Below are 57,671 nucleotides of genomic sequence, written 5' to 3'. Positions count from 1 at the left end.
CTAAGACTCTCGCCTTCAGACTCTCCTTAAGAAAGGAATCGACATGACTGCTTCACAGACACAGGCTCAGTCCTCATCAAACCGCCGCACGCTCGACCCAGTGACCTTCGAGGTTCTCAAGAACGCCTTCGCCACCTCGGTCAACCTCATGTCCGAGCAGATTCTGCGTACGTGCTACTCCTTCGTTATCTATTCACGTGACTTCTCCTCCGCGCTGTGTGACGCCGAGGGCAACACCGTCATGCAGGGTGACCAGGACATCGCCGTGCACGTCGGCACGCTGCACTTCCAGTGCCAGGCCGTGCTCAAGGAATTCGGGGATGACATCCACGAAGGCGACGTGTTCGCTATCAATGACCCCTACCAGGGCGGCACGCACATGAATGACGTGTCCTTCCTGCGCCCCATCTTCTACGAGGGCACGCTTTTGGCCTTCGCGCAGAACAAGGGCCACTGGGCCGATGCCGGCGGCTCCGTCCCAGGCTCCTTCGACGTGTCCGCCACCAACTACTACACCGAAGGCCTGCGCATCACCCCGGTGCGTGTGTGGTCCAAGGGCGTGTTCCTCAGGGACGTCGCCAAGCTCCTGGCGGGCAATACCCGTAGCCCCGAGATCGTCATGGGTGACCTCAAGGCCCAGGCCGAGGCCACCGCGGTCTGCGAGCGCGAAATCCACCGCCTCGTGGACAAATACTCTGTCGACATCGTGCGCACCGCGCTGCGTGAGGTCCAGGACTACGTGGAGGACATCGTCACCGCCCGTGTCGCCGAGCTTGACGACGGCGAGTGGTCCACCACCGACTACATCGACCTCGACCCGGCTAAGGATGAGGGCTTGGTTCCCATCAAGGTCACGATGCGCATCAAGGGAGGGCGCCTGTCCTACTCGCTGGATGGATCCGCACCGGCGGTCGCCAGCTTCCTCAACGCGGGCTATGGTTCTGCGTTCTCCGGAATCGTCGCCGGTACCAAGACCTTCTTCCCCGACGTGCCGCTGAACTCCGGCCTCTACCGCGCCATGGACATCGACCTCGGCCCGGAAGGCACCGTGGTCAACGCCGGAATGCCGCACGCTGTCACCGGCTTCTGTTCGGGCCCCTTCGAGAAGATCATGAACGCCGTCTTCGAGCTGTGGTCCCAGCTCATGCAGGAGCGCGCCATGGCCTGTGCCTTCAACCTGGAATATCTCCTCATCGGTGGTTGGGATACGCGTGATGCGAAGAAACCGCAGGACAAGGGCGAGTTCTTCATGTGGTACGACTGGATGGCCGGCGGCTGGGGCGGCCGCGTCGACCGCGATGGTTCCTCCGCCACCGCGCCGGTCTTCGGCCCAGGCCTGGCGGTCCAGCCGGTGGAAGGCCAGGAGCGTCTCTCTCCGGTCCTCACCAGCCACCATGCTCTGGTCACCGACTCGGCCGGCCCCGGCAAGTACCGCGGCGGCGTCGGCGTATCCAAGGGCGGCGTGCTCACGGACGCGAATCAGACCGTGATGAGCTACTGCTGTGACCGCGCCCGCTCCGTTACCTGGGGCATCGACGGTGGCCTGCCGTCCATCCCGCAGGGCGTGTGGCTCAACCGTGGAACCCCGGATGAGAAATTTCTCGGTGCACTCTTCTCCAATGTTCCGGTGGGTCCGGGCGATACCTTCGAGCGCCCCTCTGCCGGTGGCGGTGGATTCGGCGATGCCCTGGAGCGTGACCCGAAGGCCGTGCTGGAGGACGTCATCGATGGCTACGTCTCCGTGGGCCGTGCCGCCAAGGACTACGGCGTTGTCATCCACGCCATCGATCCGGAAATCGACGAGTACGAGCTCGATGAGGATGCAACGAAGACGCTGCGTGAGGAGCTGCGTTCCAGCCGCCTGGACAAGCTGACGGAGTCCCCGGAGTCCGTGGCGGAGCGCTACAACGCGGGCGAGCTAGACCAGCTCGACCTGGTCCGCCACTACGGCGTCATCCTGGACTGGGCCACCGGTGAGCTCCTTCCCACCACCACCCAGCAGTACCGCGAGCAGATGACCAAGCGCTCCTCTTCCCACTGGAAGTAGTAAGCGCCCTGACTGGCCCCTAAACTAGGGGCATGTCTCTCCTCGGCACCGTATTCTCCCACCTCGCCAGCGGCACCCGTGTCCCCGACGAGCTGCGAGAGCAACTGGATGCCGAGGAGCTCAGTTCGCTTCGGGCCGTTGAGGAGACCATGCGTGCCAACCACACGTGGCGGGTGATGTCGACCAAGCTGCTCGATGTTTCTCAGATGCTCAACTCGGGCCGCGAATCCACTGATATATTCCACGCCATCGTGCGCCACGCGCGCACCACTATTGGTACGGACGTGGGTTATCTCAGCCTCAACGATGAGGACACCGGCTTTACCAAGGTGCTGGCCACCAGCGGTGTCGTCACTGAGGAGTTCCGCACCATCAACATGCCGATGGGCTCTGGAATCCTCGGCATTGTGGCCGCTACCAACCGCCCGGCGTGGACCTATGACCATTCCGCCGACCCCAACGTCACGCACGTGGATTACGTGGACCGCGCGGTGGAGGCCGAAGGCATCCGCGGGATCCTCGGCGCCCCGATTCGAATTGCCGGGCGCACCATCGGTGCGCTGCTCGTGGGTGACCGCCACCCCCGCCACTACACGCACGAGGAAATTGCCGCGCTCGAGGTGCTTGGCTCTATCACCTCTGTGGCATTGGAGAATGCGCAAGTCATCGAGAGCCAGGGCGAATCCGTTGCCGAGCTAACCCGATCGCAGATAGCTCTGAGCCGCCATGTAGAAGAGCTGCAGTGGCTCAATGAGGTCAACGCGAAACTGCTCCACGTGCTCATGAACAATGCCAGCTTCGAAGAGCTGGAACGCGTGCTGACTGAAAGTCTCGACGCTCCGGTGATGCTGTGGACCACGGAGGATGCCCCGGACGCTCCCCCAGCAAGCACGTTCCCCGTGGAGTTTAATGGCCGCGCACTGGGCACGATTGGTGTGGACAAGCAGCTCAGCGACGCCGAACTGCGCGTCATCAGCCATGCTTCCGCGGCCTTTACCGCGATTGCCCTTTTTGCCGAGGCGCTTGTCGACGCCACCGCGCGCAAAGTCGATGACCTGGTCTATGCCGTGGCGCTGGGTAATGCCGGGCGTGAGGAGATCGCCCGCCTGCGACACCTGACGGGTATCAGCCTGAACTCCTCAGCACAGCTGTATTTCGTCGGCCTGCACTCAGCAAAGGGCCTGCCCACTCGTCCGCAGCTGGAACACCTCTTGCCGGGTAATGCCGCTATTACGCACCACGATCAGCACGTGTGCGTGCTGTACCAGCCGGATCGAGGTATCGATGCGGCGCTGGCCCCGCTGCTATCTGAGTTCCCCGATTTAACGGTCTCCGCCATCGGCTTTGATGGCCTGAGTGAAGCACGCAGCGCACATGATTCCGCCATGTCTTACCTGGAATCAGCGCTCGCCCTGGGAGTGCGCGGCCGTCTGATCACCGAGGACTCCCTGGGCACGGTGGGCCTCATTTTAGGCGCGGACCCACACGCATTGAACGCTCTTTCCACACGCACCATCGGCCCGCTGCTGCGTTATGACGAGGAGCATTCCACGGAGCTGACCGATACCGCGCACCACTACTTGCTCTCCGGCCACAGCATCCCGCAAACAGCTCGCGCCATGTTTATCCACCCCAATACGGTGCGCCAGCGGCTCGACCGGATCTCGGAGTTGATGGGTGATGAGTGGGCCGTCGGCCAGCGCGGGCTCGATGTCTTCGTGGCGCTGCGCGCCCACATGCTCGGCAAGTAGAGAATTCCCTATCTAAATAGCTGTCTGATGTAGATTCCCCCATACCGTTCCTGCCCTCATCGACATCCTGTGGCGTACATTACGTTGCATTAACCCCACCCGATGTCTGGAGGTAGATATGTCTGACACGATTACCATTCGCGGCGCCGTCCTGGAGCGCTCCGGCGATGAGCGTCCCTACGCCGACTCCAAGCCCATTACCGTGAGCGAGCTCGAGCTCACTGCCCCCGGCGAGGGCGAGATCTTGGTTAAGATCACCGCCGCTGGCCTCTGCCACTCCGACCTCTCCGTGGTCAACAACAACCGCCCCCGCCCGCTGCCGATGCTTTTGGGCCACGAGTCCGCGGGCATCGTCGAGGAGATTGGCCCGGGTGTTACCAACGTCAAGGTCGGCGACCACGTGGTCATGACCTTCCTGCCGCGCTGCGGCGAGTGCGCTGGCTGCAAGACCGACGGCAAGATGCCCTGTGAGGTTGGCTCCAAGACCAACAACGAGGGCACCCTCATCCGCGGCACCCGCCACCTCACCCGCAATGGTGAGATGGTCCAGCACCACCTCGGCGTTTCCGGCTTCGCAACACACGCAGTGGTTTCCGAGCTCTCCGTCGTACCGGTTGGCTCCGATGTCCCGGCGGATATCGCCGCCATCCTCGGCTGCGCCATCCTTACTGGCGGCGGCGCCATCCTTAACGAAATTGATCCGAAGCCGGAGGACAGCATCGCCGTCGTCGGCCTCGGTGGCGTGGGCATGGCCGCCATCATCACCGCCGCTGCGCTCGGCGTGAAGGAGATCGTGGGCATTGACATGCAGAAGGACAAGTGCGAGAAGGCCCTCGAAATCGGCGCCACTTCCGCCATGACCCCGCAGGAAGCTGAAGAGTCCGGCAAGAAGTTCACCGCCGTCGTGGAGGCCGCCGGCCACCCGAAGGCCCTGGAAACCGCCTACAAGGTCACTGCACCGGGTGGCCTGACCGTCACCGTTGGCCTGCCGGCACCGGGCTCCACCATCACCATCGACCCGCTCGTGATGACCGGTGAGGCACGCCGCCTGCACGGCTGCTACCTGGGTTCCTCCGTTCCGTCGAAGGACATCCCGAAGTACGAGCAACTGTGGCGCGAGGGCAAGCTCAACGCCGAGGCCCTGATCTCCGACCACATCAAGCTCGAGGACATCAACACCGCCATGGACCGCCTGTCCGACGGTGTGGCGCTGCGCCAGATCATCGAGTTCGACTAATCAAGACTCGGCTAAACCTCAACCACTTCACCTTTCCTCACCAAGCCCTGCGCGGTTCGCGCCCGTAGGGCTTGGTCCCTTTTTCTTTGAAAGGAGGCCGTCATGGCCGCAACCACCGAAGCCGCCGAACCCGAAGAACAGGGAATCGGTCAAGCTTCGCCCCACTGGAAGATGGGGCCCTTTGATGTCCGCTTGCCGTTCGTGCACTACCGCATTGAGTGGCCAGACTTCGCACAAGGCTTGTTCATGTGCGTGGTCGATCTGGGTGCTATCCCCCTCATGACTGAGGCCCTCGGCATGCCCTATGAGGCGGCACTGGCCGTCGTCATGCTCAACGGCCTTCTCTACCTGACCCACCACCTCTTGGGTGACCCGGTTGTCCCGGGTTGGATTACCCCAGCTATTCCGCTGCTGACGGTCTACATCCAGACCTTCCCGGAAGGAGAGCAGCGAATCTGGGCGCTCATCAGTTTCCAGCTCTTGTTGGGCATATTCTCCTTAACACTGGGTATAACTGGGTGGGCGTCAAAGGTCGTTCGCCTCATTCCTTCAGGCCTGCGCGCCGGTATCGTGCTTGGTGCCGGTATTGCAGCGATTATCTCGGTATTTCAAGAAGACGGACGTTTCCACTCCTTCCCTATCACCATCACCATCGCGGTGGCCGTGGCCTTCTTCCTCATGTATTCGCGCGGCTTCCAGGCACTGCGGCAGAAGGCCGCCGGCTGGCGTTTCCTGGCTTCGCTAGGCATCCTGCCCGCCATCTTCGTCGCGGTCTTCGTCGCACCGCTGGCCGGCGAGGCACCGTGGCCGGACGTGGAGTGGGGCTTCTCCAAGCCTGACTTCATCACGCTGTGGTCTGAGTACACGGTCTTCGGCGTTGGCTTGCCGCCGGCGCACATGTTCCTTACCGCCATCCCCACAGTGTTGGCTGCCTACATCGTCGTCTTCGGTGACGTCCTGCAAGCCAACGCCGTTCTCAAGGAAGCCGACCATGTCCGTACGGATGAGGCCGTGGTCTACAGCCCGTCGCGCGCACACCTCCTCTTCGGCGGCCGCAACATGCTGATGTCCATCATCGGCCCAGACATCGCCATGTGTGGTCCACTGTGGGCGGCGATGCACGTGGTCATCGTTGAGCGCTACAAGCAGGGCAAGCGCGCCATGCGCACCATATTCGGTGGCGCGGGCTCCTTCCGCTGGGGCACCAACACGGGCCTCCTCCTGCTACCGATTACCTCTTTCGTTGAGCCTATCCTGCCGGTGGGCTTGGCACTGACGCTCATCATCCAGGGCTTCGTATCCGTGCGTGTGGGCATCATGGAGGCCAAGAACCAGAAAGACCTCGGCATCGCAGGCATAACCGCTGGCGTGCTGGCCACCCAGGGCGCCGCGTGGGGATTCGCCGCCGGCATCATTATGGTGCTGGTCATCTACGGCAAGGACATGTTCAAGGACGAGCGCGACGGCACCATCCGCAACTTCGATGAGATCGATCCGGAGGAAGGCTTCGCCGACGCGCAGGCGGATTTCACGGAGCTGGCAGAACTCAATGATCTAGACGCTGACGGGCACCCGATCGATCCGAACGCCCACCGCACAGGATCCAAAGAATCTCCAAAATCTAGCGAGACCTAAGCTCAACCAGCTTATTCCCCAAGGTGCTTCCCTCCCCAATAGCAGTTCACCCCTAGCTGCAGGGGAGGGTTTCGCATTTCATCCTTCTATGTCAGCTATTCGAGAGGCTGCTGGATGGAATCCGTTTTATCCGTGGGGCTGTATTCTCTAAATAGACGTCACAAATTTAAGCCTCATTTGATGATAGGAACTGTTCCAACAGGGCTTCCAAACCAGTTTCAAACGACTTGTCCGCACGAAGTTTAGATTGTTCGCTCTCCTCCGAAGACTGCTCTCGGAATTGCGCCAAGTAGATGTCATTCATCTTGTTCAATGGACTATCTCCAGGCCCAGGCGATTCAAAAATATTCAAAGGCGCATGAACGTCGTAAGCAGAACCAAAAACAAAAGACTCTACTGCGACAAGCCTCGTAATAACTTCCGCTTCGGGAACTCCAGCGAGTGCAATTACTTGGACGAGCAATTCGTACATCGAAATCGTTTGGGGCGAACCATAAAGTGGAAGCTCAGTAATTACGCGAATCAGCGGAATATTATCAGCCAGAATATCCCGATACGACCATGCCCATTGCCGAAGCGCATCAGCTGCTGGTAGTTCCCCTGCAAGGGCGTGCTTCAGCGACGAAGTATCGACCTTTGCAATGATGTCATCTTGTACCAGAGCCAGCAGTTCTTCTTTATTCGAAATGTGATTATAGAGCGCTGCGGTACTGACCTTCATTGACCGAGCTACCGCTGACATCGATAGGGCTTCAAGCCCCTTGCGCTCAACAATTTGCAGTGCGGCTGATGCTATTTTTTGCCGGTTCACCAGCGCTTTCACTGGCCGCCCTTTGGGGCGCGAAACATTTACCACTGTGATCCCTACAATTCTTGCCGCGCGTTTGTTACTGTAGTCACAACGTTAAATTAAACCCTTTAATTTAACGTTGAAACACCATCGTCCATACGAAGGTCTCACTCACCGCATACCTACTGCACGCGAAGGAGAAACGCTCCAATGGTCACGCAACGTAATGGTAATCCCAACGCCGAAGAGCGCACAGTCGATGTTGTAATCATCGGCGCCGGTGCTTCAGGGCTAATGGCTGCCCGCACTCTCAAGAAAGCAGGAAAATCAGTCTGTGTTCTCGAAGCCCGCAATCGCGTGGGCGGCCGTACCTGGAACGGAAAGGTACTCGACGACCAAGGTACTGAACACTTCATTGAGATCGGCGGCCAGTGGATTTCCCCCGATCAAACGCGCCTCACCGAACTCGTCCAAGAGCTCGGACTCGAGACTTTTGATCGGTACCGCGAAGGAAAATCAGTCTACGTGTCCCCAGACGGCACGCGCCACGAATTTGAGGGAGATACCTTCCCAACGTCAGAGGAAACCGCCTCCGAGATGAATCGATTGATCGCTGAGCTCAATCAGCTGGCCGAGGAAGTCGACGCTAACGCCCCTTGGGAGCACCCACGAGCCAAAGAACTCGATAGCCAATCCTTCCGTGACTGGTTAGAAAGCCTATCTGACGATTCTGAGGCAATTGACAACATCTCGCTTTACATTTCCTCTGGAATGCTTACTAAGCCTTCCCGCACCTTTTCCGTACTTCAAGCAGCTCTGATGGCTTCATCTGCTGGTTCTTTCGACAACCTTGTTGATGAAAACTTCTTGCTTGATAAGCGAGTTGCCGGCGGCATGCAGTCAGTTTCCATAACGATGGCAGAGGAACTCGGCGATGACGTCATTCTCAGTTCACCTGTTCGCACTCTCGAATGGGCTACGCCAGATCCTTCTACGGCAGACGCCCCCAACAATGTTGAAGCGGACGTCCGCAATGGTGTGGACAACAATGGTGGACCGGGAACCGTAACTGCCTATTCTGATCGCGCTGTTGTCCATGCTAAAAACGCTATCCTTGCGGTTCCGCCAAACCTCTATAATCGCATTTCCTACGTGCCTCCCCTACCGCGAGAACAGCATGTTGCCCATCAGCACATTTCCATGGGTCTCGTCATCAAAGTTCATGCAGTCTATGAAACACCCTTCTGGCGTGAAGAGGGACTGTCCGGTACTGCATTCGGTGGCGATCGACTCGTTGCCGAAATCTATGACAACACCAATTACGGCAAAAACTTCGCAGGCGGTGAGGAAGGAAAAGAAGACGCATTCGGCACATTGGTTGGCTTTGTTTCCGACGTTTACGCCGAAGAGATGTGGGCTCTCCCCGCTGAAGAACGCAAAGAGCGCATCCTCGATGCAATGTCCATTTACCTTGGTGACAAGGTGAAGAAGCCAATCGCATTCTTCCTCTCCGATATGGCGGCCGAAGAATGGACTCGCGGAGCCTACGCAACGTCATACGATTTGGGCGGACTATCGCGTTGGGGCCATCTTCAGAACAAACCAACCGGCCCGATCTATTACTCCTCCTCTGACATCGCTGGTGCAGGTTACCAGCACGTCGACGGCGCGGTGCGTATCGGTGAAGCCGTTGCGAAACAGATTCTCGGGCAGGGATAAGCGGTGACTGTTCATGAATCCACCCACCGATTTTCCGCGCCGCAGGGCTAACGGCTCTCTGCTAGTCGCATACATCGACACCTCTGACGGTCATGATGCTCTCCATTTAGGAATTGCTCTCGCGCGTGAGCGCCAGGTCAACCTGAAGATAGTCTCGGTTATTCCTCCTGTTAGTCCTCAAGGTTTTGGTGTTCAGACTCAAGATCCTGGTTACAACGCGATTGTGCGAGAACAAACCGAACAGCGTCTCGCCAGTGCGTTAAATAGTCTTCCCGCTGACATTTCTGCGACATGGCACGTCGTCGAGGGGACAGAACCCGCACTTGCCTTGAATGATGCCGCGCAAAAACTTGAGTGCGATTTAATCGTCGTCGGAGCACGCTCAGGCGGACTTTTGAACCGATTCCGCATCGGTACAGTACCCAGTTCATTGCTATACACAGCACAAACACCAGTAGCGCTAGCTCCTCAAGGCTATTCATATCCAGGACCGATAACGAGCATTTCTGCCCTTGTTGGCCCGCGCCGAGGACGATCAGATGTCGCGGCAATCGGACTCGACCGCGCAAACCGCCGAGAGATTCCATTACGCATCATTACTTTGAAGATCTCCGGAGAAGATGCCGGGCACGGATTTGAGCTCCCACTCTCAGAGGCAATCGAAGGAGCGGTTTCCAAGGGACAAGCGTCACGCATCACTACTTCGGGATCAAGTGTCCAGTCAGCGCTGCGAAACCTTAGCTGGGAAGAGGGCGAAGTGGCAGTTCTTGGTTCTGCGCGTATTGCCGGCGATGGTCGGCTCTTCCTTGGCACAACTGCTCATCGAATCCTCAAGCACTTACCAGTTCCAACCATTGTTGTCCCTTCGGGCTACATGTCGCTGAAAGGAGGTGCTCCCTCATGAGTGAACAACCAGCAGTTTCAGAGAAAGGATTGGCAGTCGGCAAAGTCGGTTTGCTCGGAGCTGTCGTCATTGGCATTAGTTGTTTGGCGCCAACTTACACACTCACTTCGGGAATCGGTCCTGCCATCTCGGCCGTGGGCGTCTTCGTTCCAGCCGTTCTCATTCTGGGGTTTATCCCCATGCTGCTTGTGGCCTTTGCTTACCGCGAGCTCAACAACCGTGCTCCTGATTCAGGAACCACTTTTACATGGGCGACCAAAGCCTTCGGCCCGTGGGTCGGTTGGATGGGTGGCTGGGGTCTGATCGCCGCCACGATATTGGTCCTATCGAACCTTGCCGCAGTGGCCGTTGACTTCTTCTATCTGCTCATCGCACAGCTTGCCGGTAGACCAGAGCTCGCTGAACTCACACGCAACCTCTGGGTAAATATTCCAACCACACTTGTGTTCTTAGTTGCTGCAGCTTGGGTCGCGTATCGAGGTATGGACACAACGCAGAAGATGCAATACATCCTCGTTGCAATACAAATCATCGCAATTGTCTCCTTCGATGTTGCAGCATTATGGAGGGCTTACAACGGAGATGGATTCGATTTCACCCCGATCCAATTCAGCTGGTTCAACCCATTTGAAATCAAGGACTTCTCGGTGGTTGCTGCCGGAATCTCACTATCCAGCTTCATGTTCTGGGGCTGGGATGTCACCCTAACTATGAATGAAGAAACGAAAAACCCAGAAAAAACTCCTGGCCGGGCGGCTACCGTCGTCATCGTCATCACGATCATTTTGTATGTACTTACAGCGGTAGCCGTTATGGCATGGGCGGGCATCGGCGAAAGCGGACTAGGCGCCGGTAACCCAGACAATCAGGAATCAATTTTTGCAGTGCTTTCTTACCCGGTTATGGGCCCATTTGCCATCCTTATCTATATCTCGGTTCTAACTAGCTCTTTTGCATCCTTGCAATCCACGCTGGTTAGCCCCGCCCGCACGATTCTGGCGATGAGCTATTACAAAGCTCTTCCCCCACAATTGGCTCGAATCAGCCCACGATTCCAAACTCCAACCGTCGCAACGATTGTCGCAACCGTCGTTTCTGGAGCCTTTTACGCCATAACAAGAGTGCTCTCAGAGAATGCACTTTGGGACACAATTGCTGCTCTTGGTCTCATGATTTGTTTCTATTACGGCATCACAGCAGTTGCCTGTCTGTGGTATTTCCGAAAAGAACTCTTTACTTCAGTAAGGAACTTCCTGTTTAAGTTTCTATGCCCGTTGCTGGGCGGTGGCTTCCTTCTATTAATGTTTTTCATCACCGCTTATGACTCCATGGACCCGAGCTTTGGTTCCGGTTCTTCTCTTGGAGGGGTCGGAATCGTCTTCATCCTGGGCGCCAGCATCCTCGTGCTCGGATTAATCCTCATGTTCATTACCCGACTCCGCAACCCAGATTTCTTCACGGGCTCAGTAATCAGCCGTAGTGAATCCAGTTCAGATACAACAACCCCAAACTTTTCCTAGGAGGAAAAATGTCTCAGTACCGTGTACAGAATCCAGTCAACAACAAGATCATTGAAACTTTCGATGCTCTCGATGATGCTGCTATTGAGCCAATCCTCGAAGCTTCTTCCGTAGCTTTCACCGAATGGTCTGGAACTCCAGTCTCACAACGAGCAGAAATTGTGGCCAAGGCAGCTTCACTCTTTGAAGAACGCAAAGAAGAACTCGCTGCCATCATTGCTGAAGAGATGGGGAAGCCACTTCCGGAAGGCGTTGAAGAAGCCGAGTTCTCATCTGCCATCATCCAGTACTATGCGGACAACGCGGAGAAGTTTCTCGCGGATCAAGAGATCCCTACGGAGGCGGACGGTAAGGCATTCATTCGCCGCCGCCCATTCGGGCCTCTGCTCGGCATCATGCCGTGGAACTTCCCGTACTACCAGGTAGCGCGATTTGCAGGACCCAACCTTGTCGCAGGAAACACCATCATCCTTAAACACGCGGAGATTTGCCCGCGTTCTGCTCTGGCGATCGAAAAGATCTTTCTCGATGCCGGCCTTCCGGCAGGGGTGTACACCAATGTTTTTGCTACCCATGAGCAAATCTCTACCTTGATCGCAGATCCCCGCGTTCAAGGAGTTTCTCTTACCGGATCCGAGCGGGCCGGAGCTATCGTTGGTGCACAGGCTGGCCAGCACCTCAAGAAAGCCGTACTCGAGCTTGGAGGTTCAGATCCATATGTCGTCCTCGACACGGATGATGTTAAGGCTTCAGCCGAACTCGCTTGGGGTACGCGTATGTACAACACCGGCCAAGCCTGCAATTCAAACAAGCGGCTTATTGTCGCAGAAGACATTTATGACGAGTTTGTTCAAGAACTAGTTAATCTTGCACAACAAATGGAGCCAGGACTACCGGATACTGCCGGGGAAACTGTGTATGCCCCGCTATCTTCCCGTAGCGCTGCAGAGAACCTCAAAGAACAGCTCGAGCGCGCTGTTTCTGCTGGAGGCCAGCTACTGGCGGGTGGTGAACTCTCAGAGGAGGGCGCCTACATCTCCCCTGCAGTAATCACAGATATCCCTCGAGGTAGCGATTCCTATTATGAGGAATTCTTTGGACCGGTCGCCACGGTCTACAAGTTTAAGACTGATGAGGAAGCGCTCGAGATAGCTAACGACAATGTCTTCGGCCTTGGCGCAGCAGTGTTCTCTCAAGACTCCAAGCGAGCCCAAGCAATTGCTGAGCGCATCGAATCTGGCATGAGCAACGTCAATACACCAACTGGTGAAGGTCCTGAACTCCCCTTTGGTGGTGTCAAGCGTTCAGGTTTCGGTCGCGAGCTTGGTTCACTTGGTATCGAGGAGTTCATCAATAAACAGATGTACTTCATCGCCAACTAAACACAGCTAGGCCCGAAGCCTCTTCATCAAGGGACTTCGGGCCACTTTTAGCTAAACGCCTGCTCCCCCGTCAGCACGCGCCCCAGAATCAGCGTGTGGATCTCATCGGCGCCCTCGTAGGTGCGCACTGATTCCAGGTTGGCGGCGTGCCGCAGCGGCGAATAGTCCGCCGTGACGCCGTTGCCGCCCAGGATGGTGCGAGCTTGGCGGCAGATCTCGATGGCGGTGCGGCAGTTGGCCAGCTTGCCCACCGAGATTTGGTAGGGCTCCAACGTTCCCGCGTCCTTGGCGCGCCCCAGGTTGAGCGCCAACAGCTGCCCCTTGTTCAGCTCCACCGCCATATCGACCAGCTTTTGCTGCGTGAGCTGGAAGGATGCCAGCGAGCGGTCGAATTGCTTGCGCTCCTTGGCATACTTCAGCGCCACCTCCAAGGAATCGCGCGCAGCGCCCAAAGCACCGAAGCTGATACCGAAGCGCGCCTCATTAAGGCACATGAACGGCCCCTTGAGGCCAGGGTGCTTGGGCAGCAGGGCGTCACCAGGCACGGTCACACCATCCAGCAAAATATCGCACTGGATAGAAGCGCGCATCGACAGCTTGCGGGTGATTGGGGTAGCTCTAAAACCCGGCGTAGATGTCGGCACAATGAACCCGCGCACGCCCGCCTCCACCCCGGCGGCGGAGGCATCCTCCTCGTCCACCTTGGCCCAGATAATGGCCACCCCGGCCACGCTTGCCAGGCCAATCCAGCGCTTCGCGCCATCGATAATCCACTCGCCTGAGCGGTAGCGCGCCACCGTCGCCATGCCCGCCGGGTCCGATCCGGCGGTCGGCTCCGTTAGCCCGAAGCAGCCAATGACGTCACCCGCGGCCATCTTAGGCAACCACTGTTGCTTCTGTTCCTCGGAGCCGTGTTTATAAATCGCCGACATCGCCAGCGATCCCTGCACCGAGACCACCGTGCGAATTCCCGAATCGCCGGCCTCTAGCTCCTGCATGGCCAGCCCGTATTCCACAGCAGTGCGCCCGGCGCAGCCATAGCCTTCCAGGTGCATCCCGAACAGACCAGCCTCCGCCAGCACCGGGAAGATCGATTCCGGCAGCACCGCGTCCTCGTACCACTGCGCCACGTGCGGGCGGATGTGCTCATCCACCAGTGCGGCCACGCGGTCACGCGTGGCTTTTTCTTCTTCGCTCAGGAGGGCGTCGATTCCCAGCAGATCTGTCATGGCATTCTCCTCACGGTTCGAGTGACGAACCACAATTCGTATGTATAGTAATACGCATCACTCTACCCGCTCCCTCAAGGAGGAACAATGCGCGCGCCCGCCAACGCCATCCCGGTGCCCCTCGCTTTACGGTGGTCCGACCAGGACGCGAACGCCCACGTCAACAACGCCACGATAGTCACCCTCCTCGAGGAGGCCCGCGTCCGCGCAGCCGCCGCACTGACCGGCCCCGTCGCCACCGATACCTACGCTCACGTGGTGCGATCCCTCGAAGTGCAGTACGAGGCCGAGCTCACCTACACCGATTCCATCGAGGCGCGGGTGTGGATTTCCCGCATCGGCACCACCTCCTACCAGGTCGCCCACGAACTCATCCAGGACGGCACCTCGTGCGTGTTCGCCACGGCGACGCTGGTGCTTATCGACGTCTCCGCACGCCGCCCCATCCCCCTGCCCGAAGGCCTCACTGAGCGCCTCCGCGCTCATTTCACCGAATAGCCATTCACCACCTCCAGCCCAGAACTTCCATCCACTTCTCCCCAATTGCTAGTCACTCACAAAGGAGCACCACCCTCATGATTTCCACCCGCGTTACCGAGATGCTCGGCATCGAACACCCCATCATCCAAGGCGGCATGCAGTGGGTCGGCCGCGCCGAGCTCGCCGCTGCTGTATCCAATGCCGGCGGCCTCGGCGTCGTCACCGCGCTCACCCAGCCCACCCCGGAAGACCTGCGCCACGAGATCCGCCGCACCCGCGAGCTCACAGACAAGCCCTTCGGCGTCAACCTCACCATGCTGCCGGCGATTACCCCGCCGCCCTATGCGGAGTACCGCGACGTCATCATCGAAGAAGGCGTAAAGATCGCCGAAACCGCCGGCAACAATCCCAAGGAGCACATGCCGGCCTTCAAGGACGCGGGTATCACCGTCATCCACAAGTGCACCTCCGTGCGCCACGCGCTCAGCGCGCAAAAGGTAGGCGTGGACATCGTCAGCATCGATGGCTTCGAATGCGCTGGCCACCCTGGCGAGGATGACATCCCGGGCCTAGTCCTCATCCCCGCCGCCGCGGATCAACTCGATATCCCCATCATCGCCTCGGGCGGTTTCGCGGATGGCCGCGGCCTGGCCGCCGCGCTCGCTTTGGGCGCCGAGGGCATCAACATGGGCACCCGCTTCGTAGCCTCCGCAGAGGCGCCGGTGCACGAGAACGTCAAGCAGGCCATCGTGGAGCGCTCCGAGCTGGATACCCAACTCATCCTCCGCGAGCTGCGCAATTCCACCCGCGTGGCCAAGAATGCCGTGAGCGATGAGGTAGCCGAACGCCTCGCCCAAGGCGCGGAGTTCGGCGATATCCGCCACCTCGTTGCCGGCAAGCGCGGCCGCGCGGTCTACGAGACTGGTGACTTGGATGCGGGCGTGTGGACCTGTGGTACCTCGCAGGGGCTTATCCACGACGTCGCCCCGTGCTCCGAGATCGTCTCCCGCATTTCCGCCGATGCCCAGCGCATCATCTCCTCCCTCGCCGAACTCGTTAAGGACTAACCATGACCAACGCCGTCCTCACCCGCCGCGAAGGCTCCGCCCTTATCGCCCAGATCAACAACTCCGCGCGGCGCAACGCCATTGCCAAGGAACACTGCGAAGCACTTTCGGCCGCGCTTGCCGACGCCTCCCAAGACCCCTCCATCCGCGCCCTCATCATCACCGGCGATGAGACGGCCTTTTGCGCCGGCGCGGACATCGTGGCGGCGGCACAGGCTGCGGCTGCAGCGCAGCAGTCGGGCGAGACCCCCAACCCGGCTGAGTCGACGATGCTGCCTCAGCTCAACGCGCTCGTCACCGAAATCCGGGCCGCCGAGATTCCCGTCATCGCCGCGGTCGAAGGCGCGGCCGCCGGCGCTGGGGCATCGCTGGCCTTCGCCTGCGATCTCATCGTGGCTGCTGAAGAATCCTATTTCACGCTGCCCTTCGGCAAGATCGGCCTCATCCCGGACGGCGGCGTAAGCCTCACCGCACTCGCTTCCGTGGGGCGCCACCGCGCTCTTGCCTTGGCACTGCTGCAGGACAAGCTCGGCGTCGCCGAAGCGGAGGCGGCTGGGATCGTCGCCAAGCGCGCGCCCCAGGGCCAAGCCCTCGAGACCGCGCTGCAGCTAGCCCAACGCCTGCATATCGCGCCACGTGATGCCCTGGCCAAGGCCAAGGAGGCCGTCAACCGCACCGCACTGGTGCAGCTCGATGAGCAGCTCGCTTGGGAGGAGCCCACGCAGTATGCGCAGATGGATTCGGCCGGCCACAGGGAAGGCGTCATGGCTTTCCTGGAGAAGCGGCCCGCGCGCTTTGATTAGCGGCGGTTTTGACTAGTAGAAAACTGCCAGGGAGACCACATGGTGAATCCAGCGTCGACCGCCATACTCTGTCTTGTGCGTTTGAGAGAGCGCATGCGAGAGAGAGAACCCCTCACCCTCCAGAGGGCGGCCAGTGGCCGATAATCGGAGGGACTTGATAGAGACGCCGTTGGGCCCCTTTCTTCGAGAAATCGAAAAAGGGGCCCAACGGTGTTTTCACCTAGTGTGGACCTCATGAGCACCGCTGCCCTAGACCTTCATGCCTGCGCCACCGCACGCGCTGCGGAGCTTCCCGGCGCCATGCTGACGCACCCCTTCGGGCCGGACTGGGACGTCTTTAAGGTGCGCGGCAAGGTCTTCCTTCTTCTCACCACCGTGACTGGTTCCCAGCAAGCCATCCTCAAGGTCGAGCCCCTCGATGGCGAAGCGCTGCGCAGCGAGTACTCCTTCATCACACCCGGCTACCACATGAATAAGCGCCATTGGGTTTCCGTGTATCCCGACGCCAAGCTCACCCCGCAGCTGCTGGCCGAACTCGTGACGGACTCCTACCGCCTCGTGGTGGAGAAACTCCCTCGCTCGCAACGGCCCATCGATCCCTCCACCTTTGGTTAGGGTTGTCAACGTAAACATTTGCGGACGCGAGTCCCCAACTCTTACGCTGGATCGCGTGAGCAAAAATGAGCTAATCGATGAGACCATTGCGGAATATCGCCGCTTCGAGCGCGCCCGCGCGCGGTTCGACACGGAAGCGCGCCGCGAATACGGGATCACCGGCTCCCATCTTTCGCTTCTCCGACTCATCGATAAGAAGAGCCCCATCCCCATCCTGCAGCTGCGCAAGGAGTTGGGATGGCAGCCCGCCACCATCGGGCAAGCGGTCAAGCGCTTGGTGCGCGATGAGCTTATCTCCATCGATGATGATCCGGAAGATCTTCGCCGCCGCCTGTGCAGCATCACCGAAGAAGGCCAGCACTTCTTGCTCCACGTCCCCCTCACCGGCCCGGTGCGCCTGCGCACCTACGAGCACAGCGAGGAAGAACTAGAAGCAATGAAGCGCGGATTCGAAATCGCGATGAAGGCCTTCGGGTATGAACCGTGGAGCGATAACGACTAGCGCTCGCCGCACCCGGATTCCACGAGGTGCTGCGCCACGTGCGTCAACACGTCCACGCCGGCCACGCAGTCTTCCTCCGTGGTGAACTCCTTTTCGTTGTGGGAGATGCCGTCGACGGATGGGATGAAGAGCATGACCGTCGGCACCACTTCTTTCAGGTTGGTCGAGTCATGCCCGGCCACCGTGTAAATCTCTTGGTGCGGGTACCCCAGCTCCTGCACGACCTCACGGGCTAATTCCACGCCGGCGGCCGGGTAAGGGTTAAGCGCCCACTCATGCGTCGGGGTGAGCTCAACCGAGGTGCGTGATTTCTCTTCCGCCGCAGCAATGATCTCCTGCAGGCGCGCTTGGGCCTTGTCCAGTACCTCCGTGGAGGGCGAGCGCACATCGACGTTGAAGCGCACCTCGCGGGCGATGGTTACCGGCGAATTCGGCTCCAGCGTTAACTGCGAAACCGAGGCCTGCAGCTGCCCTTCATCGAACTCGTGGGTCAGGCGCTCCACCGAAGCAATGATGAGGGAGGCACCGAAGAGCGCATCCTTCCTATCGGCCATGAGAGTGGAACCGGTATGGCCCTGCTCACCGGAGACCACCGCCTGGAATTTCTTCGCGCCCCACGTGGCGGTGACCAGACCAATCGTGTTGCCGGCGGCCTCAAGTTCCTTACCTTGCTCGACGTGAATCTCCGCATAGGCCGCGAGCTTCGGAGCCTCGCCACGCGGGGACCAGCCAGCTTCCTCCTGGGCCTGCGCCACGGTGACGCCGGCAAGGTCGGTGGCGGAGTAGGCGCGCTCAAGCGCCAGCGTTCCCACAAACACGGAGCTGCCCATCATGGACGGCGCAAAGCGCGAGCCCTCCTCGTTGAACCAGTTGATGACCGCCAGGTTATAGCGCGCCTTGGCTCCCGATTGCGCCACCCGCCCGGCCGCATGGGCGGCGGCCAGCACGCCATAAGCACCGTCGAAGCGTCCGGCCAAGGGTTGTGAATCCAGGTGCGAGCCCAGGCCCACGTACTCGGCGCCGGGGGCAAGCTCGAAGAGCCCGTACTGGTTGCCAATCTCGTCGTAGATAACGCGCGCCCCGAGGGACTCCAGGACCTCGTGGAACCAGGCGCGGTTGAGGTTATCGCCTTCACTGGCCGCCTGCCGCTCCACGCCGCCGCCCGCAGTGGCGCCGTTGTCGGACATGGCCTGGAAATCGGCCAGGAATTGTTCGTTGGTGGTTGCTCGCATGTCTACTCCTTAAAAGCTTCCGTAGCGCAGCTCGCCGCCCACGATGGTGGCGGCCACGTCGATGGTGGAAAGGTCATCGGTGTTCAGAGGGTCCTGGGAGAGCAGCACGAAATCCGCCAGCTGCCCCGGCACCACCTGCCCCTTGCGCCCGGCCCAACCAGTCGCCGCGGCCGAGCCGGCGGTATAGGCGTAGAGAGCCTCGGCGGGGGTCAGACGATCCTCAGGCCCATAATCCCGGCCTGAGGCGGTGCGCCGCTCCACGAAGGCCTGCATGACCTCCAGCGGCACGCCCGGCGCCACTGGTTGATCGGAGCTGCCGGGGAGGATGAGGGAGGCGTCGAGAAGCCGCTTGCCCGGGTAGCTCCACGCGGTGCGCTCCGGGCCGAGGGACTCCGCCATCGCATCACCGAAAGCCGGGATGAACAGCGGCTGCGGCACCACCACGATGGGCTTACCGCGCAGGCGCTCGATCTGGTCAGGGCGCACCACGCCGCCGTGCTCGATGCGGTGCGGCATCGCTGGCGCGCCATGCTCGTCGACGGCCTCCTCCAGCGTCTCTATCGCAAAATCCACCGCCGCATCGCCGATGGCGTGAATGGCCAAAGACCAGCCGGAATTCGCCGCCTGCAGCGCACGTGCGCGCATCTGCTCAGGATCGCCCTGGAAGTAGCCGTGATGGGAGCAGCAGGCGTAGTTCTCGCTCAGCGCGGCGGTGGTACCCAGCAGCGAGCCATCGCTGAAGATCTTGACGGGGCCGACCTGCAGCCACTCGTCGCCGAAACCGGTGCGCAGGCCGCCGTCGAGGCCCCAACCGGGACCGTCGGAGGCGTGGCCAGGAATCTCGTGGAGCACGTCCATGGTCACCATCACCTGCATGCGTGTGTGCAGGGGGGCGTTCTGGTAGGCGGCGATCTCGCGCGGGCTGTGCCCGATCCAGCCGCCGGCGACCCCGGCATCCGTGACGGAGGTCAGCCCGCGCTCGAGGTAGCGGCGCGTGGCCAGCTCCAAGGCACGGCCGATTTCTTCCCCGGATTCCGGTAGGGTCACGTTCTGGATGGCGCGCATGGCGTTTTCATCGAGCAGCCCCGTGCAGTGCCCATCGGCGTCGCGGACGAACTCGCCGCCGTCCACCTCGGGCGGGTCGGCGGGATCGACGCTCGCCGCGCGCAGGGCCGCGGTGTTGACCGTGTAGGCGTGGCCCGAGTTGTGCTTGATCAGCAGCGGAGCGCCACCAGTAGCGTGGTCAAGCTGCGCAATCTCCACCGGCGCATCCAGCCCGGAGGGGCGAAACCCTGCGGCCACCACCCAACCATCGGGGTTCGGCTCGGCGTCGCGCACGGCGGCGTAGACCTCCTCAGGAGTTGCGACCTGGGAAAGATCCACCTCGAGCAGCGTCTGGCCGAACCACACGGTGTGGGAATGCACATCGTTAAAGCCAGGGGTGAGCGTGCGCCCGCCGGCATCCCACGTCTCGTCGGCGGGCAGGGCGCGGGCGGCCTCCCCCACCGCAAGGATGCGCCCGTTGGCAAAAGCCACCGAGTCCGCCACCGGCCGCGCCGGATCCTGAGTCAGGATGTGGGCGTTGTCGATGCGCGTGATCATGCGTCCTCCTGAGTTCTCCTGTTTCTCCGGCACACTGCACGCGGCGCGTGCTGTGCTAGTCCAGTGCTGTGCTAGTCCCCACATGCTAAACGCAGCAGTGATACACCTCTCCACATAGAGGGCAATTCACCAGCGCCCAACGTGTAGCGTTGTGCACATGCACGAGAAGCGCTGGCACGATATCGTCGCGGAGGTCCACGGCACCATCCCCCGCTTGGTTGAGGATTTCCTCGCCGCCTTTTCCCGCTCGGGGCGCTACGGCGATTCCTTGGTGAGCGAGGACGAGCTACGCCTGACCGCCTTCGAGGTTTTCGCGCGCATCACGGACGTGCTGGTCGGGGCGATGGATGAGGAGGAACTGCGCACCCATGCCCAGAGTTTGGGCCGGCGGCGCGCACACCAGGGCGTGGAGCTAGCCACGCTGATCGACGCCATCCAGCTCGACTTCACCGTCCTCTGGGAGCACCTGCGCCGGGCCGCCGGCGCGGATCAGGAAGCACTCATCGACCACGTGGCGCAGGTGCACTCCGTTGTGACGATGTACAACCTTGTTGTGCGCGATGCCTACCGCCTGGAGGAGGCTCGCGGGCAGCACGACGTACACCGCGCCCACGCCCGGCACTTGGAGAGGCTCTTCGCCGCCGAATCCCTGGGCGCGCTCGGTATCACGGAAATCACCCGCGCGCTCAACCTGGACGCTGACTGCCACTTCGACGTCGCGGTGGCCCACCCCACCGCGGCGGTGGAGCTGCGCGCGCTTCTCGACGCCCCCATCTCCTCCGGCGAAGCCTTCGGCCATGGCGCGCGCGGGATGTTCGTTGCCTTCTGGCCTAGAGACCAAAGGCCCAGCGAACAGTCCGCAAAGGACAGCGGCGCAGAGCTCACGGAGATCTCGGGCATACTTTTCCGCGACGTCATCGGCTTAGCCGGTGTCCGCGCGGCGGCGCAGCAAGCGCCGCGCATCTTTGACGCCACCGGCCCGCTGGACAACTTAACCGAAGCGCCCGACGCCCTCTGGGCCGTCGCCGGCGATGCCATTGCAGACTTCCCAGCCAGCGGCATCACGGAGCTCACGCAGGAAATCACCGAGCTGCGCCAAAGCAACGCGCCGCTCTACCAAACCATCACCACCTACCTGGATTGCGGCTCCATCAAAGACTCCGCCGAGGCGCTGCACTGCCACCGCAACACGGTGCTCAACCGCCTGCGCCAAGTCACGGAACTCACGGGACTCGACATCACGCGGCCGAAAGACGCCGCGCGAGCATTGCTGGCGTTGCACCGGACAAAGCGATAGCTCTTGTGCAGAGTAACAAGGTTCCCTCTCTGTAGATGGGTCGATGCATAGAAAACTCTTCAAACCATTCACCGGAAGGTGACGTGCACCTAATGTGTCCTAGAAAGGTAATGCGTTTCACATAAGGAGCATTTCGATATGACTACCCACGCACCCCCTTCCAACCCGGCCCAATCCGGCAGCGAGGAAATCCAAGTCGAGTCAAAGGACGTCTTCCGCATCGCCAGTTCCGCGTTCGTCGGCACAGCCCTCGAGTGGTACGACTTCTTCCTCTTCGGTACCGCAGCCGCGCTTGTCTTCAACGATCTCTTCTTCTCAGGAATGTCAGGCACCGGCGCAACCCTGGCATCCTTCGCCACCTTCGGAGTAGGTTTCCTGGCACGCCCTCTCGGCGCGGTCATTTTCGGCCAAATCGGCGACAGGATGGGCCGCCGACCGGCCCTCATCATCTCCATCGTCGTCATTGGCGTGGCCACCGGCGTCATCGGCCTGCTCCCCACCTTTGACAGCATTGGCATCTGGGCGCCCATCACGCTGGTCATCCTGCGCCTGCTTCAGGGCATTGCCGTCGGCGGCGAATGGGGCGGCGCTACAACCATGGCCATCGAGCACGCCCCAGCCGAGAAGCGCGGTCGCTATGCCGCTTTCGTGCAGATCGGTTCCCCCGCCGGCACGCTGCTTTCTTCCGGAGCCTTCGCGCTTGTGCTCATGCTGGACGATGCCACAGTGAGTTCCTGGGGTTGGCGTGTGCCTTTCCTCATCGCCTTTCCTTTCCTAGCGGTAGCACTGTGGATTCGCACGAAGGCTGAAGAATCTCCTGTTTACAAAGCCCTTGAAGAGGAGGCAGAAGCAGACGAGGCAGCTCACCAGGGCTCACTGAAAGAGCTCTTCACTGAGCATTTCTCACAGCTGTGCCTGGCTTCCGCGGCCGCTTTCCTGGGCATCGGCGGATTCTTCGTCATGAGCACCTATGTCCTCTCCTACGCCACGACCACGCTGGACTTCCCGCGGCAAACTGTCGTTAATGCCACCCTCCTCGGCGCCGTGTGCCAGATCTTCATCAACATCATCTTCGGCCGCATCGGCGAAAAGATTGGCCCCGGTCGAGTTATCGGATACGGCGCGCTTGCCACCGCCATCATGGCGTGGCCGCTGTGGGCAATGATCGACACGGGGAACCCCGTACTCCTCACGCTCGCCGTCTGTCTCGGCCTGTCGCTAGTTACGATCACCTATTCCGTATCTGGAGTCCTCCTCTCGGAGGTCTTCCCTGCGAATGTCCGCTATTCCGGGGTGGCTATCTCCGCCAACATCGCGTCGGCAGTATCGGGGCTGCTACCCTTCCTCGCCACCGCATTGAACGCATCCAATGAGACCCCCAGTTCTATACCGGGAATCATCATTTTGGCCGTCACCGCCTTGATCACAGCCTTCGGCGGTTTCGCCGGCGAGAAGCACCGCCGCGAAGACGATGTCACCATCGTCGACTAGCCCGAAACAGTTCATAAGAAAAACAAGTTGGGACACGGTGCTCAAGCCCATTAAGCTCAGGTACCGTGTCTCACGATCTCTCCTCCTCCACCCTGAACGCACGCGCCCGGCGGGTTGTCGCCTGGGTCGCTGCCTTGAATCTCTTTGGCTTCTTCGTCGAATTCGTCGTCGCCTGCGTCATCGGCTCGGCCTCACTCTTCGCTGACGCCGCCGACTTCCTCGAGGACTTTCTCATCAACGCGCTCGTGCTCTTAGCGCTGCGCTGGTCGGTGGAGGGGCGTCGCAAAGCAAGCTATGGCCTAGCCGGGCTCATCCTGATCCCCGCCGTGGCGTCCTATGGCATGGCGATATGGAAGATCATCAACGGCGCCGTTCCTGAGCCACTCACGCTTTCCGGCACGGCCATTTTCGCCATGCTCATCAACCTGCTCTGCGCGGTGCTGCTGGTGCAATTGCGACACGGAGGTGCGCTCACGCGTGGGGCGTGGTTGGCCGCACGCAATGACGTCGCCGCCAACATTCTTATCCTCGGCGCAGGCCTTCTCATGCTGGCGTGGGCGAGCCCCTGGCCGGACATCGTGGTCGGCCTCATCATCGGGACTATCAACCTGCGCGCGGCGGCTGAGGTCTTCGAACAGGCACGCGCGGAAGACCCAGAGATCGAAGAAGACTAACGCGCCGTTTTTAAGAATTACTTAAGCAAACGGCGGTCGGTTGGGTTCTACCCCTTAGACCACAGAGGCTGAAATTGAGCGTGACACGACCCCACAAACACCCTTTCACTCCCCCTAATGGGGTCATTCTTTAGTTTGTGAACGAACGGTCAAAGAGACGTTTTCCCAGAATACGGTCTAGTTAGACAAAACCAAGGTCGGCGCAAATTTCTTAGTCAATTGTTCACCCGGGGGCCACCCGATCGAAATGTATTTCTGCATTTAAAAATATAAACAATTCAAGGGGTGCGCGATCCTGAAAAGGGCCTTATTGTTGCAACACGTCACGCACTGGGCACTACAGCGCAAACACAGTGTCACCACAGTGCGTCACCGCATTGCCCCAAACTTTCATCCAGGAGAACAACAATGACCCAGCGTCGTCGTACCGCCGGCCTCATCGCCGGCCTTGCGATCGCAGGCACCGCCCTCATCGCGCCGGCTGCTTCCGCAGCCACCCAGACCGAGTCCTACCCGGAGACCCCGGCCGTGAACGCAAAGCTGCCTATCGTTCACACCACCCACGGCTCCGACCACATGAAGGCCAACGTGCTCAACCCGCGCCCGGTGTGCAACCCGTGGGAGGATCACCGCACCGTGGTCTACAAGGTGACCGATAACTTCATGCCGGCAGGCACCATCTCCACCACCAACCAGACCAAGAAGGACATCCCGCTGCAGCAGGACCTGTCCAAGTCTCAGTCCATCACCCTGTCCGTCAACGGTGACCGCACTGAGACCACCTCCATGAACGCTGGTGGCAAGGGCTCCGGCAAGAACTCCGAGGGTTCCTTCGGCATCTCCCACGAGATCGCCACCAAGCTCGGCGCTTCCGCTTCCTACTCCCTGTCCTGGGAGGCTGGCCAGTCCATCGGACCGTACGATGTTCCGCCGAACCACACTGGTGAGGCCACCTACGGCTTCCGCGTCCTGAACATGACCGGTACCCAGCAGTACTGCAAGCCGAACGGCACCTGGTCCACCCCGACCTTCTGGTCTGCAATGCAGCCGATGAAGAACGAGGTTCGCGTCAAGCTGTACGACGACATCGCTGATTCCTACGCTCCGAACAAGGACGCTCAGAACACCACCGACGTCAACGACCCGAAGGTTGTTGAGGAGGAGAAGTCCCCGGAGGCTGACGCTGAGGTCATCAAGGACAACGAGGTCACTCCGGAGGAGAAGGCCGTGTCCGAGTCCGAGGGCAAGAAGGAAGAAGAAGCCGACAAGAAGGTCCAGGAGGACGTCGAGAACGGCAAGACCGACGAGGCCAAGCAGAAGCTGGACCTGAAGCCGGTTCTGACCACCTCCGGCGCTAAGCACGCTGGTTACGCTGGCACCGTTGCTCTCCGCCTGGAGAACGTCGGTTCCGAGCGCTACTACGGCGACTTCCCGGCTGTCCAGTACCGCGTTGATGTGAAGACCGCTGAGGGCCCGAAGGGCGTTGACCGCCTCATCACCCCGCGTTCCTCCAACGGTGCTCACATCCGTGACCTGGGCTTCGACGAGAAGTCCTCGACCCGCTCCTTCGAGGTCACCCTGGCCAACCCGATTAACGCTGGCGAGTCCGCTCGTGTTGCCAACCTGGACTTCGGCGACGGCAACACCAAGGAAGGCCGCCTGAAGAACTACATCGAGGTCACCCAGATTTCCCGCCTGAAGGGCGACAACTCCACCGACAACGACCAGAACGTTGACTCCCGCGAGATCACCGTGAAGGACACCGGCAAGAAGGCTGAGGGCCTGTTCTAAGGAACACCCCTCGCCCACTGCAGAGAGTGTGCACAGCCCGCCGGCGCTTAGTCCGGCAGTGAGAGAGTGAGAGGACCCCGACCGCTGTGAAAGCGGTCGGGGTTTCTTTATGCCCTTAATCCGCTTCCACCAACTACCCCGCAGTTCTCCCGCTGCCCCGCCTTCGTTAACGCCGGGGAAGTTCTGCGCCGCAGGGTTAGTTGGCTATTGTGAACTAATGAAATTCTTTCGCTCCGCACTTGCGGGCATTCTCTCGGCGGGGTTGATCATCTCCCCCGCCCTCGCACAGCCGGCACACGCACAAGCACTGGATACGATGAGCAGCGATGCCGCCAACATCGATCAGCACTCCAGCGCCCTCGATCCCATCGCCTTAGGCCCGTTGGCACCTCTACTCTTCGCCGACAACATTTTCGCCGCCTGGGCACAGGTGCTTCAGCTATTGAAAATCCCGGCGTTGGCACCAGACGCTACGCGCCCACCGGCGACGGCAGCCCCGGCACAACTGCGCGAACTGCGTCACGTCCAGGACAACGTATGGGAGCTCAGGGCCTATTCACCGGCCATGGACCGTGTCATCACCAACGACATCATTCTTCCCCCAGGAGGATTGGAGAACACGCAGCCCCGCCCGAGCTACTACCTACTGGGTGGTGCCGGCGGTGGCGAGGACGCACTGTGGTGGGACGGCGGAGGGGACTCCGAGTTCTTCCGTGACAAGCAGGTCAATGTCATTTCCGCGCGTGGCGCATATGGCTCGATGATGTCCGACTGGGCGCAGCCCCATGACACCCACGGAAAATACAAGTGGGCCACCTATCTGACCAAGGAACTCCCGCAGCTTATCGACGCCGAGTTCCACGGCAACGGCCGCGACGGAATCGCGGGTCTAAGCAACTCCGGCGGCCCCGCATTGGAGCTAGCCACGTTCGATCCGCGCTTCAAAGTGTCTGGTTCCTTCTCCGGTTGTCCCTCGACCACAGGTGTTCTCGCGCAGTCCTTTGCGTGGGCAAGTGCTGCGTTCTACGGCACTGACCCGGCTCGCTCCTTCGGCGCGCCGTGGGATCCGGCGTGGGCGCAGCATTCGCCGGTTCTCAACCTCGATCAGCAGCGCGGGCGTAAAACCTTCGTCATCGTCTCTCGCGGCGGCCCGGCCGATTTTGACGTCGACATCGAGGACTCACCACTTCCCGCACTGGGCCTCAACGAGCGTTTGGATTATTGGTGCAGCTCTTATTACGCCAAGCAGGCCACCGCAGCTGGCGTAGACCTTGACTATTACGAGCTTCCCGCGGGGCGCCACACATGGGGGCTGTTCCGGCGCGAGCTGGCCATCAGCTGGGCCACGGTGGGCCCAGCGCTCGGGGTGTGACCCTAGATCACCGCAGGCTGCAGAAGTAAAATCAACATTCATGAATGTCATGGATACTTGGGAGCCCACGCTGGGCACCGGACCACTGTTAGGGATTGCGGTTGCGGCCATCGCCGTCATCCTCGTCCTCGTCATCTACTTCAAGGTGCACGCCTTCGTCACACTCGTCACGGTCTCCGCGCTCACCGCCTTGGCCGCTGGCATCCCGCTGGATGGTGTGGTTCCCACCATGACGAGCGGCTTCGGCTCAACCTTGGGATCCATGGCCTTGCTGGTGGGGTTGGGCGCCATGATCGGGCGTCTGGTAGAAACGTCTGGCGGCGCTAAAACGCTTGCCGACGCCCTCGTGAAACTCTTCGGCGAAGACAAAGCGCCCCTAGCACTCGGCGTGGCCTCCCTCATCATGGGCTTCCCCATCTTCTTCGACGCGGGGCTCATGGTGATGCTGCCGGTCATCTTTGCCGTCGCCAGGCGCCTGGACGGCCCAGTTCTGGCCTACGGCATCCCCGCCGCCGGCGCCTTCTCCGTCATGCACGTCTTCGTGCCACCGCACCCGGGCCCTGTTGCCGCCGGTGAGTTCTTCAGCGCGGATATCGGTCTCATTCTCATTTTTGGCCTCCTCGTTGCGCTGCCCACGTGGTATCTCTCCAGCTACCGTTTCGGGCTCCACCTGGGAAAGAAGTATCCCTACCGCCTCGAGGAAGCCATCACCGGCGCCTTGGTCAGCGATGCCGAACTCCCGGATCGCCCGGCCTCCCCGGCCTCAGTAATTGGCATCCTGCTCATCCCCATGATCCTCATCTTCGGCAATACCGGGTTGACCACGCTGGGCACCGCTGGTGTTGTTGATCCTTCCGCCACGTGGGTGCGCTTCTTCGTCTTCCTGGGCCAGACGCCCATCGCGCTGTTGATTACCACTCTTGCAGCGATGGCTGTGCTGGGCCTGCGCCGCGGGGAAGGCAAGAGCGCGATTGAGAAAACCGTGGAGTCTTCGCTCGGACCGATCTGTTCCGTCGTCCTCATCACCGGCGCGGGCGGCCTGTTCGGCGGGGTGCTGCGCACCAGCGGTATCGGTGATGCGCTGGCGGACTCCATGTCTAACCTCGGCGTCCCCGTTATCCTGGCCTGCTACCTCATCGCGGTAGCCCTGCGCCTGGCGCAAGGCTCGGCCACCGTTGCGCTGACGACGGCCGCCGCGCTCATGGTGCCCGCCGTGGAGGCCGGCGGCTTCAGCGAAATCCAGCTGGTCCTCATCACGCTCGCCACCGCAGCCGGCTCCGTCTTTGGCAGCCACGTCAATGACTCGGGCTTCTGGCTCGTTGGCCGTCTCATGGGCATGGACGTGTCCACCACCCTGAGGACGTGGACCGTCAACCAAGCGCTGATCTCCTCGATTGGCTTCGGCATCGTCCTTATCTTCTACGGCGCCTCTGCGCTGTTCTAGGCCTGCAGGTACTCGGCCGCCGCAGCGGCCAGTTCCTCCGGGGTGGCACTGACGTCGAGCACCAGCCCTGCCTCCTCCGGCCGAAGTTCCTCTAGAGTCTCGAACTGCGAATCAAGCAGGGACACCGGCATGAAGTGTCCGGTCCGCCGGCTCATGCGTTCCTTGAGCAATTCATAGGAGCCATGCAGGTGGATGAAGACCGTATCGGGTGCTGCGGCGCGGATGATGTCACGGTAGGAATGCTTGAGCGCGGAACAGCCCACGATGGCTCCGGACTCTTGCTCGGCGAGAAAGCGGCCGATAGATTCGAGCCAGGGTTGCCGGTCATCGTCGTCAAGCGCCTGCCCCGAGGCCATCTTTTCGATGTTCGCCGCCGGGTGCATATCGTCCCCATCCCGGAAGGGCAGGCCGGTGCGCTGCGCCAGCAACTCCCCGACCGTCGATTTTCCGCAGCTCGAGACTCCCATGATCACCACGTGCTTGCGCATCAATCCTCCTTAAGACAGCACCCGATCCTACGCGCTACGGGGCGTCGCGCGGCTGACCACAGCGCGGCTTAGCCCAGTGGACCGTAGCCGAAGTCGCCGCGCTGCACCTCGCCGCGGGCATTCGGATCAAAGGTGGCACACAAAGCCGCCGCCACGTAGCGCACGCCGCCCTCCGGCGCGGAGGAGCCGACGCGCTCTGCACAATTCTCAAGAGCAGGCATGCCGATGCTCTGCCCCGGCATCGTCATGGAGAAGAAGGATGCGGCCATCATGGTGTTGCCATCGGCGCGCACGTACTCTGAGGAGCCTTTGATGGCCTGCCATGCAACTGCCCCGACGGGATCGGTGCGGAACTGATCCCGCTCAGTCTGGGTCAGCTCGGCGTTGGCGGCGGGCACGGACAGCGTTGTGATGAGAAGTGCAGCGGATGCGGCGAGTAAAGGAAACTTTTTCATAGGAACACTCTATCCTCTGACCCGAGGATTGTCGCGGCGTTTTCTATTTGCCGTCGAAGCGGATCGATCGATGCAGCTGCCGAATCCCAGCGGGCCCCACGCGGCAGCAGCCGCCCAGAAGGCCGACCCCAGCCGCGCGCATCTCGGCTGCCGCCTCAGTCAAGCCCATCGCACCGGCAGGAGCAGGACGCCAGTCGCGGACGCCGTCATCCCAGATCTCCCCGCTGTTGGGACATGCTAAAAGCGGCTTATCCGTTCCAGCACGCAATGCCTTCACCACCGCCCATACCTGCGGTGGGCGCACACAATTCACACCCACGGCCCCCAGCCGCGGTATCTGGTTGGCCAGCGTGATCACCTGCGAGAGCTTCGTCGGGTCGGCCGCGATGGCGCCGGTGATGCTCAACGCAAAGGGCTTGGGCTGGGCCGAGAGCAGCTCCAGAAGCACCGCGGCCTCATCGACATTCGGGATGGTTTCTGCAAGGAGGAAGTCGGCCTCCGTGTCCGCGAGCACCTCTACCCTGCGGGCATGCCAGCGGCGCAATTCGTGCGCCGAAAGACCATAGGCACCGTCGTACTCGTTGCCCCGGCCCGGACCTGCTCCATAGGGGCCAACGGATGCGGCAACCAATTGATCACCGTGGGCAGCATGTCTGTCGCCGGCCTTGCGGGCGGCGTCACGCGCTACCGTGACGCTGCGGCGCAAAAGAGACTCCGCCTCCCCGCCCAGCACATCGAAGGTGATTTGATAGGAGGCCGTGGTGGCAATCTGGGCGCCGGCGGCAAAGAAATCCGCATGGGCAGATTCGATGAGGGCAGGGGTCTCACGCAGCACGCGCGCCGACCACAGCGGGCCCGAGATGTCGTGCCCCAGGGCTTCGAGGTGGGTTCCAAGGCCGCCGTCGAAAAGCAGCGGCGCGTCAAAGAGGGCCATGGCGCACGAGCCTAGCAATGCGGGGGCAGCCGGCACGCACACTGCCGATAGCTCCCCTTAATGGTTGCATTAGTTTTCTTAATGCACTGGCTCACCCTTGCAGGCCCAAACCACCCTTCTTCCTGCTTATTGCCACGCTTTTCGACGTCCAGCTCTTACCCGGATTCCTCACGGGCCAATAAGCGCAAACTATACTTTCCCAGCCTTAACCCAGGGATTTTTGAAGAAATTCCTGAGTTTTTGAGAATAGTTGACACATCACCAGCACTTTCTTGGGAAAGCTTTCCATCAACCTAAGAAGCCACCCCCAAGTTCTACCCCCGCCGCCCGTCGTTTCTAAAGAAAACTATGCAATTTCAAGCCTTCAGGGCGGCAAACCCAAAAGAAACTTAAGCCCGCCGCGTGAAGACACATAAACTCACAGACAAACCTTAAAACTGCTGGTCAGGTGGCTTTTCAGTGCCCCGAAGAGCTTTAATTTTAAGTGAAAGTACCGCTCGGTACGAGGTCGAAAAAGCCTCCACTTAACACCTGAAGCAGAAAGAGGTGCCCGCCATGTTCCGCCTCCCATTCGGACATAAAGCCACAAAGATCGTCGCCCCGGTTGCTGCCGTTGCAGCACTCTTCGCCGGTTCCATCAACGCCCCTGCTCAGGCTGGCAGTTCCTTCGGTGCATTCAACCCGGCTGACTTCGGCTTCACCATGCCGTCCGTTGCCGGCCCGGCAGCCCCGGCTCCGCACGCTGCAGCCAGCGTTCAAGGCCTTATTAATCAAACCAATGCGCAACGTGTGGCCAATGGCCTCGCACCGCTGCGCGTTGACCCGAACCTGACCAACCTGGCACAGGATTGGGCCAATACCTTGAGCCGCGATGGCAGGACTCGCCACCGTCCGAACTACTGGACCTTCTACCCCGCCGGCCTGCCCGCCGGTGGTGAGAACGTCCTCCAAGCATGGAGCGACTACTCCGATGCCAGCCTGGTGAAGCTGTGGATGGATTCCCCCGGCCACCGCAAGAACCTGCTCGACCCCCGCGCTAAGTCCGTGGGAATCGGCCTGACCGTCGCCCCCGACGGCCGGTTGTACGCCGTGCAGAACTTTGGGCGGTAAGCTCGCACCTTCTAACGCTGATGCGCGCCTGTGAAGATAAGGCTATCTCTCTTCACGGGCGCGTCAGCCGTTGTGAGCGTCCGGAGCCATGCTGTACGTACGTTCTTTTTATCCTCTAAACTTGCTTCCAACACTCAATTACCAGGGCAGTATGCATCGATAGGAGGGGCTATGACCGTGCGCGTCCCCATGTCCCCGCCTGTCCTTGAATGGGCAGTTGAGAGAACGCAGCTCCCCATCAATGAATTGGAAAAGAAGCCTGACTTCCGCTCCTTGCGTTCTTGGCTAATAGGTGAAAGTACCCCAACATTCAGGCAAGCACAGAAGCTGGCCAAGCTTGCTGGGATCCCTTTTGGCTATCTACTACTCGAAAAGCCTGTCCAACGTACCCCTCGCCTTCCTGATTTTAGGACCCACGGGAGCACTCCGTTGTCCGGATGCAGCCCTGCGCTTGAGCAGACGATCTATGCCTGTGAACGACGCTTAGAGTGGTATGCAGAGGATGCCCTCGCCAACGGTATTACAGGGCCTAGTTTTATCGGTCGGTTCTCTACAGATACGCCGGCGCAAAAGGCCGCCGACTGGTCAAGCACTCTTCTTAATTGGACTCCAGGTAAGCATGAGCGCAACCGGAGCCGCGTAGCAACGCTGGCTGATGCCATTGAGCGCGCCGGCATTTTGGTTATGCGCAGCTCCATCGTGGGCAATAACACCCACCACAAGCTCGATCCTGATGAGTTCCGCGGTTTTACGTTGATCCGGAATTCCTATGGCCTCATCTTCATCAACACCAGTGATTCTGGAGTGGGCAAATTGTTTAGCTTGGCCCACGAGTTCGGCCACGTGCTTCTTGGCGAACAAGGTGTTTCCGGCGGCTCTCTCAATCAGCGCGCTGTCGAGCGTTGGTGCAATCAGTTCGCTGCAGAATTTCTTGTCTCTGCCAAGGACTTGCTCACAAAATGGGCCGAAACCAAAGACTTAGAAGCAGTGTGCCATTGGGCATACAAAACTTTCGGGGTCAGCCGTGACGTCACTGTATGGCTGCTCGTAGGTAACGGTGCGCTCCCCCGAGAAGCTGGTCAGCGCTTCATCAAAGAAGCCCCACGCCCAAGGACAACGCAACAGTCTGGCGGTGGTGACTTCACTCTTGGCCTACGCTCCCGTTTGGGCGGGCTCTTTCTCGAAGCGGTCACTGGAGCGCTCGCTGAAGGCAGAATTGGTGAACGCGAAGCATCCCGTCAGCTTGGTATCAAAAAAATCAGCACTATTGAGGCTTTGGTGGATCGCTACCAGGGGCTGCCATGACGCGCTACCTAATTGATTCCAATATTGTTATCAACGCGGTTCGAAGTTATCCTCGCGACGTGTTTCCAAGTTATTGGAGCTCTTTCGAAACCTTCGTGGCCACTCAAACGTTTTTCTTCCATGACACTGTGCAAGAAGAACTGGAACGGAGACAAGACTCTGTTTCATCATGGTTCCAAGACTTCGTCCCTCATGACCAAATCTTGCACGTAGACGACGCTGAAATTGAGTCATACCGTCTTTTATCCAAATGGGCAGCCTTCCAGCGCAAGCCTCGGTTTGATGAAGCGGCAGTACAAGAATTTCTCAATGACGCTGCCGATTCATGGCTCGTGGCTTCTGCTCATGCCCGAGACCTCTCAATCATTACCGATGAGAAACCCCAACCGCGCAGAGTCAACAGAGTAAAGCTTCCCGACGCCGCCGCAGCACTAGGGGTTCACTGCTCCACCTACTTGGATTTCCTCCGGTCACGAGGAATCTGTTATTGATTGAAGGCTAATAACCGCGCCGAGGTGTAAGTTAGCCCTGCCCCTCAGCACGGTGAAAGAACAGATTTATACCGTACTACGGCGCGTGTACTCAAGGTTCTTGCCATAGATGGTCAACCCTGTGATGTCGTGTTCATCAGCTTTCCGGAAGACGAACGATGCCATGTAGCCAATAACGAGAGTTCCTACGAAGGCGACAATCGAAACCAAGAATGGGCCCTGGTCCAGCTTTCCAGCAAAGTATGCAGCAACCGCTCCGCAAATGAGCCCGATGAGAACGCCATGGGAATTTGCGGACTTTGTAAAGATGCCCAAGACAAAGACCGCAGTAAGCGGAACTCCAAAAAGACCGGTAATCGCGAGGAACAGGTCCCACAGGTCAGATTGGTTGGTGATGATGAGATACAACGCAACAGCCAACCCGAAGGTACCGGCAGCAATGATGACTACGCGAGAGAAGGTAACCGACGCTTCTTTCGGGGAGAAGCGGTTATAGATATCTACGACAACACACGCGGAGACCGAGTTAAGCGAAGAAGAAATCGTCGATTGCGCGGCTGCCAAGATGGCAGCAATCAATAGTCCGGCAATGCCTGCAGGCAGCTCCGAAAGAATGAAATACGGCACTACAGCGGAAGTATTGACCCCTTCAGGCAGACCGCCGTTCGCTTCATAAAAGTTATACAAAGCCGTTCCCATCCCGTAGAACAGCGGAATCGTCACAAGCGCCAGAATTCCGTTGACGATGAGGGACTTCTTCGTCGCTTGAATCGTAGGAGTCGTTTGGTAGCGCTGAACGACGTCCTGAGAAGAGGTGTATTGATGCAAGCTGTTCAGTACATTTCCGATAAAGATGAATGGTATCGAGGAAAAGACTGCATTCGTAGTGAAGTTGTCCGCTGAGTAGAACTTTCCTTCTTCAGCGGCGTTAACCACCGCACCGCTAAATCCGTCGGGAGTCATGGCCATGGCCGTCAGCACTACCGCTGCAGCGCCAGCCAACAGCAGGATTCCCTGGATCACATCAGACCAAATCACGCCTTCCATTCCTCCTAGGAAGGTGTACACAATGCAAAGAGCACCTACAAACGCAGCGACAACCAGCGGGTTAATATCCGCTACCGAGGTAATCGCCAATGTTGGCAAATAAATAACGATGGCGATGCGCCCAACGTGATACAGGACGAAGAGGAGCGAGCCAAGAACTCGGAGGACAACGGAGAACCTCTCCTCAAGGTATTCGTATGCCGTCGTGACATCCAGCTTCCTAAAGAACGGGACGTAGTAACCAATCAAGATTGGAACAATCGCAAAAATTGCGAGGTTTCCAGCCGAGTAGGCCCAATCAGTCAAATATGCCTTTTCCGGCGTCGACATGAATGTGATGGCAGACAGCGTCGTGGCATAGATAGAAAATCCTGCCGCCCAGCCAGGAATCCTGCCGCCTGCTTTGAAGAATTCTTCCTGGTCGCTGCCGGCCCTACGCGCAAAATAGGCGCCGACCAGAAGCATTCCTAACAAGTAGAGGATCAGAACTATCCAGTTGAGTGTTCCGAACGATTGCATTTGACCTTCCCTTCAGGGCATTCGATATAGAGAGATAAATCACTCTCTAATTCGTCTGTGCAACAAAACATGTTAGAAGATACAATACATCAGACGTCTGATGTTTGAAGGGATTTAAGATATAGCCGTCTACCCCTGATTGTCAGAGCGGGGTGCTCCTCCCCCGCAGCGCTCATCCTTTGAGTACCCCGCCAACGTGGAAGGCTTAAGATGGATCGAAAAGAAAAGAGGGATTAACCAGTGCACACCGGAACGTGGGGATTCAGTGAAGCCACACACCGCCCTGCCTCAACCACCCAGCAGGCTGTAGAAGGCATCAAACAATACATTCGGGACAACGCCCTCAAGCCCGGGGACACTTTGCCAACCGAATCAGAGCTCTGCGAAGAGCTTGGCTTCTCTCGCTCCTCTGTCCGAGAGGCCATCAGAATCCTAACGACGCTAGATATCGTCGACGTCAGGCACGGAACAGGAACGTTTGTCTCCAGCACGTCCCTCAAAGCTCTAGTTCAAGGACTCATTTTTCGAGCGACTCTCGACGCTGATGACAACCTTGAAACACTTCGTGATGTAGTGGAAATCCGGCAGGCGATTGATCTTGCTATCGGGCAAGAAATCACAGCCAAACTCGACCCCTCAAAGCTAGAGCAGTTGAGCACCATCGTGGAAAAGATGTCAGCCAAGCGGAAACAAGGCCTAAACTTTGCCGAAGAGGATCGGGAGTTCCATCAGGTGCTGCTTTCCGAAATTGATAACCCGATCATCCGTGAGCTCAATGATGCTTTTTGGCAAGTGCACATGAACGTCATTCCACTTCGCAAGTTGGAAGAACCACAGGACTTCAGCAGGACGGTTCGCGCGCACCAAGACATCGTCAATGCTCTACAGAACAATGACCTGAAGAAGTATCAAGAGTCTGTACTCAGGCATTACGAGCCTCTGCTGACTTCGCTGTGACAATCCGCGTCAGCTATTGAAGCTCCGCGTAATCCAGGCAGGATCTGTGATGGCAGTGCCAATGATGATTGCATCGGCGCCAGCGCGCTTTCCTGCAGCCACATCATCGCGCGAGGCAAACCTGCCTTCACCTATCAAAAAAGCATCTTCACCACAGAGCCGTCGCCCCTCTGCCAAGCATTCAAGATCCGGACCTTCAGTCTTGCTCCGGAATTCTGTATAGCCGGCCAGCGTCGTTGAAATGATATCCGCCCCCGCGTGGTGCGCCCGCTGCATTTCTTCCGGGGTTGAACAATCGGCCATTGACAAGACATTAAGCCGGTGACACTCTGCGACAAGATCAGAAAAGCTTGAGCCATCAGGCCTAGGGCGATCCGTAGCATCTGCACAGATAGCAGCTGCCCCGGCCTCAGCCAATCGACGGACGGACTCTACAGTTGGCGTGATATAAACCCCCTCACTCCCCTCCTTTGTAAGGCCGAAAACTGGTACATCTACTACAGCTGCGATTGCCTCGACATCCTCGATGCCGCCATACCCGCCACACCGGATTGCACGGCTTCCTCCCTCAACGCACGCACGAGCGACATGCGTCAAGGTATGGGTATCGCGCATTGGGTGACCATCTGGCGCTTGCACCGAGACAATCACCGAGTTTCGAATTAACCCTTGAACTTCTTCTCGGCGGTCCGCCAGTTCACTACTCTTAAACCTAAACATATACCTGAGCCTTCTTCTGGATATATCGCAGATAAACGGTGCTAAAAAGCGTTGTCTCGGGCAAAAGCCGCTGCGCCGACTAACGGGGCTGTCGCCGGAGATTCAGTAACCCGAACTGCAACGGAGCGATTCGGCTTCAACGCGATATCCTCTATTGCTTGACGGAATGGTTCTTCCACAGCGACCCCAATCTGGCACACACCGCCGCCTAAAACAACGGCATCGAGATCGAGCCCTGAAACAAGACCAGCCACCGCGCGGCCAAGGCCATAGGAATTCCCTCGAATAATCCGGGAAGCGAGCTCATCTCCCTGGTTCATTCTTTCCACGACCTTTTCGAGGGGAAGCGCTAACTGATCTCGCTGCTTCCACTGCACCCGCTCGCTTGCGGGGTTCGCAGAAAATACTTCGTAATACGCAGCCAGGCTATTGCCGCTCATAATGTTCTCGGCGCGGTCCGCAAAGCCCCGGAAATCAGCGCACAAGAGTTCCGAAAACTCTCCGGCCGATCCGGTAGGTCCACTTAGCAAAACTCCATTATCACTGACTGCCCCACCGACACCAGTTCCCAACGAGAGGTACAGGACTCTGCCTGACTGGAATTCTCTCGCTGCTCCGAGCATCAGCTCTCCGTACGCCCAGACCCTCACATCGTTATGAACAGCACACGGGAGGTCAACAACCGCTTTCGCGACTTCACGAAGATTGGTACCAGCCCAGTTCTTGATGGTGTCCCCATTGTAGGTGACAAGCCCTTCAGGAGCCTTAATGACTCCTGGCGAACCAATGCCGATACGCGCCGGGGTTATGCCCGATTCCTCCAACGCCTGCTGAATGGCTTTTTCTATCTGCTCCTGCGGTGAAACCCCGGCTGGCTGGGTAGGAATCTTTCCCAGCGCTACCGCTTGCATTGGGTCTTCATCAGCCACGAAGCCCCAACCAATCTTGGTTGCACCGACATCAAGCGCAAGGGTACTAGTCACTCTTAACTCGTTTCGTCGTAGTTCAGAGGAATTAGGGCTCGATCACCTGAGCGGTATCGACGATTTCATAAATCTTCGCCAGCTCTTCATCGTTTAGTGCGACATGCGGACGGGACATTAGCCCCGACGGGAAGACACCCAAGTGGTGAAGCGCTGCCTTAAAACTGCCGAGGCCCTGCGAGCTTCCGCCCATGCGCGTGCCATCCCCAACACCAACGATGGTGAAAAGGTCACAAATCTTAGACTGCAATTCCGCAGCCTCGGCATACGCCCCGTCCACCAGGAGCTCATGTAGCTTCACGTAGGAAACCGGATCCACGTTGCCCAGACCAGGTACCACGCCATCGGCACCTGCCAGGTAAGCAAAGTCGACCGTAGTTTCCGAGCCAGTTAAGACCACAAAGTTTTTCACCCCAGCCTTGTCGCGGGCGCTAATCAGAGCACGCGTGTATCCATCATTGCCGCCAGAATCTTTAACGCCAGCGAGCACACCTTCCTTGGCGAGAGAAATAAGGGTAGAAATATCCAGTACCGAGTGAACACTGACCGGAATGTTGTACGCGTAAATGGGAGTCTCTGGCGCGGCTTCGTGAAGAAGTCGGAAGTGCTCAGCAATTTCTACATCGTGAGTACGAACATAAAAAGGGGCAGTGGCAACTAGACCCTGGACCCCGAGCGCGACGGCATCTTCAATATGCTCAATGACTCGCGGAGTCGTCATGTCAATCACGCCTGCAACTACCGGAACTCGCCCGCGAGCCTGTTCCACCACCGTTGCAATGACTTCCTTACGCTGCTCTCGAGTCAGGAAAGCTACCTCCCCTGAGGAACCGAGAACGAACAGACCATGAACACCAGCTTTAATAAGCCGTTCAGCCTGGCGCTTGAGAGTGTCGGTGTCGACAGAATAGTCCTCATTAAACGGAGTCAGCAGCGGCGGTACAACGCCGCGCAAAAACTGTGTGCTTGCATTCATGTTAGGGAACCTTCCTATTCGCCTTCGCACTTGAGTCATAAGACATCATACGTCTCCTGCGATTGTGTTGCAGTTCCTTTTAGCGAAAGAAGAAAACCGACTGACCTACCCCGGCAGCAGCTCGGAGGCCTCCCCCACCACGCTCACCACAAGCACATCGCGGGCGCGCGAGGCCGCCACATAGAGCAAAGCCCGCTCGCGCTGCAGCGCCTCGTCGGCCTCGGCCGGCGCCAGCCCCTTCATCAGGTAGCGCTGCGGCAGCGCCTCGCGGCTCACATCAAGCAAGATGACGTGCGTGAATTCCAAGCCCTTGGCGTTGTGCATCGTCATTACCGCCACCGGGCGCTCCCGGGACGTGCGCCGCCCAGTGCTCACGGCCACGCCCAGCTCGCCCAACTGAGTGGCGATTTCATCCTTGCGGGCATTAGTCCGGGTCAGCACACCGATGGAGACATCGTCATCCCCGGAGGTCCAGTCCCGGATGCGCGCGGCCAAGGCCTCAGCCTCCTCCGCCTTGCTCGCAGAATTCACCACAACCGGCGCAGGACCCTGGCGCACCGAACGGTAGCCATGCAGATCGTCGATATTCTCTTCCGAATCCACCCACTCGGCACCGTCCAGAATCGCCGTGGCATAGCCCAGGTTCTGCCGGGTCGTGCGGTAATTCACGCGCAGCTTCGTCGTGGCGCGGCCGCGGGTTTCAATCCCGTAATCACGCAGCACCAACCGCTGGCCATAGATGCGCTGGTGCGAATCCTCCGCAATGAAGATGTCATTCGGCCCGCGCTTGGCCACCGCCCGCAGAAACTTCCAGTGGCCGGCGTGGAAATCCTGGGCTTCGTCGATAAGCACGTGGTCAAACATGCCCTCAGTGCCCGTGCGGTGCTCCACGATGTGCGCGGCCACCACCGCCGCAGCCGCATAGGTCAGCTTCCCAATCGACGCGCACGCCGCGTGGAAGTACTCCACAATCGCCCACACCGCCTTGCGCTCAGCGCGGTTGAGCGGAGTCCCCCGCCCGGTGCGCCGCGCACGCAGGTAGGTCTTCTCATCCGTGATCCCCTGCGTGAGGATCACCGCCGAGTACTCCTGTGCCAAAAACGTCGGGTGGGATTTCTCCCGCGGGAGTGAGCCGCCTTTCAGCTCCGCGGCCTCCTGCCACTGCCGCTTTTCCTCCACACCATCCAGGCCGCGGGGCACAAAGTCCCCATCAATGTTGAGCACCGCAGCCATCGCGGCGGCGCGCTCGGTTGCCTGTGCGTTCGCCAGCACATCGAAGACGAGCGCGTCAACACCGCTGATCCACAGCCCCGGCGCGCCGTGCACGGAAGCTTCCGGGAACGTCGGGTACAGCTCATTCATCTGCACCTTGAGCGCGTTGGCCAGCTCACGCGTGTAGGTGGTCAAAAAGACGCGCGCCTTCGGGTTCTTCTGCAGCAGGTACTTCGTGCGGTGCACCACCACCACGGTCTTGCCCGTACCGGCACCACCCGTGATGCGCGCGGAACCGGTGTGATCTGCTTCGACCGCGCGGCTCTGGCTCGGGTGGAGGAAGACGCGCCACTCGGCAAAGGAGCCCTCGAGGATGGCTGCCAGCTCCTCCTCGCCGGGGTCGATGACGAAAGCCCTGCGGCCCGCCGGGGACTTGATGCCTTCCACCAGCGCCTTATCCGAGCTAGCCTCAGCCACCGCGGACTGCGCCAAGCCCAAATCTTCGCGCACCTCAGCAACGCTCATCCCGGACAGCAGCCCGACCACCGCATCTTGTTCCCATTCAGGCGCGCCCGCCAGTGCTGCCAACGCTTCCTCCGTTGTGGCGGCGCGCTCCAGCACCGCCACCGTCTGCGGGGAAAGACCGAGTTCATCGCTGAGCGCCTGCTTGTCGACGCCCACCGCATCCCACGGCCTCACTCCCTCACCGTCCGCTGGGGCATCCGCCGAAGGCTCAGCATTCGACTCGGCTTCGGCCTCCGCTTTCGCCGCTGCTTCCGCAGCGCGCTGCTCGGCCGCCAGGCGCTTGGCGCGTGACTCAATCTCCGCCTGCGGTATCGCCGTCGAGGCCTCTGGCGCTGTGGCATCCACGAGCGACGGAACGCCGGAGACCTCGTTGACCACGAGCGTCTTCGACGTGGCGAGTGCGTAGGCATCATCGTGATTGAGGATGTCAATGAGAACGAGCATGGTGTCGTTGCCATCGTGCAGCTCGAAGAGCACAGCGCGGTACTTGCGGTTGACGCGGGCTGTGCGCACGCGCTTATCCACCGCATCCTTGACGGGCTCCACGTGCAGCGACGGGTTCGTGGGATCGTCCACCAGCTTGTTATAGAACTCTAGGATCTGGTTTCCCAGGTTGTAGCGGTCCTCAATGCGGCGGTAGAAGGACAGGCTCGTTGCCATTGCTTTCCTCTCTTTTAAAGTCAGCGGATCAGGAGGCGCTCAGCGCCGCGGTCAGGGAATCAGGAACGGAATCAAAGTCAGCGCCGAAGACGGCATAGCCCTCGGCCTCGAAGCTAGCGCGAAGGTCGTCGGCGTCCTCGGCAAAGAGCAGCAGCACCTTGTACTGCGGCCACTGCGCCACCACCGGAACACCGGAAACCTCACCGCCCACGGAATCAGCATCCGGCTCGGGCAAGCCCGCCGCCGCCATAACTCGCAGCGCTGCCGCCACCTCCGGCTCGTCGGCGAAGGCATCCACTGCCTCGGCCCACCCAAGAGTCATTTCGACCACTGCCGCTGGCTCGGTAGGCTCTGAGACTGGAGTATCCGGAAGCACCTCGCGTGCCACAGCATCTTCCACTGCGGACTCAATCACTTCTACCTGTGCAAGCATCGGGTCCAGATATGCCATGTTGCTTAAGCTCAAGAACAGCCTCCAGGCACTTAAGTTTTCTGAGACATTGGTGGAATCAAATCGAACGCGACGACGCATCTTTGCAGCACCGACGGTGACAGTACTGAGATATGTCTTCTCAAAACCGTCTACGACCGCCCTTCCTCCGTGAGCCGCTTGAGCAAATGCCGCTTCACTGAATAGCGACCATTTTTGTTCCGGATGCATCAATAGTTCTAACAGCTGTGTCAAAGGATCTTTCTCCAATTGGAGAAGATCATCCAATGACAAGTCGCTTCCTTCGACAATTGGAGAATAGAGTTTCGGCTCTGTCCACACCGGCGGGGCCGGCGGATCCTTGCGCACTGTTGCCTGCCGGGCATCGATGTCCTGCCACGTCAGCGACCACGGCAGGTAGCCCAACTCGTAGAGACCGTTGCGCTTATCAAAGTCATCCTTCACCCGGTTGTGCACCGCACTGGCGTGGAAGGCCTCGCCGTCGAGGTAGACGGCGATATCACGGATGGCACTATCGCGCGTGGAGAAGACGAAGTCCGGGATGGTTCCGCCAATCTGTTTTTGCTCCTCCATGACCCAATCATGGCGCGAGTCATCAAAGCTGATGTCCCACTGCGCGTGGTTACCCTTCATGGATTCCACCACCGTGGCGCCCTCCTTCTTCAGGTCCGCGCGCAGCTGCTCCACAAAGCGCTGCTCCAGCTTGGACTGCTCGCTGCGCTCCGGGCGCTCCTCGGTGAGATGGCCCTCCCAACTAAAGGAAGCGGGATCGGCATCAGTAGAGACCTGGAGGTCATCCGCCAGAATCTTGCGCAGCGCTACCACCGCGGCCTCACGGGAGGTCTGCGGGATCTGACTGCTGCGTGCGAAGGGCAGCAAACAGGACGGGCAGCACTGCCGCGCTTCCTCAGCGCAGTGGCAAGAGGCCAAGCGACGGTAAGCCACGAGCAGCATCTGGCGCACGTGTGCCGGTTCCGTGAACTGCGCCAGATACCCGGTACCACCCGGCACGGTGTCATGAATCAGCAGCATATCCACCGGGCTGCCATCGGAATCCACGCGCACCGGCTCCACATCCAGGTGGTCCGGGTTGCCGCCCAGGTACTCCTTAAAGCCCAGCTTCAGCGCCGCCACCAAGGAGGGCAGCGTGGTGGACTCCACCATGCCCAACAACGCCGGCAGGTGCACCAGCACCGCCTGCGTGCCCAGGCTGCGCCCCAGCGCAAAGCTAATGGAGTGCTCCTCAGCGGCGTTACGGTATTCGCACCACGGCGCGTGGTCCTGCCAGCGGTTCGCGCCCACATCGGAATCCAAGTGCCCGCAGCGCTCGCACACGCGGAACAGCGGCGCCTCGCACTCCACGGCAGCAAAGGTGCGCTGGCTGCCGCCGCCCAAGCGGCCCAGGTTCAGCCACCGCATCTCCACGTGCGCCAGGTACTCCATGCCGAAACCGGAATCGGACAGGTACCAGGCTTTACCGCGCCCACCTTCGGGCACGTCAAAGCTCAGCTGCGTGTGGAAGCGCAGGGAGGTGCGGTCATCAGAGATGTCATTAATAGCGGAGCGCGCCGCGTCCACGGTGGCGTAGACCTTGGTCATTTCCACCACATTGATGAGCTGGTCCCTATCCGCAAATCCCTTGGCCCCGCACTCCGGGCACGCACCTACGTGCGGGGCGGCCACGGCCACCTCCTCATCGCTGGAGAGCACCGCACCGGTGGCTTCCGAGTAGGAGCATTCCGGGCACAGGCGCCATTGCGTCAGCGCCGAGTGGTGCTCACCCAACTCCACCGAGTCCACCTTCGCGCCCACGCCCTGCACGTAGAATGTATTGCCGGGGGCTAGCTCCGTCAGCGCCGAGGAGACACCGCGGCTATAGCTATAGGTCTCCGTCTCAAATTTCTGTACCTCCTCGTTGAAGGAGGAGACAGCCAGGTTGAACTCCACGGCATCATCCAACAACGTGAAGTTCGGCAGCAGCCCGAAGCGCTCCAAGGCACTAATCCAATACTCATCGGCGTGGTCCTCCAGCTGCTTGCGCACAAACCTCTGGGAAGCCACCGTGGCATCAAACTGGTTCTTCAGCTCATCATCCTCCACCGCGGAGGCCTCCACGCGTGCCTTCAACTCCGTCACGCGCTTGCTCAGCACCTCCAGGCGGGACAGAAGCAGCTTCTGCGTGGCACCCCAGCGCTCACGCGCGGATTGCAAGTCCGTCACCATGCCAGACGCAGCACCATCCGAACCCGGCAGGCACCAGCCACGCAGCTCATCCAACACCTCCGCCGAAGCATGCTGCGCCACCGTAGCCGCAAAACGTTCATAGGCCGCCAACACCACCGAGGGAGAGAGCTCCACCAGCGCATCAATCACTGAGTAGCTGGCATACGTAAACACATCACGCGCACTACGCAGCTGCTCCACTGAGCTCGCCACATCAGTGCTATCCAGCAGGTAGGCCACGAACTGGCGGTGCATAATATCGCGCGCGGACAAATACGCCGCGGGCGCTGTCACCGAACCAGCGATGGTCTCCAGCGGGTGCTCCAAGGTGGTCAGCGCACGCCCGCGCCCGCGCACCAGCGCCACGATGAGGGAGTTACCCGTCAAACGCCCGGCGCGTCCCACGCGCTGCACGTAGCTGGCCACCGTGTGCGGCATGGAGGACAGCATCACCGTGGACAGATCACCGATGTCGATACCCATCTCCAGTGTCGGCGTGGCCACGAGCACGTTCGGCGCCGAGGCGGACTGCTGCGCAAAGGGCCGCTTGAACTCATCCTCCAGCTCCTTGCGCCGTGGCGTGGGCACCAGGCCGGTGTGCTCTTCTGCCACCACGGTGCGGGTATTCGCGCTGCGGTAAAGCCGCTGGTAGTAGTTGTCCTCCACGCCCACCGGCACGAAGTGCCCGGTACAGGACAACGTAAAGCACGCCACCGAAGACATCGCCTCACGCGCTGCGGCATCCACGCCCACGCGCAGGTGGCACACCGGGCATTCCAACAACCCCGGCTCGGTTTCTTCGCGCACGATGATGTTGCCCGGGTCCAGCGCATACACGCGCCCGCCGGTGGCCGTCGGTACGGAGAACACCACTTCCTCGAACTCGAGCTGCTTGAACAGCTCCGCCACCTGGTTGGCTGCATCAAACGCACTGCTTGTCGACGCCCCCAGCGCCGCCTTCGTCCACCGTGCATACCAGCCCTTCTGGGAATCCAGCGGCATCGTCGCGTTATTATCGCGCTTGCCCAACGCCCCCTTGAGCGCCGCCCCCGCACGCGGGAATTTCGGCGCACCACCGCGCACGAACGCAGGTATTCCCTTGGCACGCGCCTGGCGGCGGTTAAGCAACCACGGGTTGCAGTCTTGGCGCAGGTATTCCTTGAGCCACGGATGTGCAATGCCACCGGCAATGCGCATGTACTCCACCACGCCGCGCGCCCAGGCCAGCAGCTCCGCATCCGAGGCGAGAGTCCCCGCCACCGCACGCGCCGCCGACAGCAGCACCGCATCATCAACGCCCACCGACACCGACAGCGTCCCGGTCGTCACCAACGAGCGCGGCAGATCCACCCTGTCACCGAACTGCAACGCCAAGTCCAAATCCAAGCGCGACTGCAACGCCGCCAGCGCACGCCGCTGCTCCGCAGCACCAGCGCCCTTCTCCCACACCGCCCGGTAGCGCGGCGACTCCTTCAACTGCGGCGGCAACAACTCATAGAGCGCCCTCGCCCGCACCGCCGGCTCCGACTCCGCACGCGCATGCTCCACCATGCGCGCCGCCACCGACGACAACGGCACGCCTGCGGACGAAGATGCCGTCGTTTCAGACGACGAAGACGATTCAGAGGAATCAGCAAACGAGCGAACCGCTCGCCAAATTCGCGCACGCAGCGCGAAAGCACGCGCACGGCTTTGCACGAAGCCTGCGCGGTGCGCGGCATCCTGCACTGAGTCCGCGAAGACCAGAGTTTTCTTCTCTGCGGAATCAAGGTCATCCATGCCGAAGAGGTTGCTCAGTGCCACTGAGAGCAAGGTGGCAACCGAGGAACCCAAGAAGCGCATTGCATCGTCTTCACCACAGGACGGGCACTGCTGCGCCTTCGCGCGCTCCTCCGCATCTTCGCCGGAGTACACCAACACCGGCACCACGGGGGACTCCTCCATGGTCTCCTCATCCGGTGCTTGCGGCGTTAATCCCGGCAAGTCCAGATTCAACCACGCCACGCGGGAGCTCTCACCGTCTGCGCGCGTAACGCCCTGTGCCACCTCACTCGTGGCATCAATGAGCGGACGCTGCCGCTCGGGCGCGCTGATAGCGATGCGGCGAATCTCTTGCGGTGCGGTGACATACGTGTCGCCACCAGGCTGCTCCGCCAGCATCCATCCGGATCGCCCACAGTGGCGGCAGTAGATCGCCGGCAACCACGCCTTGGGCGCATCACCTGCAGCCTGCACCGTGTGCGCGCCCATGCCACCATCGTCGGACCACCTGAACACCGATGTGCGCGACGATGACGCCACTGCCCTATCGATGCGGGAGATTTCACGCACCCACAAATGCAGCTCCACACCGGGGAACTTCTTTCCATCCCAGCCCAACGCATCACCGAGCTCCGCGCGCACATATGCAATAAAGGACAACGTCAGGGACAAGAACTCGACTGCCAACTCGCGGTGGCTGCGTAGCACGCTGGCCGGGAACACTCGCGATACCAGCGGTTCCACCGCAGCAATATCGGTACCCGGAACACCAGCTTCACCGTGCTCCAGCGGCACCGGCGTTGCGGCCTCCCGCAGTATCGCGCACACCAATTCATTACCGGCCATTGCTAGAACCGAGTCAGCCAAGTCCGGGGAAGAATTCAAGCCAGGCAAAGAACCGAAGACGTGCCGGCTCATCGCCTCAAACACCGCCACATCAAACGACGATGCATCTTCAGCAGAACCTGAAACAGCAACCGCAGCCGCCACCTCATCAACGACGTTCTGCATTACCTCCACCGAAGGCGTTGGCGTCACTGGCGGAAACACTTCAGCAACATCGGAGCTCGAAAAGTCTTCGTCGTTTGAAACGACGGCACGCAGCTTCGCCACCAATGGCTCGACCGTGGATTGCCACTCCTCCACGGTCATGAGTGTCTCCCCGACCACGGCATCCGGCGGCATCTGCTCGCCAAAGACCGTGTAAGCAAAAGACAACATATCGCTATGCGATGCCGCCGAATCTCGACCGGAGTCTTTGGTGGCTCCGGCGCTTTCGGCATCTTCGGAACCTTCGGTGCTTTCGGTGCTCTTGTCCCCCAACGTTGCGGAGGTCGCCACCGGCGTTACCTTGCCCAAAGGACGCTTTTCGTCCTCAGGCGAAAGGAAGCCCTCGGGTTGATACTTCTTGAGCATCAATCCCAGTCGGCGCAGCAGCATAGCCACATCGGTGCCCTGGGCTGCGTCATAAGTGTGGAACTCATCCAGCACCAAATACTGCAAAGACCGCGCGGATTTCTCCCACAGCTCGCGGTCTTGCTCACGCAGCAGCAACTGGTCCAACATCTTGTAATTCGTCAGCAAGATATCCGGCGGGGTATCGCGCAGCACCGAACGGTCAGAAATCAGACCATCCTTCGATACCTTCCTGCGTCCACCAGAAACCACCTCGCCGGTGTAAATACCCGCCGTCACCCCGGCGAGCTCAGCCTCGGCATGCAGCAGTTTGGCCAAACGGCGTTCCTGATCGGATGCCAGCGCGTTCATCGGGTACAGAATCAACGCCTTGATTCCGCTGCCATTAGACCGACGGCAATGATCCAGAATCGGATAGAGGAAGGACTCCGTCTTACCCGAACCGGTACCCGTCACGACCAACGTGGGCGACGGTCGCCGCTTCGAACCCGTCGAATAATCAAACGAGGACAACCGCTCGAATGCCTCAGCCTGGTGGCGATAAGGCTTGAAACCAGACGGCAGCCAACCCAGAATCCCGTCCCAAGACTTCGCCGGTGCATACGGCAAGCGCGTGCGCACATACGGCCCGTAGAACATGCCGCCCTGCGGATCGTTGAGGAACTCCCGCAGCTGCTGGGAAGTCAGATCCTCTGCCAGCGAGAAGGTCGTGGTGAGGTACTCCGACAACCCGTCAACAATGTGGGTGGAGGCGTAAGTAGGGATGAGGCTCGACATAAGGTGCTACTTCAATACTTTCGGTCTTCGCTTCGCTTCTGGCTTCCGGAACTATTGCTGGTTCATCATCGCAGCATACTTTTCATACGCCGCAGTCAAGTCCGCTTCACGGTCCAATGGTGCAAACGGATATTCAAAGACGTACTCGACTCCCGACTGCGGATGCGTCCACGTGCGTTCTTCCTCCGAGAGCTGTTGTCCGTCCTTAAGTTTCTTCTCCAGCTTCAAAACGTCTTTTGGAACTTTGCGACCATTAGCGTCGTACAAGTCTTCCTGGTCATAGCGTCGCATCACCGGGAACTGCGTCCGATAGATCATCAGCAACTCATCCAGCGTTACACCCAACGACAGCGCCACCATGGCGTCAATTTCATTCTGAGCTTGGAAGCGGTCGCGGGCATTGCGAACTGGTGCGTCGGTTGTCCAAGTGCTTTTAGTAGCGGACTCCCAAAGCTCAGCGTAAGCCCTAGTAAGACAATTCAATTGCAGGTACTTAGCAACGAGCTCTGCTTGGAAACGCCGTGGATAGGGCAATCCATTAATCGTGCTTGGATGAAGATCTGAAGGGCTCAAGCTACGGACAAGAAAATCGATGATGAATGAAGACATTCCCGCCCCGACCAAAGCCATATGCGTTACCTTTTTCGGGGATCCAGCACTTTGAATTGGGTGAACATGGGCCGCCCCTGACGGAATTATGGCTGGATACAGCGTACGGAATCCGGTAGTAGCAGCCATACGACGCCATGCGACACGATAATGGTCCTTCACCAACACCGTTTCACCGTCTATCTCCCATACTCCGTAATCACGGTCATAAGAATCAACCGAGCGATTAGGGAGGTATGCCGTCGCAGGAATGAAGTCTTCAGAGATAGCCTCGAGATCAATCTCGGACCAGTCCAAATTGTTTTTCATCGTCGGATTCGGCTGCTTGACCACTGGAGTCGAAACACCGAGATGAGGCCCTTGAAGGATCACGTCGTGCCAGGAATCGGGATGCTGCCAAGAAGAATCAAAGTAGCCCTTCTTCTTGTCGATTGACTCATCCCAGCCTCTAGAAAACTGTAGCCCCAATTCCTTAATGCGCGGTGCCTCGGCAAGCTTGGCTAAGACTGCTGCAGCTTCGCTGTTCACTGAATAGACGGTACGGGTCTCAAGCAGTGGAGTACCCGGTTCCTCAATGATCGAGTTCCACACCTTGAGGGTCTCTTCGTCGACGGTGATGATGCGGTCGCGGTGTGGACGCAAGTCCCAATTATCGTTGTCATCTTTTACACCAGGCATGGGCCCAGTGCCATCATGCTTCAAAGACTCCACGTAGGTCTTCGGATGGTACAAATGAACTGCCTGTTTGAAGCTCACTTTGTCACGTGCAGATCCATAAACATGAATTCCATAGTGACGTGTATGCCCCATATCGAAAAGAACTAACTCATTCTTTACTTCGAGGTGAGTACGCAGCCGTCGATAAGCACCCGCCCTCAACGCCGCGGCCTTCTTCTCAGTGAAGTGGGACTCGGGGTGAATGAGTGAGATGATGCCGTTCTCGGCGGCATTGGCCCACGTGCGTTCCATGAAACCACGGTAGAGATCGGGCTGTTGGTTTTGCAGGTGGGGGTAGCGGGTGACGTCGCCAAGCACTGCGGAGGTGACCACTGCTTCCGCAAGTCCCTTGGAGAGGGTCTCCAGGACGGCGTCGTTGCCGGCGAGGAGTTCGCGGCGTTGTTTCTTCTCTGTCTGGGTGGGCTTGTTGGCAAGGCTGAACCACGGGTCATGCTCAGACAGCAGGGCGTCCATGTCAGTGCGCGGGCGTACCCACGGCGGGTTGCCTACCTGGAAGTCGAAGCCGCCCTTGGCCATGACGGTTGCGAAATCCAGGTCCCAGTGGAAGAAGGCTTGTTCCTGGGAAATGGTGTTGGCGGTTATCAGCCAGGGGTGCGCTTCGAGGACGTCCTCGTAGTGGAGGCGTCCGGAGATGGAGCGGTCGAGTGATTCAACGTAGTCCAGTTCATCCCAAGACATGTCGAAGCCGAAGGCGTACTGGTTGTCCTTGCGGTAGCGCTTCTGGCCTTCGTTGGGGATGCCGAGGAGGTCCTGCATGGTGGCGAGGTACTCGGTGATATCGGGAAGCTCGTCCGTGGCGGTGACTGGCCAGTACCAGAGAGCGTTCCAGGCGTTCATCGCGGTGCGCAGGCGAAGGTAGGCGCCTTCGTTGTTCTGGAGGAGTTCTTCCTCCACCTGGGCGCGGGTGACCACATCCGCGCGCTTGGCGGTGTTGGGCTCCTGGCCCCACAGATCCAGGTCACGGCGGACTTGGTCCTCGGCGATGCGCAGGCGGATAAGGGACAGCTCCCAGAGGCGCTCAACCTGATTAGACAGTGCGGTGGCGAGCTTGGTCTGCGTCTTGTTCAGTGGCTTGCAGATGGACTTTTGCCAGGCCTTCATGGCCTTGATTTCTTCCGCGGCGAGGTTCTTTAAGTCCTTGGCGCCGACTGCGCTTCCCCAGCCGTGGCTGGGGACTAGGAAGTGGTGGATGCGGCCGGTGGGGTGCTGGTCCGTCTCGTTGGCATCGATGGCATCCGCTAGTTGTTTCAGCGGATGGTGCTGCGGGGTCAGCGTGAGATAGTTCTGAACCCCCTTCTTCTTCGATGCGGTGGTGGACACCTCCTTGGCGCTGAAGGTGGAGCGGGTGGCACCCACCAGGGAGTTGCCGTGGCGCAGGTGCAGACCGAACCAGGGGGCTTTGAGCTCCTTGGTCATGGTGTTGAGCCACAGGGAGATTTCGGCGAGCTCCACGGCGGTTTTGTTGAGGTCCACGCCGTAGACCTGGTGCAGTGCGATGGAAGCCTTGACCTTTTGCAGCTCCTGGGTGCGGTCCTCACCGGGGATTTCCTTGCCCAGTTCGGCTTGCTTCTTGTTCAGGTAGAGCTCTGCGAGCTGGTTGACGGCTTCCACGGCGAAGGCACCGGAGCCCATGGCGGGCTCGCAGATGGTGAGGGTGAGGATGTCATCGGCGTTGTCGATGCGGCCGGTTGCTTTGAGTTCTTCGATGGCCTGGCCCACGGTGAACTCGGTGATGACGGGTGGTGAGTAGAAGGACGCGGAGCGCTCGCGGTCACGGGAGGACTGGCGGTAGACAAAGCTGCCGCGGGCGTGGGTGCGCTGGACGCGTTCCACACCACCGTGTTCGCTTTCGCGGTCTTCGTAGACGATGGAATCCTGCGGGAGCGTGCGCGCTTGTGGTTCGGGGACCACCCAGGAGCCCTTGGAAGGATCGCCGTGCTTGGCTACTTCTACGAGGTCTTCTTGGGCGATGAAGCCGGTATAGGACATCAGGCCCTCGTAGACCTGGCCCAGCTCAGTCACGCCCAGGGTGGCGTAGGAGATGAAGCCGCGGTCACTGCCGCGCTTTTCTTTTGTGAGAAGGAGGTTCTGCAGGACCTTGTGCAGTGCCAGGTTGGAGAGCTTGACCTCATCGATGTAGGAGGTGGCTTCAGACTTGAACAGGTCCGCGTCGAGGTTGCGGAATTCCAGGCCGTCTTCAGTGGCGTTGGCGTCGAAAAGCTCGGCGTTCTCATCGTGCGGATCGTGGCCGCGGTTGACGCGCTCGAAGAGCAGCTGGAGGCTTTCGTAAAGGTGCGTGCCGTTCTGGGTGCGGTGCGTGGTGGGCTCGGTGAGGATGAGGTCACGAAGGCGGGAGAGGCCATAGCCTTCGTCGTAGTCGTTGTCCCCGGTGGGCAGGATTTGGAGTTCCGGAGAGGATTCGGCGAAGAGGAGGAAGAGGATGCGGTAGAGGTAGCGCAGGGCTTGGTTGGCCAGTTCGTTGCCGTCGATATCGGTGGTGGCATTGTTTTGCGCTCTCCGCTGCAGGACGTCGTTGCCGATGATCTCAATCGAGGCCTTGATGGCACCGCGCAGTTCCTCGGAGACTTTGACGGAGTGCTCGCGGGCTTGGGCTAGGGTGTCGAGCCACCAGGTGGTGCCGTCGGCACCGCGCATGGTGTGCTCGGCGGCGAGGATAGAGACGACTCGTGGGAGTTCGCCTTTGGCTTTCTGGTCGTTGCGCTCAACGGCCAGGCCTAGGTCCACGGCGAGGTAGCGGCCCAGCGGCCAGGTTTCGCGCTCCGCTAGGACTGCCCAGCGGCCGGCGAGGACCAGGATGAGGTCGGGGGCTTGCTCAGTGAGGAAGAGCTCGCCGACGAGCTTGGCGGCAGTGATGTCGAGGGCCTTGGCCTCACCGTTGGAGTTTGTGTTGCCCAGCTCTGGGGAGACGTCGAGAAGCGGCACGGTGGTGAGGTCCTCGACTGAATCCATCTGCCCGGCGCGGAGGAGGACCAGGGAGTGGTTCTTGTCCGCAGCGGCGGTCAGCATGAGGGGCTGGCCGTTGCGGGAGAATTCCAGGCGCTGTGGCTGCGGGTGGCCGAAGGCCGCGGAGACGAGGTCGTAGACCTCATGCAGCGAGTCGTCGGTTGCCTCCATGGAGAGCGCGGAGAGCTCGGTGTGCAGTGCTTCCCTGCGGGAGGTCAGGCGCAGCAGCGGGGATTGGGCGTGCTCGTGGCCAGCGTTCTTGGCGTCCTTATCCGTTGCTTTCCACTCTTTGACGGACTCCTCCACGCGCTTGCCAAAGGAACTGCCTTTGTCATCGGTGGTGAGGTAGTAATCCGAGATCCATTCCTCGACGTTGATGATGGAATCGAAGTCTGCCATTAGCGTGCCTCTGCTTCGTTGGTGGTGGTGTGTGCGGCGGTTGTCGGCGCAGTGCTGGTGTGTGCAGCGTCGGTGTCGTCTGGGAGGATGAGTGCGAGTGGGCGCACGAGGGAGCGCTCCGGGGCCATGGATTTCAACAGCTCCTCGTCCTGGTGGATAAGGCGCTTGGTGTCCTTAATCTTGAGGGTCTGCTGGCCGTCGTTGGCCTCCTGCCATTCATCGGCGCGCTGTTGCCAGCCGGCGATGCGCTCCTGGGCGTGGTCCAGGTTGGTGTTCTTGACCACGGTGAGGTGGCTGTGCGCGGCCCCGACGGCGGCGGCGATGAGCTGGCCGGCGGTATCGGGGACGGCGAACTCGCCGGGGTTGATGGCGTTGTCTGTTAGGCCAATGCGGCCCAGCCAGGCATAGATGTCTTCGTGGACCTCAATGTCCACTGCTTGCATGCCGGCGGGGACATTGAAGCCGAAGGGGCCTTCCGTGGCGGTGAGGAAGGTGCGGGAGAGTACCTGGCCGCGGGAGTTGGTCAGGGTTCCCATGAGCAGCAGCGTGGGCGTATCCACCGCGCCGAGTACGGCGGGGATTTCGCTTTGGGCCATGTTCGTCAGTGCGCGGTCGGCGGCCCACTCGGAGACCGGGTGCAGCGGGCCCAAGAAGTGGGCGCGCGGCCAGGACTTCTCCGAGTCGCCTTCGCGCGCGGCCTTGAGGTGTTGGTTGCCGCGGCGCGCGGAGGTGGCGAGCATGAGGCGCTCGGTGACCTTGCGGTAGGACACATAATCCTGGGGCAGGTAGTCAAAGCGCCGGCACAGATCGCGCGGAGGGGCTAGCTCCGCAATGTCATTTTCGTGCAGTACATAGTCCACGCCACCGGCGCTCAACGGTTTATCGGCCGAATCCTGGTAGGCCTCCGCCAGGGCGTCACCGAGGTAGTCCTTCTCCGCGCGGTAGAGGCTGTGGCGCACCGAGCGGCGCGACGGCGCGGGGGCGGCGTCGTTGGTGTGCTCGGTGTTGTTGGTGTGCTCGGCATTGTCGGTGCGCTCGGCGTCGTCCGGGCCGCTGGTGGACGCGGCGGCGAGAAGGGCCCAGATATCGCCGTTCAGGCCGGAAGGGTTAGCGGTCTCCTCAGGTTCGGCGGCACGCGCGGGCTTGGCGTGCGCACCGGTAAGGATCTCCTCCGGGGAGGCTACGACTTCGTCGAAGTCGCGCTCGTGCATGAGCACCGCGCGGATCTCATCCTCCTCCGCCTTGGGGTTGTGCTTGCCCATGAGCGGGGCGGCATCGCCGAGGAGTTGGTTGGCGGAATACTCGCGGTCAATGAGGCGAGTGAGCACGCGCAGCTCACCGATGGAATCGGCCACCTCCGCGTCCTTCGGGTCCAGCAGAAGGGAGGTAATCTCCGGCTCGTGCTCCTGGCCGTAGCGGTCGATGCGGCCGTTGCGCTGCTGGATGCGGATGAGCGACCACGGGATGTCATAGTGCACCAGGTGGTGGCATTGGGCGTGCAGGTTGACGCCTTCGGAGGCGACGTCGCCGGTAATCAGCACGCGCAGAGGGGTGTCGGTGCGCTTGAATTCGTCGATAAGCGCCAGCTGATCCGAGTCTGACAGACCGCCGTGCATGACCTTCACCGCGCCCTGCGGGAGCTTGAGATGCTTGGCGACGTTCTCCTGCAACCACCGCAGCGTCGCCACCCTCTCGGAGAAGATGACGACGCGGCGATCGGAGCCCTTCTTAACGCCTATCTCCATGAGGTAGTCAATGAGTGCTGCGAACTTGTTGGAGTTTTCCTCCGTGACCTTGTTGTTGAGCTCGGCGAGGCGCTCCAGCTTGTCCTGTTCCTTGGGCTTGTCGAGCTTCTGGCGCGCGGCAATGGACTCCGCCAGCGCCGCCGGGGAGGATAGGAAAGCCTTGACCAAGGTCCAGGGGAAGAGGCGATCATTCGCCGTGGTGGCCGGGCCGTTCACCCAATCCTCGGCGATGGCGCGCGCCACGGCGTTTTCCTCCGGGGAGGCATCCACCAGGATGTTGCGGGGCTCGCCGCGCTTGGCCCACTTCTCCCCCACCACGGAGGCGACCTCCGGTGAGTTGCGGTGGCGGCGGATGATGAGCTTCTTCGCGGCCTCCATGTCGATGGAGCCATCCGGGAGGACGGAAAGCGGGTCGAGCAAACGCAGGATTTCCTTGAAGGATTCCTCCCGCCCGTTGTGCGGGGTGGCCGAGGCCAAGATGAGGGACTCGGTGGTCGGCGCCAGCGTGCGTGCCAGCTCATTGTTTTGGGAGCCGGCGTTCGTGGCGTTGTGGATCTCATCGATGACCACGGCGTCCCAGCGGACCTTCTCCAGCTGCGCGCGGTACTTCGGTGCCTTGAGCGTGTCCATGGAGACGATGACGCGTGGGAAGTAGGTAAAGGGGTTCTTCGACGCCGGCAGCTTCTGGCGGACCTTCTGGATGCCCTGGCTGTCCAGGCGCACCAGCGGGATGGCGAAACGCGTCCACAGTTCCTGCTGGAACTGCTCCATGACGTGCTTGGGCGTGACGACGAGTATGCGCTCTCCCCTGCCGCGGCGGATGAGCTCCGCCAGGATCATGCCGATCTCCAGCGTCTTGCCCAGACCGACGGCATCCGCGAGCAGAACGCGCGGGCGGATGCGCTCATCGGAGAGCGCCGACTTCACGGCGGAGAGCTGATAATCCAGCGGGTCCGCCAGCATCTGCGTGGCTACCTCCAACTGCTTTTGGTACAGCGGCACCGGCGTGCGGCGCAGCGTGGACTCCAGCCAAAGGCGGGTGTAGCGAAACTGCGGTGACTCGTCCGGGCGGACGGTGACGTTGGCGGGGTCGAAGACCTCGATGTCATCGAGCGCGGTGAAGAAGGTGGCGGTGGTATCGCGCACGTAGTCGCTCACCCCGCGCGCCCGGATGCGGAAGCCGTCGGTGGTGCGTGCGACGTTGCTGACCAGCCAGTGCTCGTCGCGGCAGAAGATGGTCACGCCGGGGGCGAGCTGGGAGTAGTCGGAAAGGCTCATGGAGTCCAAGGTAGCAGCGGGGATGGACCTTATTGGGCTGATTGGGGCTCAGGAGTTCGAGAACTCTAACGCTGACAACAATCTGTGCTTCATGAGCGCTAGCTCCTAGAATTTGTCACAAGCCCATTGATCGCCAAGTCACGCAGACTTCTCTCGATGAATCCTCAAGCACGCGATAACCTGCAAAGTCAGAGTCTCATACGGATGCACACAAGCAATCCATACGCAAACAGAGCTCACGCTATGCTTTCCCCTTCGCTTGATATCTTAAATCCATGAACCTTTGGCATAGGCGAGACGCCCTTTTGAAGACGATCGTGCAATCTCACAGCGATATTGTCCACTTCAGCGACCTACGACAACACTGCTCTTTACGCGACCAGACTCCCAGTCTGCTGCAATCTGATCTCCATTGGCTGGGTCAACGAGGCTTCATTGATACTTTTGACAGCGCACCCGGAGACATTTCCACTATTCGCGCCCAACCACTTGGAATAGACTTGGTTGAGCACGAGATTTCAATCGAATCGGCGAGTTACCCAAGCAACAAAAGGATCAACATGGAAAGCCAGATAAATTTCAACTCAGGGAACGCGATTAATATTCAGGGGAACCACAACTCCGTCAACCAAAGCAACGAAAACTCACTGGCAGAACAGGCAATTTCCGCTCTTCAAGAAAACGGTGAGCCCGAGAAAGCCGATCAATTGCTGGAGTTACACGAGAAGGAAGGAGCAGCAGCTGCCTTTAAACAGGCGTTTAGCTGGATTACGGACAAAGTACTAGCACCTTCAGCATCTGCGGCGCTGGTTCCCGTAGTCACTAAAGCTATTTCAATGTTTTAGGATATATTTCGATATAGGACACGTACTTGTGAGCACCCTGCAGCAGCTAATAACTGACTTAATTGACGATTCTTCCCCACTTTCTAATTCGCTTCGTCAATTGTTGGCATTTGGGTATCGAGCAAAATCAGCGAGCCTTCAAAATTGGGTACTAGGCGAACTTCAGGGGTACCGAAAAAACAGCGATATTCCCAACTATCGTAGGGATGTTCCACACTCCTATAGCATGTATTACATAGGTGTCGGAGGGTACCGACACCATACTTTTGTGCAACCGTCAGACATACCCAACGAGCTTCGACTAGATGAGAGCAATTTGAAGACCGTAAGGAATTCTATTACGGAGCTCGAATCATTGATACATTCAAAAACGGAACTAGGCATTGAGCTTTCCAAGGCCTGGGTAGGTGAGCATGTTCGACTTTTTAGTGAGGGAAAAGCACCAGGCTATGCGCATATGACTCTAGATCGAGCAGTCGTCCGTTACCCGCAGAATGGCTTGATTCAAATACTGTCAATGACTCGCACTGAAGCACTCAAGCTGGCGCTTGAGTTGGAACAGATTTCCCCAGAGATACTCTCCTCCAAATCAACCTCGAATGTTGAACTTGAGAAAGGAAGACAAACTGCGGAAATCGCGATTGAACAAATGCTGGGAAACGTCACCCTCATCCAAGGTGGTAGCCACAAAAACATCGGCCGCGAAATTCATGATAACCACTCGGAACAAACCAACGTGAATGTGGGAGATTCCATGAATATTCAAGGCGATAATGCTGCTACTTCTGGCCTATTCCCAGAAACCGGACACACCGCGGGCTAGATATGCTGTTTTGGGCAGTGTAGCTAATGCTGCAGCTTCTGCGAGGGCATCGAAATCACCGGAGCTAGTAGAGCGCACCAAAAGCACCCCAATGAGGTGTCGATGGGCCTGACTGTGAAGCTCAGACTGCTGCAGGCCCCCAGTGCAGCAGTACCAGACGGCCACACTGTGTACAGACTCCCCTAACTGAAGTTCTTTCAATTACAGCTATACAGTTCCCGCGGACCATGGCCCATTGATAAGCACAGGTAGTACGTTGCGCTCAGATACCTAGCCTGTCAATCGTTAACTGGGCAGTGATGATGCTTCCTCTTCCCTACGGCTGCTCAAGGAATTCGCCTCTTTTTCTACTTTGTTTTTATCCCCATGCAGATGGCGAAGATGCTGGATAGCAGTCACTGCTATCGCGCCAACGAGCACTACATAAATTCCGATAGTGATCGGAGATGAAATCAGGATTGCAGGGTCCCCTTCAGAAACAGCGAGTGCGCGGCGCAGCTCGGTCTCTGCCAACGGGCCCAGGATGACTCCAATGAGAAGTGGCGCAATCGGCTGTTGCGACCGGCTATTTGGTAGCAGTGTCGTGACTATCTGGTAGCGCTTCAGTGAGTATCTGGTAGCAGCTCGCGGCGCTCGGGGTGATACTTCCGGTAGCCGCACCACTCGGGTGCGGCGC

41 protein-coding genes and 1 pseudogene (1 of these 42 running past the window's edge) are annotated in these 57,671 nt (G+C 59.8%); 26 read left to right on the top strand and 16 right to left on the bottom strand.

Annotation, left to right across the window (positions count from 1 at the left end; genetic code table 11):
• The 5 genes from M5J06_RS09330 to M5J06_RS09310 form a co-directional block, all read left to right on the top strand.
• Nucleotides 1-4 carry the final stretch of a hydantoinase/oxoprolinase family protein gene (locus tag M5J06_RS09330; RefSeq protein ID WP_250224495.1) on the top strand. Its footprint begins 2,054 nt before the window's first position, so only the last 4 of its 2,058 coding nucleotides appear in the window; its start codon lies beyond the left edge, outside the window; the stop codon is at nucleotides 2-4.
• 39 nt (nucleotides 5-43) lie between these two features.
• Nucleotides 44-2,047 (top strand): hydantoinase B/oxoprolinase family protein, encoded by a 2,004-nt coding sequence (locus tag M5J06_RS09325; RefSeq protein WP_250224494.1) that lies wholly within the window; start codon nucleotides 44-46, stop codon nucleotides 2,045-2,047.
• Nucleotides 2,048-2,079: 32 nt separating this feature from the next.
• Complete coding sequence (locus M5J06_RS09320) at nucleotides 2,080-3,798, top strand: helix-turn-helix domain-containing protein (protein WP_144675491.1); 1,719 nt, start codon at nucleotides 2,080-2,082, stop codon at nucleotides 3,796-3,798.
• Nucleotides 3,799-3,916: 118 nt separating this feature from the next.
• Nucleotides 3,917-5,035 (top strand): alcohol dehydrogenase catalytic domain-containing protein, encoded by a 1,119-nt coding sequence (locus M5J06_RS09315; RefSeq protein WP_070564805.1) that lies wholly within the window; start codon nucleotides 3,917-3,919, stop codon nucleotides 5,033-5,035.
• 102 nt (nucleotides 5,036-5,137) lie between these two features.
• Nucleotides 5,138-6,670 carry a permease family protein gene (locus M5J06_RS09310; RefSeq protein WP_070530937.1) on the top strand — a complete coding sequence of 511 codons (1,533 nt, stop codon included), beginning with the start codon at nucleotides 5,138-5,140 and terminating at the stop codon, nucleotides 6,668-6,670.
• Nucleotides 6,671-6,836: 166 nt separating this feature from the next.
• On the opposite strand, the gene M5J06_RS09305 is transcribed toward M5J06_RS09310, so the two are convergent.
• On the bottom strand, nucleotides 6,837-7,493 hold the full coding sequence (locus M5J06_RS09305) for a TetR/AcrR family transcriptional regulator (protein WP_158011578.1): 657 nt from the start codon (nucleotides 7,491-7,493) through the stop codon (nucleotides 6,837-6,839).
• Between the two features lie 177 nt (nucleotides 7,494-7,670).
• Here M5J06_RS09305 and M5J06_RS09300 point away from each other — a divergent pair, with 177 nt between their 5' ends.
• Genes M5J06_RS09300 through M5J06_RS09285 form a run of 4 tightly spaced genes read left to right on the top strand, consistent with a single transcriptional unit; the run spans nucleotide 7,671 to nucleotide 12,985 of the window.
• Nucleotides 7,671-9,179: a flavin monoamine oxidase family protein gene (locus M5J06_RS09300; RefSeq protein ID WP_070523376.1), complete on the top strand. Its 1,509-nt coding sequence runs from the start codon at nucleotides 7,671-7,673 to the stop codon at nucleotides 9,177-9,179.
• A gap of 13 nt (nucleotides 9,180-9,192) precedes the next feature.
• Nucleotides 9,193-10,083: a universal stress protein gene (locus M5J06_RS09295; protein WP_083299233.1), complete on the top strand. Its 891-nt coding sequence runs from the start codon at nucleotides 9,193-9,195 to the stop codon at nucleotides 10,081-10,083.
• A complete protein-coding gene (locus tag M5J06_RS09290; protein ID WP_250224493.1) occupies nucleotides 10,080-11,603 on the top strand; it encodes an APC family permease in 1,524 nt (507 codons plus the stop codon). The genes M5J06_RS09295 and M5J06_RS09290 overlap by 4 nt, the downstream gene beginning before the upstream one ends.
• An 8-nt stretch (nucleotides 11,604-11,611) precedes the next feature.
• Nucleotides 11,612-12,985 (top strand): NAD-dependent succinate-semialdehyde dehydrogenase, encoded by a 1,374-nt coding sequence (locus M5J06_RS09285; protein WP_070530947.1) that lies wholly within the window; start codon nucleotides 11,612-11,614, stop codon nucleotides 12,983-12,985.
• 47 nt (nucleotides 12,986-13,032) lie between these two features.
• Here the strand turns inward: M5J06_RS09285 and M5J06_RS09280 are convergent, their stop codons facing one another.
• Nucleotides 13,033-14,214: an acyl-CoA dehydrogenase family protein gene (locus M5J06_RS09280; protein ID WP_250224492.1), complete on the bottom strand. Its 1,182-nt coding sequence runs from the start codon at nucleotides 14,212-14,214 to the stop codon at nucleotides 13,033-13,035.
• Nucleotides 14,215-14,301: 87 nt separating this feature from the next.
• On the opposite strand from M5J06_RS09280, the gene M5J06_RS09275 reads away from it, so the two are divergent.
• The 5 genes from M5J06_RS09275 (at nucleotide 14,302) to M5J06_RS09255 (ending at nucleotide 17,681) form a co-directional block, all read left to right on the top strand.
• The gene (locus tag M5J06_RS09275) at nucleotides 14,302-14,712 is read left to right on the top strand and encodes an acyl-CoA thioesterase (protein ID WP_250224491.1); all 411 of its coding nucleotides are present in this window, start codon (nucleotides 14,302-14,304) and stop codon (nucleotides 14,710-14,712) included.
• Nucleotides 14,713-14,756: 44 nt separating this feature from the next.
• Nucleotides 14,757-15,761, top strand: coding sequence for an NAD(P)H-dependent flavin oxidoreductase (locus tag M5J06_RS09270; RefSeq protein ID WP_367615201.1), 1,005 nt, complete (start codon nucleotides 14,757-14,759; stop codon nucleotides 15,759-15,761).
• A gap of 2 nt (nucleotides 15,762-15,763) precedes the next feature.
• On the top strand, nucleotides 15,764-16,564 hold the full coding sequence (locus M5J06_RS09265; RefSeq protein ID WP_250224489.1) for an enoyl-CoA hydratase-related protein: 801 nt from the start codon (nucleotides 15,764-15,766) through the stop codon (nucleotides 16,562-16,564).
• A gap of 234 nt (nucleotides 16,565-16,798) precedes the next feature.
• Nucleotides 16,799-17,179, top strand: coding sequence for an MmcQ/YjbR family DNA-binding protein (locus M5J06_RS09260; RefSeq protein ID WP_180952056.1), 381 nt, complete (start codon nucleotides 16,799-16,801; stop codon nucleotides 17,177-17,179).
• Between the two features lie 55 nt (nucleotides 17,180-17,234).
• Nucleotides 17,235-17,681 (top strand): MarR family winged helix-turn-helix transcriptional regulator, encoded by a 447-nt coding sequence (locus M5J06_RS09255; protein ID WP_101735932.1) that lies wholly within the window; start codon nucleotides 17,235-17,237, stop codon nucleotides 17,679-17,681.
• Here the strand turns inward: M5J06_RS09255 and M5J06_RS09250 are convergent.
• Both M5J06_RS09250 and M5J06_RS09245 read right to left on the bottom strand, forming a co-directional pair.
• Entirely contained in the window at nucleotides 17,678-18,913 is a 1,236-nt protein-coding gene (locus tag M5J06_RS09250) for a M20 family metallo-hydrolase (protein ID WP_250224488.1), read from the bottom strand. The two genes, M5J06_RS09255 and M5J06_RS09250, sit on opposite strands and share 4 nt — an antisense overlap.
• A 9-nt stretch (nucleotides 18,914-18,922) precedes the next feature.
• Nucleotides 18,923-20,515: an amidohydrolase gene (locus M5J06_RS09245; protein WP_101735930.1), complete on the bottom strand. Its 1,593-nt coding sequence runs from the start codon at nucleotides 20,513-20,515 to the stop codon at nucleotides 18,923-18,925.
• Nucleotides 20,516-20,672: 157 nt separating this feature from the next.
• On the opposite strand from M5J06_RS09245, the gene M5J06_RS09240 reads away from it, so the two are divergent.
• The 6 genes from M5J06_RS09240 to M5J06_RS09215 all read left to right on the top strand — a co-directional run bounded on the left by M5J06_RS09240 (nucleotide 20,673) and on the right by M5J06_RS09215 (nucleotide 28,584).
• Nucleotides 20,673-21,812, top strand: coding sequence for a PucR family transcriptional regulator (locus M5J06_RS09240; RefSeq protein ID WP_144675513.1), 1,140 nt, complete (start codon nucleotides 20,673-20,675; stop codon nucleotides 21,810-21,812).
• 138 nt (nucleotides 21,813-21,950) lie between these two features.
• Nucleotides 21,951-23,303, top strand: a complete 1,353-nt coding sequence (locus M5J06_RS09235) for an MFS transporter (RefSeq protein WP_144675515.1) — start codon at nucleotides 21,951-21,953, stop codon at nucleotides 23,301-23,303.
• A 65-nt stretch (nucleotides 23,304-23,368) separates the two neighbouring features.
• Nucleotides 23,369-23,977 (top strand): cation efflux transmembrane domain-containing protein, encoded by a 609-nt coding sequence (locus M5J06_RS09230; RefSeq protein ID WP_250224487.1) that lies wholly within the window; start codon nucleotides 23,369-23,371, stop codon nucleotides 23,975-23,977.
• Nucleotides 23,978-24,385: 408 nt separating this feature from the next.
• A complete protein-coding gene (locus M5J06_RS09225; protein ID WP_070564772.1) occupies nucleotides 24,386-25,768 on the top strand; it encodes a hypothetical protein in 1,383 nt (460 codons plus the stop codon).
• Nucleotides 25,769-25,985: 217 nt separating this feature from the next.
• A complete protein-coding gene (locus M5J06_RS09220; RefSeq protein ID WP_250224486.1) occupies nucleotides 25,986-27,140 on the top strand; it encodes an alpha/beta hydrolase in 1,155 nt (384 codons plus the stop codon).
• 49 nt (nucleotides 27,141-27,189) lie between these two features.
• A complete protein-coding gene (locus M5J06_RS09215) occupies nucleotides 27,190-28,584 on the top strand; it encodes a GntP family permease (RefSeq protein WP_250224542.1) in 1,395 nt (464 codons plus the stop codon).
• On the opposite strand, the gene M5J06_RS09210 is transcribed toward M5J06_RS09215, so the two are convergent.
• The 3 genes from M5J06_RS09210 to mmuM form a co-directional block, all read right to left on the bottom strand.
• Nucleotides 28,581-29,072, bottom strand: a complete 492-nt coding sequence (locus M5J06_RS09210) for a gluconokinase (protein WP_144675519.1) — start codon at nucleotides 29,070-29,072, stop codon at nucleotides 28,581-28,583. The genes M5J06_RS09215 and M5J06_RS09210 overlap by 4 nt on opposite strands.
• Nucleotides 29,073-29,140: 68 nt before the next feature.
• Entirely contained in the window at nucleotides 29,141-29,527 is a 387-nt protein-coding gene (locus tag M5J06_RS09205) for a hypothetical protein (RefSeq protein WP_070684690.1), read from the bottom strand.
• A gap of 43 nt (nucleotides 29,528-29,570) precedes the next feature.
• The gene (gene mmuM, locus M5J06_RS09200; protein ID WP_250224485.1) at nucleotides 29,571-30,461 is read right to left on the bottom strand and encodes a homocysteine S-methyltransferase; all 891 of its coding nucleotides are present in this window, start codon (nucleotides 30,459-30,461) and stop codon (nucleotides 29,571-29,573) included.
• A 555-nt stretch (nucleotides 30,462-31,016) separates the two neighbouring features.
• On the opposite strand from mmuM, the gene M5J06_RS09195 reads away from it, so the two are divergent.
• The 3 genes from M5J06_RS09195 (at nucleotide 31,017) to M5J06_RS12485 (ending at nucleotide 33,367) form a co-directional block, all read left to right on the top strand.
• Complete coding sequence (locus tag M5J06_RS09195; RefSeq protein ID WP_070565169.1) at nucleotides 31,017-31,571, top strand: CAP domain-containing protein; 555 nt, start codon at nucleotides 31,017-31,019, stop codon at nucleotides 31,569-31,571.
• A 171-nt stretch (nucleotides 31,572-31,742) separates the two neighbouring features.
• Entirely contained in the window at nucleotides 31,743-32,876 is a 1,134-nt protein-coding gene (locus tag M5J06_RS09190; protein WP_250224484.1) for an ImmA/IrrE family metallo-endopeptidase, read from the top strand.
• The gene (locus tag M5J06_RS12485; RefSeq protein WP_339017272.1) at nucleotides 32,873-33,367 is read left to right on the top strand and encodes a DUF4411 family protein; all 495 of its coding nucleotides are present in this window, start codon (nucleotides 32,873-32,875) and stop codon (nucleotides 33,365-33,367) included. The genes M5J06_RS09190 and M5J06_RS12485 overlap by 4 nt, the downstream gene beginning before the upstream one ends.
• A gap of 66 nt (nucleotides 33,368-33,433) precedes the next feature.
• Here M5J06_RS12485 and M5J06_RS09185 read toward each other — a convergent pair whose 3' ends face one another.
• Nucleotides 33,434-34,933 carry a sodium:solute symporter family protein gene (locus tag M5J06_RS09185; RefSeq protein WP_250224483.1) on the bottom strand — a complete coding sequence of 500 codons (1,500 nt, stop codon included), beginning with the start codon at nucleotides 34,931-34,933 and terminating at the stop codon, nucleotides 33,434-33,436.
• 240 nt (nucleotides 34,934-35,173) lie between these two features.
• Between M5J06_RS09185 and M5J06_RS09180 the strand changes: the two genes are divergently transcribed.
• The gene (locus M5J06_RS09180; protein ID WP_250224482.1) at nucleotides 35,174-35,890 is read left to right on the top strand and encodes a FadR/GntR family transcriptional regulator; all 717 of its coding nucleotides are present in this window, start codon (nucleotides 35,174-35,176) and stop codon (nucleotides 35,888-35,890) included.
• 9 nt (nucleotides 35,891-35,899) lie between these two features.
• On the opposite strand, the gene M5J06_RS09175 is transcribed toward M5J06_RS09180, so the two are convergent.
• From M5J06_RS09175 to M5J06_RS09145, 7 genes are all read right to left on the bottom strand, one after another.
• Nucleotides 35,900-36,610: an N-acetylmannosamine-6-phosphate 2-epimerase gene (locus tag M5J06_RS09175; RefSeq protein WP_250224481.1), complete on the bottom strand. Its 711-nt coding sequence runs from the start codon at nucleotides 36,608-36,610 to the stop codon at nucleotides 35,900-35,902.
• A 41-nt stretch (nucleotides 36,611-36,651) separates the two neighbouring features.
• Entirely contained in the window at nucleotides 36,652-37,593 is a 942-nt protein-coding gene (locus M5J06_RS09170; RefSeq protein WP_250224480.1) for an ROK family protein, read from the bottom strand.
• Between the two features lie 31 nt (nucleotides 37,594-37,624).
• Nucleotides 37,625-38,569 carry a dihydrodipicolinate synthase family protein gene (locus M5J06_RS09165; RefSeq protein WP_250224479.1) on the bottom strand — a complete coding sequence of 315 codons (945 nt, stop codon included), beginning with the start codon at nucleotides 38,567-38,569 and terminating at the stop codon, nucleotides 37,625-37,627.
• 105 nt (nucleotides 38,570-38,674) lie between these two features.
• A complete protein-coding gene (locus M5J06_RS09160; protein ID WP_250224478.1) occupies nucleotides 38,675-40,966 on the bottom strand; it encodes a 3'-5' exonuclease in 2,292 nt (763 codons plus the stop codon).
• Between the two features lie 28 nt (nucleotides 40,967-40,994).
• Complete coding sequence (locus M5J06_RS09155) at nucleotides 40,995-47,594, bottom strand: DEAD/DEAH box helicase (protein WP_250224477.1); 6,600 nt, start codon at nucleotides 47,592-47,594, stop codon at nucleotides 40,995-40,997.
• Nucleotides 47,595-47,645: 51 nt separating this feature from the next.
• The gene (locus M5J06_RS09150) at nucleotides 47,646-52,304 is read right to left on the bottom strand and encodes an Eco57I restriction-modification methylase domain-containing protein (RefSeq protein ID WP_250224476.1); all 4,659 of its coding nucleotides are present in this window, start codon (nucleotides 52,302-52,304) and stop codon (nucleotides 47,646-47,648) included.
• The gene (locus M5J06_RS09145) at nucleotides 52,304-55,327 is read right to left on the bottom strand and encodes a DEAD/DEAH box helicase (protein WP_250224475.1); all 3,024 of its coding nucleotides are present in this window, start codon (nucleotides 55,325-55,327) and stop codon (nucleotides 52,304-52,306) included. Before M5J06_RS09145 ends, M5J06_RS09150 begins: the two co-directional genes overlap by 1 nt.
• A 275-nt stretch (nucleotides 55,328-55,602) precedes the next feature.
• Here M5J06_RS09145 and M5J06_RS09140 point away from each other — a divergent pair, with 275 nt between their 5' ends.
• Complete coding sequence (locus M5J06_RS09140; RefSeq protein ID WP_250224474.1) at nucleotides 55,603-56,172, top strand: hypothetical protein; 570 nt, start codon at nucleotides 55,603-55,605, stop codon at nucleotides 56,170-56,172.
• A 28-nt stretch (nucleotides 56,173-56,200) separates the two neighbouring features.
• A complete protein-coding gene (locus tag M5J06_RS09135) occupies nucleotides 56,201-56,995 on the top strand; it encodes an AbiTii domain-containing protein (RefSeq protein ID WP_250224473.1) in 795 nt (264 codons plus the stop codon).
• A gap of 285 nt (nucleotides 56,996-57,280) precedes the next feature.
• On the opposite strand, the pseudogene M5J06_RS09130 reads toward M5J06_RS09135, so the two are convergent.
• A pseudogene (locus M5J06_RS09130) lies at nucleotides 57,281-57,671 on the bottom strand (hypothetical protein); the annotation flags it as partial.

The organism is Corynebacterium intestinale, assembly GCF_023574125.1.
GTDB classification, from domain to species: domain Bacteria; phylum Actinomycetota; class Actinomycetes; order Mycobacteriales; family Mycobacteriaceae; genus Corynebacterium; species Corynebacterium hesseae.
The sequence above is the reverse complement of the archived record's forward strand: the minus strand, read 5'-3'. Positions and strand labels throughout refer to the sequence as shown.

Coding starts and splice junctions, on each gene's coding strand:
- M5J06_RS09325 (WP_250224494.1), top strand. CDS start 44: ATGACTGCTTCACAGACACAGGCTCAGTCCTCATCAAACCGCCGCACG.
- M5J06_RS09320 (WP_144675491.1), top strand. CDS start 2,080: ATGTCTCTCCTCGGCACCGTATTCTCCCACCTCGCCAGCGGCACCCGT.
- M5J06_RS09315 (WP_070564805.1), top strand. CDS start 3,917: ATGTCTGACACGATTACCATTCGCGGCGCCGTCCTGGAGCGCTCCGGC.
- M5J06_RS09310 (WP_070530937.1), top strand. CDS start 5,138: ATGGCCGCAACCACCGAAGCCGCCGAACCCGAAGAACAGGGAATCGGT.
- M5J06_RS09300 (WP_070523376.1), top strand. CDS start 7,671: ATGGTCACGCAACGTAATGGTAATCCCAACGCCGAAGAGCGCACAGTC.
- M5J06_RS09295 (WP_083299233.1), top strand. CDS start 9,193: ATGAATCCACCCACCGATTTTCCGCGCCGCAGGGCTAACGGCTCTCTG.
- M5J06_RS09290 (WP_250224493.1), top strand. CDS start 10,080: ATGAGTGAACAACCAGCAGTTTCAGAGAAAGGATTGGCAGTCGGCAAA.
- M5J06_RS09285 (WP_070530947.1), top strand. CDS start 11,612: ATGTCTCAGTACCGTGTACAGAATCCAGTCAACAACAAGATCATTGAA.
- M5J06_RS09280 (WP_250224492.1), bottom strand. CDS start 14,214: ATGACAGATCTGCTGGGAATCGACGCCCTCCTGAGCGAAGAAGAAAAA.
- M5J06_RS09275 (WP_250224491.1), top strand. CDS start 14,302: ATGCGCGCGCCCGCCAACGCCATCCCGGTGCCCCTCGCTTTACGGTGG.
- M5J06_RS09265 (WP_250224489.1), top strand. CDS start 15,764: ATGACCAACGCCGTCCTCACCCGCCGCGAAGGCTCCGCCCTTATCGCC.
- M5J06_RS09260 (WP_180952056.1), top strand. CDS start 16,799: ATGAGCACCGCTGCCCTAGACCTTCATGCCTGCGCCACCGCACGCGCT.
- M5J06_RS09250 (WP_250224488.1), bottom strand. CDS start 18,913: ATGCGAGCAACCACCAACGAACAATTCCTGGCCGATTTCCAGGCCATG.
- M5J06_RS09245 (WP_101735930.1), bottom strand. CDS start 20,515: ATGATCACGCGCATCGACAACGCCCACATCCTGACTCAGGATCCGGCG.
- M5J06_RS09240 (WP_144675513.1), top strand. CDS start 20,673: ATGCACGAGAAGCGCTGGCACGATATCGTCGCGGAGGTCCACGGCACC.
- M5J06_RS09235 (WP_144675515.1), top strand. CDS start 21,951: ATGACTACCCACGCACCCCCTTCCAACCCGGCCCAATCCGGCAGCGAG.
- M5J06_RS09225 (WP_070564772.1), top strand. CDS start 24,386: ATGACCCAGCGTCGTCGTACCGCCGGCCTCATCGCCGGCCTTGCGATC.
- M5J06_RS09220 (WP_250224486.1), top strand. CDS start 25,986: ATGAAATTCTTTCGCTCCGCACTTGCGGGCATTCTCTCGGCGGGGTTG.
- M5J06_RS09215 (WP_250224542.1), top strand. CDS start 27,190: ATGGATACTTGGGAGCCCACGCTGGGCACCGGACCACTGTTAGGGATT.
- M5J06_RS09210 (WP_144675519.1), bottom strand. CDS start 29,072: ATGCGCAAGCACGTGGTGATCATGGGAGTCTCGAGCTGCGGAAAATCG.
- M5J06_RS09205 (WP_070684690.1), bottom strand. CDS start 29,527: ATGAAAAAGTTTCCTTTACTCGCCGCATCCGCTGCACTTCTCATCACA.
- mmuM (WP_250224485.1), bottom strand. CDS start 30,461: ATGGCCCTCTTTGACGCGCCGCTGCTTTTCGACGGCGGCCTTGGAACC.
- M5J06_RS09195 (WP_070565169.1), top strand. CDS start 31,017: ATGTTCCGCCTCCCATTCGGACATAAAGCCACAAAGATCGTCGCCCCG.
- M5J06_RS09190 (WP_250224484.1), top strand. CDS start 31,743: ATGACCGTGCGCGTCCCCATGTCCCCGCCTGTCCTTGAATGGGCAGTT.
- M5J06_RS12485 (WP_339017272.1), top strand. CDS start 32,873: ATGACGCGCTACCTAATTGATTCCAATATTGTTATCAACGCGGTTCGA.
- M5J06_RS09185 (WP_250224483.1), bottom strand. CDS start 34,933: ATGCAATCGTTCGGAACACTCAACTGGATAGTTCTGATCCTCTACTTG.
- M5J06_RS09175 (WP_250224481.1), bottom strand. CDS start 36,610: ATGTTTAGGTTTAAGAGTAGTGAACTGGCGGACCGCCGAGAAGAAGTT.
- M5J06_RS09165 (WP_250224479.1), bottom strand. CDS start 38,569: ATGAATGCAAGCACACAGTTTTTGCGCGGCGTTGTACCGCCGCTGCTG.
- M5J06_RS09160 (WP_250224478.1), bottom strand. CDS start 40,966: ATGGCAACGAGCCTGTCCTTCTACCGCCGCATTGAGGACCGCTACAAC.
- M5J06_RS09155 (WP_250224477.1), bottom strand. CDS start 47,594: ATGTCGAGCCTCATCCCTACTTACGCCTCCACCCACATTGTTGACGGG.
- M5J06_RS09150 (WP_250224476.1), bottom strand. CDS start 52,304: ATGGCAGACTTCGATTCCATCATCAACGTCGAGGAATGGATCTCGGAT.
- M5J06_RS09145 (WP_250224475.1), bottom strand. CDS start 55,327: ATGAGCCTTTCCGACTACTCCCAGCTCGCCCCCGGCGTGACCATCTTC.
- M5J06_RS09140 (WP_250224474.1), top strand. CDS start 55,603: ATGAACCTTTGGCATAGGCGAGACGCCCTTTTGAAGACGATCGTGCAA.